The sequence below is a fragment of the Streptomyces sp. NPDC058619 genome (genome assembly GCF_042717785.1).
GTDB lineage: Bacteria > Actinomycetota > Actinomycetes > Streptomycetales > Streptomycetaceae > Streptomyces.
Window position 1 is genome coordinate 1 of the sequence record NZ_JBHXQN010000029.1, and the last position, 56198, is coordinate 56198.

49 protein-coding genes and 2 pseudogenes (1 of these 51 running past the window's edge) are annotated in these 56198 nt (G+C 74.6%); 26 read left to right on the top strand and 25 right to left on the bottom strand.

All coding sequences use genetic code 11. The features are described from left to right. Window positions 1-172 precede the first annotated feature (172 nt). Window positions 173-925, bottom strand: a complete 753-nt coding sequence (locus ACFWTC_RS25180; protein WP_383924529.1) for a DUF1838 family protein — start codon at window positions 923-925, stop codon at window positions 173-175. Between the two features lie 284 nt (window positions 926-1209). Here ACFWTC_RS25180 and ACFWTC_RS25185 point away from each other — a divergent pair, with 284 nt between their 5' ends. After that, a complete protein-coding gene (locus ACFWTC_RS25185) occupies window positions 1210-1746 on the top strand; it encodes a nucleotidyltransferase domain-containing protein (protein ID WP_383924532.1) in 537 nt (178 codons plus the stop codon). 137 nt (window positions 1747-1883) lie between these two features. On the opposite strand, the gene ACFWTC_RS25190 is transcribed toward ACFWTC_RS25185, so the two are convergent. Further along, the gene (locus ACFWTC_RS25190; protein ID WP_384029356.1) at window positions 1884-2789 is read right to left on the bottom strand and encodes a hypothetical protein; all 906 of its coding nucleotides are present in this window, start codon (window positions 2787-2789) and stop codon (window positions 1884-1886) included. Between the two features lie 150 nt (window positions 2790-2939). Here ACFWTC_RS25190 and ACFWTC_RS25195 point away from each other — a divergent pair, with 150 nt between their 5' ends. The 3 genes from ACFWTC_RS25195 to ACFWTC_RS25205 all read left to right on the top strand — a co-directional run bounded on the left by ACFWTC_RS25195 (window position 2940) and on the right by ACFWTC_RS25205 (window position 5361). Next, window positions 2940-3944 carry a DUF1996 domain-containing protein gene (locus ACFWTC_RS25195; RefSeq protein ID WP_384029358.1) on the top strand — a complete coding sequence of 335 codons (1005 nt, stop codon included), beginning with the start codon at window positions 2940-2942 and terminating at the stop codon, window positions 3942-3944. An 83-nt stretch (window positions 3945-4027) separates the two neighbouring features. Next, entirely contained in the window at window positions 4028-4639 is a 612-nt protein-coding gene (locus ACFWTC_RS25200) for a sigma-70 family RNA polymerase sigma factor (protein WP_267725683.1), read from the top strand. Next, complete coding sequence (locus tag ACFWTC_RS25205) at window positions 4636-5361, top strand: anti-sigma factor family protein (protein ID WP_383924540.1); 726 nt, start codon at window positions 4636-4638, stop codon at window positions 5359-5361. Before ACFWTC_RS25200 ends, ACFWTC_RS25205 begins: the two co-directional genes overlap by 4 nt. A 417-nt stretch (window positions 5362-5778) precedes the next feature. Here the strand turns inward: ACFWTC_RS25205 and ACFWTC_RS25210 are convergent, their stop codons facing one another. The 8 genes from ACFWTC_RS25210 to ACFWTC_RS25245 form a co-directional block, all read right to left on the bottom strand. Beyond that, window positions 5779-6510: a hypothetical protein gene (locus tag ACFWTC_RS25210; protein WP_383924541.1), complete on the bottom strand. Its 732-nt coding sequence runs from the start codon at window positions 6508-6510 to the stop codon at window positions 5779-5781. Between the two features lie 185 nt (window positions 6511-6695). Next, on the bottom strand, window positions 6696-7877 hold the full coding sequence (locus tag ACFWTC_RS25215) for an alpha/beta hydrolase family protein (RefSeq protein ID WP_384029360.1): 1182 nt from the start codon (window positions 7875-7877) through the stop codon (window positions 6696-6698). Window positions 7878-7935: 58 nt separating this feature from the next. Further along, window positions 7936-9183 carry a cytochrome P450 gene (locus ACFWTC_RS25220; RefSeq protein ID WP_383924547.1) on the bottom strand — a complete coding sequence of 416 codons (1248 nt, stop codon included), beginning with the start codon at window positions 9181-9183 and terminating at the stop codon, window positions 7936-7938. Beyond that, the gene (locus ACFWTC_RS25225; RefSeq protein ID WP_383924550.1) at window positions 9180-10418 is read right to left on the bottom strand and encodes a cytochrome P450; all 1239 of its coding nucleotides are present in this window, start codon (window positions 10416-10418) and stop codon (window positions 9180-9182) included. The genes ACFWTC_RS25220 and ACFWTC_RS25225 overlap by 4 nt, the downstream gene beginning before the upstream one ends. Beyond that, window positions 10415-11041 carry an ATP/GTP-binding protein gene (locus ACFWTC_RS25230; protein ID WP_383924553.1) on the bottom strand — a complete coding sequence of 209 codons (627 nt, stop codon included), beginning with the start codon at window positions 11039-11041 and terminating at the stop codon, window positions 10415-10417. Before ACFWTC_RS25230 ends, ACFWTC_RS25225 begins: the two co-directional genes overlap by 4 nt. Continuing rightward, complete coding sequence (locus ACFWTC_RS25235; RefSeq protein WP_383924556.1) at window positions 11022-11381, bottom strand: DUF742 domain-containing protein; 360 nt, start codon at window positions 11379-11381, stop codon at window positions 11022-11024. Before ACFWTC_RS25235 ends, ACFWTC_RS25230 begins: the two co-directional genes overlap by 20 nt. Beyond that, window positions 11378-11779, bottom strand: a complete 402-nt coding sequence (locus ACFWTC_RS25240) for a roadblock/LC7 domain-containing protein (RefSeq protein ID WP_267725660.1) — start codon at window positions 11777-11779, stop codon at window positions 11378-11380. Before ACFWTC_RS25240 ends, ACFWTC_RS25235 begins: the two co-directional genes overlap by 4 nt. Then, window positions 11776-13473, bottom strand: coding sequence for a sensor histidine kinase (locus tag ACFWTC_RS25245; protein ID WP_384074639.1), 1698 nt, complete (start codon window positions 13471-13473; stop codon window positions 11776-11778). Before ACFWTC_RS25245 ends, ACFWTC_RS25240 begins: the two co-directional genes overlap by 4 nt. Before the next feature lie 371 nt (window positions 13474-13844). Between ACFWTC_RS25245 and ACFWTC_RS25250 the strand changes: the two genes are divergently transcribed. The 3 genes and pseudogenes from ACFWTC_RS25250 (at window position 13845) to ACFWTC_RS25260 (ending at window position 16958) form a co-directional block, all read left to right on the top strand. Continuing rightward, on the top strand, window positions 13845-14759 hold the full coding sequence (locus tag ACFWTC_RS25250) for a RimK family alpha-L-glutamate ligase (RefSeq protein WP_383924562.1): 915 nt from the start codon (window positions 13845-13847) through the stop codon (window positions 14757-14759). Then, the gene (locus tag ACFWTC_RS25255) at window positions 14756-15589 is read left to right on the top strand and encodes a RimK family alpha-L-glutamate ligase (RefSeq protein ID WP_383924564.1); all 834 of its coding nucleotides are present in this window, start codon (window positions 14756-14758) and stop codon (window positions 15587-15589) included. The genes ACFWTC_RS25250 and ACFWTC_RS25255 overlap by 4 nt, the downstream gene beginning before the upstream one ends. 440 nt (window positions 15590-16029) lie before the next feature. Next, window positions 16030-16958: pseudogene (locus tag ACFWTC_RS25260) on the top strand (DMT family transporter). On the opposite strand, the gene ACFWTC_RS25265 reads toward ACFWTC_RS25260, so the two are convergent. Beyond that, window positions 16951-17076, bottom strand: a complete 126-nt coding sequence (locus ACFWTC_RS25265; RefSeq protein ID WP_383924567.1) for a hypothetical protein — start codon at window positions 17074-17076, stop codon at window positions 16951-16953. The pseudogene ACFWTC_RS25260 and the gene ACFWTC_RS25265 sit on opposite strands and share 8 nt — an antisense overlap. 160 nt (window positions 17077-17236) lie before the next feature. Here ACFWTC_RS25265 and ACFWTC_RS25270 point away from each other — a divergent pair, with 160 nt between their 5' ends. From ACFWTC_RS25270 to ACFWTC_RS25280, 3 genes are all read left to right on the top strand, one after another. After that, on the top strand, window positions 17237-18352 hold the full coding sequence (locus ACFWTC_RS25270) for a zinc-dependent alcohol dehydrogenase family protein (RefSeq protein ID WP_384029362.1): 1116 nt from the start codon (window positions 17237-17239) through the stop codon (window positions 18350-18352). 1800 nt (window positions 18353-20152) lie between these two features. Continuing rightward, window positions 20153-21121 carry an alpha/beta hydrolase fold domain-containing protein gene (locus ACFWTC_RS25275; RefSeq protein ID WP_384074642.1) on the top strand — a complete coding sequence of 323 codons (969 nt, stop codon included), beginning with the start codon at window positions 20153-20155 and terminating at the stop codon, window positions 21119-21121. 169 nt (window positions 21122-21290) lie between these two features. Then, entirely contained in the window at window positions 21291-22082 is a 792-nt protein-coding gene (locus ACFWTC_RS25280; protein ID WP_383924576.1) for a phosphatase PAP2 family protein, read from the top strand. A gap of 71 nt (window positions 22083-22153) precedes the next feature. On the opposite strand, the pseudogene ACFWTC_RS25285 reads toward ACFWTC_RS25280, so the two are convergent. Then, window positions 22154-23062, bottom strand: a pseudogene (locus ACFWTC_RS25285) (substrate-binding domain-containing protein); the annotation flags it as partial. Window positions 23063-23209: 147 nt separating this feature from the next. Then, window positions 23210-23713 carry a hypothetical protein gene (locus ACFWTC_RS25290; protein WP_383924579.1) on the bottom strand — a complete coding sequence of 168 codons (504 nt, stop codon included), beginning with the start codon at window positions 23711-23713 and terminating at the stop codon, window positions 23210-23212. Window positions 23714-23885: 172 nt separating this feature from the next. On the opposite strand from ACFWTC_RS25290, the gene ACFWTC_RS25295 reads away from it, so the two are divergent. The 3 genes from ACFWTC_RS25295 to surE all read left to right on the top strand — a co-directional run bounded on the left by ACFWTC_RS25295 (window position 23886) and on the right by surE (window position 27006). Further along, window positions 23886-24014: a hypothetical protein gene (locus tag ACFWTC_RS25295; protein ID WP_383924581.1), complete on the top strand. Its 129-nt coding sequence runs from the start codon at window positions 23886-23888 to the stop codon at window positions 24012-24014. Window positions 24015-24736: 722 nt separating this feature from the next. Continuing rightward, window positions 24737-26011 carry an MFS transporter gene (locus ACFWTC_RS25300; protein ID WP_383924583.1) on the top strand — a complete coding sequence of 425 codons (1275 nt, stop codon included), beginning with the start codon at window positions 24737-24739 and terminating at the stop codon, window positions 26009-26011. Window positions 26012-26100: 89 nt separating this feature from the next. Beyond that, window positions 26101-27006, top strand: coding sequence for a 5'/3'-nucleotidase SurE (gene surE / locus ACFWTC_RS25305; protein ID WP_383924586.1), 906 nt, complete (start codon window positions 26101-26103; stop codon window positions 27004-27006). 215 nt (window positions 27007-27221) lie between these two features. Here surE and ACFWTC_RS25310 read toward each other — a convergent pair whose 3' ends face one another. The 5 genes from ACFWTC_RS25310 to ACFWTC_RS25330 all read right to left on the bottom strand — a co-directional run bounded on the left by ACFWTC_RS25310 (window position 27222) and on the right by ACFWTC_RS25330 (window position 30772). Continuing rightward, window positions 27222-28211 (bottom strand): S41 family peptidase, encoded by a 990-nt coding sequence (locus tag ACFWTC_RS25310; protein ID WP_384029366.1) that lies wholly within the window; start codon window positions 28209-28211, stop codon window positions 27222-27224. A 73-nt stretch (window positions 28212-28284) separates the two neighbouring features. Then, a complete protein-coding gene (locus ACFWTC_RS25315) occupies window positions 28285-29400 on the bottom strand; it encodes a sensor histidine kinase (protein ID WP_384029368.1) in 1116 nt (371 codons plus the stop codon). Then, window positions 29397-30125, bottom strand: coding sequence for a response regulator transcription factor (locus ACFWTC_RS25320; protein ID WP_384029370.1), 729 nt, complete (start codon window positions 30123-30125; stop codon window positions 29397-29399). Before ACFWTC_RS25320 ends, ACFWTC_RS25315 begins: the two co-directional genes overlap by 4 nt. A gap of 106 nt (window positions 30126-30231) precedes the next feature. Continuing rightward, window positions 30232-30375 (bottom strand): hypothetical protein, encoded by a 144-nt coding sequence (locus tag ACFWTC_RS25325; protein ID WP_383924599.1) that lies wholly within the window; start codon window positions 30373-30375, stop codon window positions 30232-30234. A gap of 157 nt (window positions 30376-30532) precedes the next feature. Next, window positions 30533-30772 (bottom strand): chaplin, encoded by a 240-nt coding sequence (locus ACFWTC_RS25330; protein WP_351283087.1) that lies wholly within the window; start codon window positions 30770-30772, stop codon window positions 30533-30535. Between the two features lie 385 nt (window positions 30773-31157). On the opposite strand from ACFWTC_RS25330, the gene ACFWTC_RS25335 reads away from it, so the two are divergent. From ACFWTC_RS25335 to ACFWTC_RS25355, 5 genes are all read left to right on the top strand, one after another. Continuing rightward, a complete protein-coding gene (locus tag ACFWTC_RS25335; protein ID WP_383924602.1) occupies window positions 31158-31643 on the top strand; it encodes a peroxiredoxin in 486 nt (161 codons plus the stop codon). Window positions 31644-31757: 114 nt separating this feature from the next. Then, the gene (locus ACFWTC_RS25340; RefSeq protein WP_383924604.1) at window positions 31758-34601 is read left to right on the top strand and encodes a BTAD domain-containing putative transcriptional regulator; all 2844 of its coding nucleotides are present in this window, start codon (window positions 31758-31760) and stop codon (window positions 34599-34601) included. Window positions 34602-34748: 147 nt separating this feature from the next. Next, window positions 34749-35417 (top strand): response regulator transcription factor, encoded by a 669-nt coding sequence (locus ACFWTC_RS25345; RefSeq protein WP_383924607.1) that lies wholly within the window; start codon window positions 34749-34751, stop codon window positions 35415-35417. 158 nt (window positions 35418-35575) lie between these two features. Continuing rightward, window positions 35576-36217 carry a DUF4255 domain-containing protein gene (locus tag ACFWTC_RS25350; RefSeq protein ID WP_384029372.1) on the top strand — a complete coding sequence of 214 codons (642 nt, stop codon included), beginning with the start codon at window positions 35576-35578 and terminating at the stop codon, window positions 36215-36217. Continuing rightward, entirely contained in the window at window positions 36210-38405 is a 2196-nt protein-coding gene (locus tag ACFWTC_RS25355; protein ID WP_384074644.1) for an ATP-binding protein, read from the top strand. Before ACFWTC_RS25350 ends, ACFWTC_RS25355 begins: the two co-directional genes overlap by 8 nt. A 246-nt stretch (window positions 38406-38651) precedes the next feature. Here ACFWTC_RS25355 and ACFWTC_RS25360 read toward each other — a convergent pair whose 3' ends face one another. Next, window positions 38652-40025, bottom strand: a complete 1374-nt coding sequence (locus ACFWTC_RS25360; protein WP_383924616.1) for an FAD-dependent oxidoreductase — start codon at window positions 40023-40025, stop codon at window positions 38652-38654. Between the two features lie 271 nt (window positions 40026-40296). Between ACFWTC_RS25360 and ACFWTC_RS25365 the strand changes: the two genes are divergently transcribed. The 6 genes from ACFWTC_RS25365 to ACFWTC_RS25390 all read left to right on the top strand — a co-directional run bounded on the left by ACFWTC_RS25365 (window position 40297) and on the right by ACFWTC_RS25390 (window position 46022). Continuing rightward, complete coding sequence (locus ACFWTC_RS25365) at window positions 40297-41178, top strand: CAP domain-containing protein (RefSeq protein ID WP_384029376.1); 882 nt, start codon at window positions 40297-40299, stop codon at window positions 41176-41178. Between the two features lie 261 nt (window positions 41179-41439). After that, window positions 41440-42009 carry a hypothetical protein gene (locus ACFWTC_RS25370; RefSeq protein ID WP_383924621.1) on the top strand — a complete coding sequence of 190 codons (570 nt, stop codon included), beginning with the start codon at window positions 41440-41442 and terminating at the stop codon, window positions 42007-42009. A 308-nt stretch (window positions 42010-42317) separates the two neighbouring features. After that, complete coding sequence (locus ACFWTC_RS25375) at window positions 42318-43121, top strand: thioredoxin family protein (protein WP_383924624.1); 804 nt, start codon at window positions 42318-42320, stop codon at window positions 43119-43121. A gap of 188 nt (window positions 43122-43309) precedes the next feature. Further along, window positions 43310-43831 carry a hypothetical protein gene (locus ACFWTC_RS25380; protein WP_383924626.1) on the top strand — a complete coding sequence of 174 codons (522 nt, stop codon included), beginning with the start codon at window positions 43310-43312 and terminating at the stop codon, window positions 43829-43831. 38 nt (window positions 43832-43869) lie between these two features. Continuing rightward, on the top strand, window positions 43870-44595 hold the full coding sequence (locus tag ACFWTC_RS25385) for a response regulator transcription factor (protein WP_383924630.1): 726 nt from the start codon (window positions 43870-43872) through the stop codon (window positions 44593-44595). Next, a complete protein-coding gene (locus ACFWTC_RS25390; RefSeq protein WP_383924633.1) occupies window positions 44592-46022 on the top strand; it encodes a sensor histidine kinase in 1431 nt (476 codons plus the stop codon). Before ACFWTC_RS25385 ends, ACFWTC_RS25390 begins: the two co-directional genes overlap by 4 nt. A 138-nt stretch (window positions 46023-46160) precedes the next feature. Here ACFWTC_RS25390 and ACFWTC_RS25395 read toward each other — a convergent pair whose 3' ends face one another. Then, window positions 46161-46343 carry a hypothetical protein gene (locus ACFWTC_RS25395; protein WP_383924637.1) on the bottom strand — a complete coding sequence of 61 codons (183 nt, stop codon included), beginning with the start codon at window positions 46341-46343 and terminating at the stop codon, window positions 46161-46163. Between the two features lie 255 nt (window positions 46344-46598). Here ACFWTC_RS25395 and ACFWTC_RS25400 point away from each other — a divergent pair, with 255 nt between their 5' ends. Next, the gene (locus tag ACFWTC_RS25400; protein ID WP_383924640.1) at window positions 46599-46760 is read left to right on the top strand and encodes a hydrophobic protein; all 162 of its coding nucleotides are present in this window, start codon (window positions 46599-46601) and stop codon (window positions 46758-46760) included. Window positions 46761-46888: 128 nt separating this feature from the next. On the opposite strand, the gene ACFWTC_RS25405 is transcribed toward ACFWTC_RS25400, so the two are convergent. From ACFWTC_RS25405 to ACFWTC_RS25425, 5 genes are all read right to left on the bottom strand, one after another. Further along, window positions 46889-47467 carry a dihydrofolate reductase family protein gene (locus ACFWTC_RS25405; protein WP_383924643.1) on the bottom strand — a complete coding sequence of 193 codons (579 nt, stop codon included), beginning with the start codon at window positions 47465-47467 and terminating at the stop codon, window positions 46889-46891. 82 nt (window positions 47468-47549) lie between these two features. Next, the gene (locus tag ACFWTC_RS25410) at window positions 47550-48953 is read right to left on the bottom strand and encodes a serine/threonine-protein kinase (RefSeq protein ID WP_383924646.1); all 1404 of its coding nucleotides are present in this window, start codon (window positions 48951-48953) and stop codon (window positions 47550-47552) included. Next, window positions 48950-53443 (bottom strand): Hsp70 family protein, encoded by a 4494-nt coding sequence (locus ACFWTC_RS25415; RefSeq protein ID WP_384029695.1) that lies wholly within the window; start codon window positions 53441-53443, stop codon window positions 48950-48952. The genes ACFWTC_RS25410 and ACFWTC_RS25415 overlap by 4 nt, the downstream gene beginning before the upstream one ends. A 116-nt stretch (window positions 53444-53559) precedes the next feature. Next, window positions 53560-55212, bottom strand: coding sequence for a sigma-70 family RNA polymerase sigma factor (locus tag ACFWTC_RS25420; RefSeq protein ID WP_384029693.1), 1653 nt, complete (start codon window positions 55210-55212; stop codon window positions 53560-53562). A gap of 367 nt (window positions 55213-55579) precedes the next feature. After that, the gene (locus tag ACFWTC_RS25425) at window positions 55580-55747 is read right to left on the bottom strand and encodes a hypothetical protein (protein ID WP_383924655.1); all 168 of its coding nucleotides are present in this window, start codon (window positions 55745-55747) and stop codon (window positions 55580-55582) included. Window positions 55748-56045: 298 nt separating this feature from the next. Between ACFWTC_RS25425 and ACFWTC_RS25430 the strand changes: the two genes are divergently transcribed. Next, window positions 56046-56198: the 5' portion of a hypothetical protein gene (locus ACFWTC_RS25430; RefSeq protein WP_384029691.1), read on the top strand. Its footprint extends 75 nt past the window's final position; 153 of the gene's 228 nt are visible here — the first part of the coding sequence; the start codon lies at window positions 56046-56048; the stop codon falls past the right edge of the window.

A 56198-nucleotide genomic window follows, 5' to 3' on the forward strand; every position in this document is an offset into this window, starting at 1 on the left:
GGCAGACAGTAGGCAACGCGGAGGTGAACCCGATACGGGGAAAACCCTTGTCCGAACCCCCCTGCCACCCCCACCACCACCCACAGGGAGGGGGCTCGGCACGGGCCGGCGGGCAGGCGGGAAGCGACCGGGTGCGGGGCGCGGCCACCCGGCCCGGCCCCGGCGGAGCCCGTCAGGGCCGGGCGAGCCTGCGGAAGTACGTCCAGCTGGTCTCGTTCGGCTCGGTCCACCTCTCCGGCGCGTGGGCGTACTCGGGGTGGTGGGCGGCGATGTACTCCCGCGTCCGCTCGGGCACCTCCGCGTACGCGCCCAGCTTGCGGCCCCGGCAGTGGAACGCGAGGCCGCCCGGGCGCTGCGCCTGCTCCATCCACGGGAGGTACGGGGACATCCGCATCCAGGACATGGTCGCGGGAACGCTCACCGCGTCGGGATCCGGCCCTGCCTCCGCGTCGAGGACGCTCGCGGGCGCGAAGAACTGGAACAGCTCCAGTGCACGGTAGGTGTCGTCCGCCGAGTTGGCCGGGAACTCCGCGACGGGCAGCGGCGAGGGGTAGGCCAGCGGGATCTCCAGGCTGAAGCAGACCTGGTCGCCGAGGGTGGTCACGGGGATCGGGAACGGCCGCAGCCTCTGGTTGGCCGGGTCGTTCCAGACGTGGACCACCGGCTTGTCCTCCCAGGTCTCCAGGATCTCCCGGGACAGCGGGTCCAGGTAGAACGCGGCCTCCCGGGTCAACAGCCGGTACCCGCCGGTCTCCTCGTCCTCCGTGAGGCGGGCCGCGTTGATCCCCTCGAAGCCGAACACGCGCCGGTACGGCTCGCCCGGCGCCCAGGAGTACACGTCTCCGGTCCACCAGAAGAACACCTCGGCGCCGTCGAGCGAGGCACGGGTACGGACGAAGGCACGCAGAAGCTCGGACGGTGTCATACGCGGTACTCTGCGCGGTCGCGCCCCGGGGCGGCAAGCGGCCGTACGGACAACCGGGCCCCGCGCACGGCGCGTTCCGGGCGGGCGCGCGGCGCAGGCCCCGCGCACGGCGCGTTCCGGGCGGGCGCGCGGCGCAGCAGCCCCTGACGGTGGCGGCGCGTCCCCGACGGCGCGCGCGGTGCCGAGGTCCCGGCGGTCCCGGCGGCAGGCGGTGCCGACGGTCCCCGGGGGGTGCGGTTAATCGGCGTGCCCGGTGGGGCGGTTCCCGCGTAGCGTGCCGGACCGTGGACGTACGACGCTCCGAACACCAGCTCCGGCAGATCGCCGAAGTCCTCGGCACGGCCCGCGGGCTCCGCGTCCCGCTGTGGCTGCGCGGGGGCTGGGCCGTGGACTTCTTCCTCGGGACCGTCACCCGCGACCACGGGGACATCGACTGGTTCGCCCGGGCCGACGACGCAGGGATCCTGGCGGAGGGCTTGCTGCGGCTCGGCTACCGGCCGGTGCCAGGGCCGCCGCCCGAGCTGCAGCTCGACTTCGCCAAGGACGGGCTGGAGAGCAGTTTCACGCTCCTGGCGCGGGACGCCGCCGGTCGCGTGGTGGTCGCGGGCGGGCCCTGGGCGGGGGCGCCCTGGCCCGCGGGGATGCTGGACGGCGGGTCCGGGCGGATCGGCGCGACGCGCTGCCCGGTCGTCAGTGCGCGCGCCCAGATCGAGATCAAGCGGATGACCCCGGTCTGGGATCCCGCCCGTCCGCGCCGGAGCAAGGACGCCGCGGACATCGCCCTCCTGGAGGCGGCCCTCCGGGAACGCGACGGGGCCTGACCCCGGCGCTCTCAGGCGCCGCCCGTGCGCGCGATCTCGCGGGTGGCCTTGGGCGAGTGCACCCCGCGGTTGAGGGCCTGGGCGCGGCGCAGTTCCGCGGCCGGCGAGGCGGGAGAGGCGGGCCCGTTCCACGTGGGTCAGCATGATCGCCCGTTCCTGCTGAGCCGGTCGGGCCGCGAGGGAGGCGTCCAGGGCAGCGTGGGCCGCCTCGTGGTCGCCGAGCAGGCCCAGCACGACGCCGCGTTTGAAGTGCAGGGCGGCGGGCCGGTACGTGTGGAAGGGGTCGGCGTCCGCGCGGGCGCCGCCCTGGAGGCGGTCCGCGGGCGCCAGCCAGGCGAGCGCCGGGTCCCGCTGCCCCAGGGCAGCGTGGACGTGGGCGGCCTGGGCCGCGACGAACGCCTGGACCATGGCGGGGGTGCGCGGCGTGGCCCAGTTCGAGGGGGCAGGGCGCCTTCTCCCCCGGTGCCGAGCACCGCGTGGAAGGTGCTCTGGAGGTACGCGAGGAGGACGGGCGCAGTGGCGTCGCCGCCGAGGGCGTCCACCTGCACGGTGAAGAAGTCCTCGGCGGCCCGGCGCAGTCCGGTGCGCGGGAGGGCCGGGGCGTGCGCCCCTGGGACGGGAGCGGGCCGGTCGCGCTGCTCCGGGACCCGGTGGTCCTCGCGCTCCGGGACCCGGTGGCCGTCGCGCTCCGGGGCCCCGGGGCCGTCGGGCCCCGGCCGGTGGCGGCGGTGCGGCTGCAGTCCCGGAACTCCGGCCAGCAGCTCCGCCGCGGCCGTGGTGGGCCCGGTCGGCACGGTGTGCCCCATGCCGATGTCCTCGGGGTCGACGGGGCGGCCGAGCCGCCCGGAGAGGATCTCGCAGAGCAGGCCGGGGACGGGGTCCCGCGGGGTGCTGCCGCGCAGCCAGTGGGCGACGGCGGTGCGGTCGTAGGCGGTGGTGAGGCCGGCCGCCCGGGCACTCGTGTTGAGCCGGCGGGCCAGGGCCTCGTAGGTCCAGCCGGTCTCGCGGATCACGCGGTGCAGGAGGGGGTTGGAAGGTGGCATGCCGGGGATTCCTTCCTCGCGACGAGGGTGCGCTCGAGAAGGGTCGCTTTTACGCACAAACCGCCATCCAGGATGAAAAGTTGCGGGCCCGGAGCCCGCCAAACGGATGCCGGGTTGACGCAGGTGGCGCCACCGGCGACCGTGACCGCCATGGGGAACGCGCGCCTACTGCTCACTCTCGTCGTCTGCCTGGTCCTGGGCGGGGGGCTCACCGCCGCCGTGCTGGGGGCCTCGCGGGCGGGCGGTCCGCACGCGGGCCCGGCGGCCGGCGGTCCGGCGCCCTCCGACTACGTGGACATCGGCGCGGTCGCGCCGGGATCCGCGCCCCGCGACCTGCCGCCTTCCGGGCCGGACGCCTCGGCCGGCTCGGTCGTGGTGGAGTGCGGCCGCAACGAGGAGGGCCACTACAACGAGGACAACCTGGTGGTCTCGCCGGGACTGGCGTCCGGCGCCCACCACACCCACGCGTACGTGGGAAACCTGTCCACGGACGCGATGTCCACCGACGAATCCCTGGCCGCGGCCGCCACGACCTGCCGGGGTGGCGACCGTTCCACGTACTACTGGCCCGTGCTGCGCCGGCTGGACCGGCCGGGCCCGCGCCCGCACGAGGGTTCGGCCGGGCACGGCAACACCGGCGAGATCGTGGCGGAGGCCTCGGTCCGGGTGGAGTTCCGCGGCAGCCCGGTGAGCAAGGTCGTGCAGATGCCCCGCTTCCTGCGCGGGATGACGGGCGACGCCGTGGGGTTCACGGCGGCGACCGATGCCGACGTACGGGCCCGCTGGGGGTGTTCGGGCTCCCCCGACCGCGCCACCACCCGCTATCCGCGCTGCCCGGCGGGCGAGCTCGTCACCCGCACCCTGGTTTTCCCGAGTTGCTGGAATGGCCTGGAGACCGCGAGCGCCGGGCACCGTTCGCACCTGCTGTTCCCGTCGGGCGGCGGGGTCTGCCCGGCGGGCAGCTTCCCGGTGCCCGAGCTGCGCGTCTCCCTGGCGTACGAGGTCGCCGCGGGCGTGCCCGTCGCCCTCGACTCCTTCCCCGAGCAGCGGCACAGCCCCAGAACGGACCACGCCATGTTCGTGAACGCGATGACCGAGGCGCAGATGGCCGGAGTCGTCGACTGCCTCAACTCGGGCCGCGCCTGCCGCACCTGAGTGACGCAGGTCACCTGAACCGGGAGCGGTCGCGCAGCGTGTTACGACCGCACCAGCCAGCAAGGAAAGACGGAGAGGGTGAGATGGCCGGACCACTGTGGCCCCGCACTCGGCGGGGCTCGACCGATGAGGCACTGATCAAGTCGGTGTACGAGGAGCACGGCCACGCCCTGCTCGCGTACGCCACCCGGCTGACGGGTGACCGGGCCGCCGCCGAGGACATCGTCCAGGAGACGCTCATCCGGGCCTGGCGGCACTCCGAGGTCCTGGTGAACGGTAAGGGGTCGGTGCGGGGCTGGCTGCTGACGGTGGCCCGCAACATCATCACCGACCGGTACCGCGCCAAGGCCGCGAGGCCGCCCGAGGTCTCCGGGGCCGCCGCCGCTCCCCCGGTGGAGATGGACCACGCGGACGCCGTCGTGGACACCATGACGGTCCTGGGCGCCCTGGACCAGCTCTCCCCGGAACACCGGGACGTGCTGACGGAGTTGTACTACCGGCAGTTGAGCGTGGCCGAGGCGGCGGACAGCCTCGGCATACCGGCGGGCACCGTCAAGTCGCGTTCGCACTACGCGCTCAAGGCCCTGCGCGAGGTCTTCAGGGACAACAGCGCCAGGGAGCACGGCTCCAGAGAAGGAAATCGATCGGGCAGGCCGCCCCAGCAGCCGGCCGGACTGCGTGAGGTGGTGGCATGAACCGGCAGCGGCACGAGGAGGAACTTCTCGGCCCGTACGTGCTCGGCGTCCTGGACCCCGAGGAGAACCGCCGGGTCGAAGAACACATCAGCGGCTGCGTGCACTGCCGTGAGGAGGTGACCGCGTTGCGCGAAATGGAGGCGGCACTGGGCGAGGTGCCCGAGGAGGCGTTCCTGGACGGGCCGCCGCACGGCGGTGACCTGATGCTCCAGCGCACCCTGCGGCAGATGCGCGGGGAACAGGCCGCCGACCGGCGTCGGCGCGTGGGCCTGGCGGGACTGGCCGCGGCGGCTTCGCTGGCCGCGGTGTTCTGGGCGGGCGCCCAGCTCGGCGGCAGTGATTCCGGACCGGTGGCGCTGCCCCCGCCGCCGTCTCCGACGGTGTCGTCGTCGCCTTCGGCGCCGGTGGCCGGGACCAAGCTGGGATCGGCGACCGATCCGGCCTCGGGGGTGCGGATGACCGTACAGATGACACCCGCGGTGAAGTGGGTGCGCGTGCGCGCCGCGGTCACCGGGGTGCCGCCCGGCGAGCGGTGCCGGCTGATCGTGGTCTCCAAGGACGGCAAGCGCACCACCGCGGGCAGTTGGGTCGTGGGGGGCCAGGAGAAGGGCGAGGGCAAGGGCGCGGCGCTGGACGGTTCGGCGGCCGTGGACCCGGCGGACGTCAAGTCCATCCAGGTGGAGAACGAGTCGGGCCGGACCTTCGTGTCCGTGCCGGTGTGACGGTCCCCCCGGCCTCCGGGCCGGGGACGTGACAGAGCCCGGGAGCATGTCCAGCTCCCGGGCTCCTGCTTGCCACCCATTTCGCACACCGGCTGCGTTTAAGGGCCGCGGATCATTCTTAGACCGACGTGTTCTGCCTTTGAACTACCGCGCCACGAGGAGAGGCGCAGAGGGGACTTGAACCCCTATCCGTCGATGACCGTCCGCGCCCGGTCGATCCGGTGTTCGGCGGCGAATACTGAGACTGGAGCGAGAATCTGAGATTTACGGGACCGCCTCTGCCAGGCTTGGGCCACCCCGGCGCGTAGTGCCGGGAGAGGGATTCGAACCCCCAACTGACGCCCCTTTTCAGCTTCAACATCAGTTTCAGCTTGCGCTCTCGCGCACCCCCCGCGCTCGCGGGGGGCGATCATGGGGCTACCTGAACAGGTAGCCGAACACCGCGTCGCCGACCCGCTGGTCGGTGACCTCGGTGTTGTTGGCCTCCTCGCGGGCGAACTTCACGGCCTGCTGGAGCTTCTCCACGCGGTCGAGCAGCTCGTTGACCCGGCGGGCCGGGAGCGCTCCGGAGAACTTCACGGTCGTCCAGTAGCCGACCGGGACGTCCTCGTAGTAGACCTCGACCTGCGCCGGGTGCTTGTCGGTCGCCTCGGCCTTGACGTGGTTGCGCGGCACCTTCTTGGTGCGGATGGTGCGCACCGGCTCCGTCTTCCAGGAGTCGGTGGACGGGTCCAGGTTCCAGGACTCGGACGCGTCGAGCACCGGCAGCTTCCGCACGAAGGTGTGCAGGTCGGTGAGCTGCTTCTCCAGGAAGAGCAGGTAGGGCACGGGCACCTGCGGGAGCAGGACGTTCCCTTCGACGACGACGTCCGCGGCAGCCGTTCGGTTCGCCCAGTCCTTGGTGGCCGTCACGTCGAACAGGCGCGTCAGCGTCCCCGCCGTCGCCCGCAGCGCGTCCTCCGCCTTGACCTGCACCCGGGTGGACTCGGGCGGCAGCTGCTCGCCCTCCTCGTCCTTGGGCTGGTAGGTGCGGGAGATGCCGGCCAGCAAGGCGGGCTTCTGGACGTCGTGGTGGGCCTGGGTCAGCTCCTGGAGGGACTTGGACTTGACGCCCTTTTCCACTGCGATTATCTGATTCAGCTTCGGCACGTGGCCAACCTAGCAGCCCCCCGCGGCGGGCCTCATCCGCTTTTCCCTCCGCCCTTTTCATCCGCCTTGTGGTCCGCTCGTCGCGCGAGGAGGCGGTGCGCCGCCGCCGGCGCCGCCCCAACCAGGACGTGGACCAGGGCGGCCCAGACGGGCGGGCTCCCCGGTCCGTCCCCCGCGCGGACCGGCTACAGGTGGTGGAAGCGGACCTCAGGCGCGTCCGCCGACGGGCCGTCGAGGACCGGGCGGGGCGTGCCCCTGAGGTGCTGGTCGAAGAAGGCGGCCACGTAGCGCCGGGTCAGCTCGATCGCCCGGTTCCCCGGCAGCGGGGCGTCGGGCCGGGGCAGGCCCACGTGGTCGGCGACGGCCGGGAAGTCGGTGGCGCCGAAGTGGTCGGTGCCGTCGACGGTGATCCAGCGCTTCCAGCCGTCGAACAGCGGCCACTGCCCGTCCCAGCCCCCGGGGAAACCGGGCCCGCTGGTGGCGGCTCCCAGCAGCAGGAAGGGCCGCCCCCCGAGGCCGCCCGGGGGATGCGGTTCGGCCAGTCCGCCGTCCATGTCGACGCCCGCGCGGATCCTCGGGTCGGCGGCCATCGCGGTGACGGCCGAGGCACCGCCGATGGAGTGACCGGCCATGGCGATCCGCCGCCGGTCGACGAGTCCGGCGTGGCGCCAGGCGGGCCGGCGGTCGGTGAGCCGGTCCAGGAGGAAGCCGACGTCACGGGCCCGTACGGCGGTGACGGCCTCGCGTCCGCCGTCCCCGCCGGCCGCGGCGCAGACCAGGCAGGTGAGGATCCGGCCGCCCGGGAAGGCCTTGGCGGCGCTCTCGTACGCGTGGTCCACCGCGGCCACCACGTAGCCGCGGGAGGCCAGGTCCTCGGCGAGGGCGGTGAGGGTGACGCTCGGAACGGTGAACCCGGGCGACAGGACGATCAGGGGGTACCTGCCCGGAACGGGCCGGGCGCCGGGGCGGGCGTGGCTCCGGGTACCGGCGAGGGTCTCCGCCGGGACCACCCCGTCGAGCCCCTGGTCGACCAGGATGAGCCGGGCCTCCTCGGCGCTGAGGTAGGGGGCCGGAGGGCCGCCGGTCCCGCGCCGCGCCGGATAGCGCATGGTCACCATCAGCTCGCGGGGGCCGGAGTGCGCCCAGGGATCGGTCCGGCTGCGGTCCACCAGGTGCAGGTCCTCCCGGCCGACTGCGAACCGGCCGGTCGGAACCGGCAGTTCGGCCCCGGCGGCGGGCACCGCGGCGGCGGTTGGGGTCGGCGCCTCGGCGGCCGGGACGGCGGCCGCCGGGCCCGCGGCGACGAACGGGAGGGGGAGCAGGACGGCGAGTAACGCGGCCGCGGCCGCGATCCGGTGTCGTGTCATGACACCGAACCTAGGCGCGCGGACCGGACCGGTCGTCAGCTCCGGGGCGCATCCCCCGTCAGACCACGGGCGTAGTGAGGCGCACCGGAAGGTCGAAGAGGTCGTTCTGGGTGAGGATCGGCTTGTTGCGGAGCTCCTCGGGGGCGACCGCGAGGGTCAGGTCCGGGAAACGGGCGTACAGAGCCGGCAGGGCGACCAGGGCCTCCAGGCGGGAGAGGGCCGCGCCGGGGCAGACGTGCGGACCGTGGCCGAAGGAGATGTGGCGGTTGGGGGTGCGGGTGACGTCGAACTCCCCCGCGCTCGCGCCGTGCTGCTCCTCGTCGCGCCCGATGGCGCCGAAGGAGACGATGAGCCCCTCGCCCTTGGGCAGCACGCGGTCCCCGACCTCGACGTCCTCGGCTGCGAACCGGATCAGCACGTGCGAGGTGGGGGTGGACCAGCGCAGGGTCTCCTCGATGACGTTCTCCCACGGGACCTCGCCCTTGAGGACCAGGGCGCGCTGCTCGGGGTGGCTCTGGAGGGCGACGACGGCGTTGACGATCAGGCTGATCGTGGTCTCGTGGCCGGCCGCGACCATCAACTGGAGGGTGTTGGTGATCTCCTCGGTGCTGAGGTGGTCACCGTCCTCGGAGGCGGCGATGAGGGCACTGGTGAGGTCGTCGCCGGGGTTCTCCCGCTTGGACTCCACGATCCGGGAGAACAGCGCACCGAGGTCCGCCATCATCTGCGGCACCTCCTCGGGGAGGGTCTGCGTGGAGAAGAACTTCTCGAACAGCGCCTTGAGCCGCGGGTGTTCGCCCTCGTCCACGCCCATGAGCCGGCTGATGACGTTCATCGGCAGCGGGTACGCGAAGTGCAGCTTGAGGTCGACCGTCTCGCCGGACGGCAGGGCGTTCAGCGTGTCGAGCATGTCCGTCGTCAGTTCCTCGATGCCGGCCCGCAGCTTCTCCACCCGGCGGACCGTGAGCGCCTGCGCGACCAGGGTGCGCAGCCGGCGGTGCTCGTCGCCGTCCACGGTCAGCATGGAGCGGCCGGGGTTGGCGAGGCCGATCAGGGGCCAGTCCATGGGTATCTCGCCGCGCTGCCAGGCGCCCCACGCGTTGATGTCCTTGACCACTCTGGAGTCGGTCAGGAGTCTCTTCGCCTCCGCGTGCCGGGTGACGGCGTACACGCCGACGCCGCCGGGCAGGACGACCGGTACGAGCGGGCCCGCGGCGCGCAGCGCGGCGCTCTCCGCGGCGAGGTCGGCGACGAAGGGGTCGAGGGTGATGGCGGCGGGGCCGGAGTGGTCGATCGGGCACGTCATCGGGTGGCTCCAAGGGCGGGGGTCGGGGTGTAGGTGACGGGCAGTTCGGTCAGTCCGCGCAGCCAGGGCGAGGGGCGGCGGGCCAGCGCGGAGGCCGGCACGGCGAGGTCCACGTCGGGCAGCCGGTCGAGGAGGACCTCGATGCCGGTGCGGGCGATGACCTCGGCGACCTCCTGGGCGGGGAAGGGGCAGCGGTGCTCGCCGTGCCCGAAGGAGAAGAAGGCGTTGTTGCCGCCGGTGAGGGCGCCCGCGTCGGTGCGCACGTGCGGGTCGGAGTTCGCCGCGGCCAGTCCCAGCAGGACGAGGTCGCCGCGGGCGATGCGGCGGCCGCCGAGGTTGGTGTCGCGCGAGGTCCAGCGGCCCGCCACGTTCTGCGTGGGGGTGTCCTCCCACAGCACCTCGTTCATGGCCTCGCCGACGCTGTGCCTGCCGCCCGCGAGGGAGGCCGCGAAGCGGTTGTCGGTGAGCATCAGGCGCAGCGAGTTCCCGATCCAGTCGGCGGTGGGCTGGTGGCCGGCGGCCATCATCACCATCAGGTCCTGGGCGATCTCGTCCACGGTGAAGCCGGCCGTGTTCGCGAGCATCCGGGAGGCGACGTCGTGGCCGGGCTCCGCCTGCTTGGCGGCGAGCAGCCCGTACATGGACTCGCCGAGGTGGCGCTGGCCGTCCAGGGCGCCCTCCCGCCCGTTGATCATGTCGTTCATGGCGGTGACGAGGCCGGGGCCCTGGGCGTCGGAAAAGCCGTAGATCCGGGCGAGGACCCGCAGCGGCAGGAGCATCGCGTACTCGCCGACGATGTCGCACGCGCCCTTGCCGCACAGGGTGTCGATCAGTTCGTCGGCGAACCGCTCGGCGTGGCCCTTGAGTTCGAAGGGGTCCACGGATTCGAGGGCGTCGGAGATGACGGCGGCCCGCTCGCGGTGGCGTTCGCCGACGGTGTAGAGGATGGAGGGCTGCTTGCGGCCGATCATGGGGAGCAGCGGCCAGTCGGCGGGGATGCGGTCCCACTGGTTCCACAGGTCGGAGTCGCGGGAGAAGAGCACCGGGTCGCTGGTGACCTGGTGCAGTTCCCGGTAGCCGAGGACGAGCCAGGCCGGTATGTCGCCGTCGAGGACGACCGGGGCGACGGCGCCGTGGTCGCGGCGCATCTCCCGGTAGAGCTCGACGGGGTCGGTCTGGAACCGGGGGCCGCCGAGGGGGACGGCCTGCGGATCGTGGGCGGCGGGGCAGGTCACGGGGTGGGCTCCGGGGTCTTCGGCTGGTTGGTCAGAACGGCCGTCTGGAGGTGCTGGACGAGGGAGATCAGGACGTGCTTGCCGGACTCGCGGGAGCGGGCGTCGCAGAAGATCAGCGGGACCTCGTCGGGCAGGTCGAGGGCCGCCCGGATCTCGTCCGCGGTGTGGGCGGGCCCGCCGAAGTCGTTGCAGGCCACGATGAAGGGGGTGCCGTGGTGTTCGAGCCGGTCGATGGCGTACCAGGAGTCGGCGAGCCGGCGCGTGTCGACGAGGACGACGGCGCCGAGTGTGCCGGAGAAGAGCCGGTCCCACAGGAACCAGAACCGCTCCTGGCCGGGCGCGCCGAACAGGTAGAGCACGTTGCGCGCGTCGAGGGTGATGCGGCCGAAGTCGAACGCCACGGTGGTGGCGGTCTTGGCGGCGATCCCGTCGGTGTCGTCGACGGCCTCCCCGGCCTTGGTCATGGTCTCTTCGGTGTTCAGCGGGCGGATCTCGCTGACCGAGCGGACCATGGTGGTCTTGCCGACGCCGAAGCCGCCGACGATGACGATCTTCAGACCGTTGTCGGCGGTGCTCTGCAGGGTCTGGCGGGTTTCGCGCTGATCAGAGATTGCGGAGTCCAACGAGCACCTGCTCCAGGATGTCGGGGTCGGGAAGGTGGTACGCCGAACGCGGATGCCGGGCGCTGATCTTGCCGGTGCCGAGCAGGTCGGCGAGGAGGATGCGCACGATCGACACCGGCAGCCCCAGCTCGGCCGCGATCTCGACCAGAGCCGTCGGGAACTGGCTCATGCGCAGGATCGCGGCGTGCTCGGACTGCATCCCGGGGGTCGGGTCGCATTCGGCGACGACCAGGGTGACCAGGTCGAAGGCGTCGGATCCGGCGCGGCTGCGGCCTCCGGTGAGGGTGTAGAGCCGGTCCGGGGAGTCGTCCCGGCCCGGCCTGCTCGTGCTCCTGCTCATCCCCTGGGCCGGGCGATGAGGTGCTCGCCGAGCTGCTCGACCAGTTCGGACATGTTGTGGCCGACGAGGCCCGCGTCGGCGTCCTCGTCGGCGACGAGTGCGAGGTGCGCGCCCTCGCCCGCCTCGACGATGAAGAGGATGCCGCCGTAGAACTCGGCCATGGCGGAGCGGACTCCGCCGGTCCCGTCACCGAACTCGATGGACGCGCCGTGCGAGAGGCTCTGGATGCCGGCGGCGATCGCGGCGAGCTGGTCGGCCTGGTCGACGGAGAGCTCCGGCGTGCGGCACAGCTTGAGGCCGTCGCGGGAGAGCACGAGGCCGTGGCGGGCGCCGGGGGTCCGCTCGAGGAGCCCTTCCAGGAGCCAGCTGAGCGTCTCGTCGGTGGTGGAGCCGGTCATTCCGTGTTGCCTTCCGGGTGCGTGGGGTTGGGGGACGGCGCGGGCGCCGCGGGCGGTTCGGGCGCCGCCGGGTGCTCGGGAGCCGCAAGAGGTTCGGCTGCCGCGCCGGCGCCGCGTACCGCCTGGCGGAAGCTGCCGAAGCGGGCGGCCGACCGGGAGGCGCCGGTGGGCGCACCGGATGCCGTGCCGCTCGTACGCGCCGCCGCGCCGGCGGCGTCGGGGCCCTCGGGGTGGGCGGCGGCCAGGGTGCGGCCGCGCTTGCGCTGGGGCAGGCTGTTGTCGCCGGCCTGCGGGGCCTCGCCGGGGGACCCGGCGGGTGCGCCGTCCTCGGCCGCCCGGGTACGGACTCCCGCGCGTTCCGCGGTGGCGGGCTCGGCGGGGGTCTCGTGCACGGCCTCGGGCTCCGCCGCCGGGGCTCCGGCGGTCAGGGCGGCCGGGACCGTCCGGCCGGCGGGCAGGGCTGCGGCGCGGGCGGCGTCGGCCTCGGGGCCGCTCTCGGCCTCGGACGGGGTACGGCTGATCAGCTCCTGCGGCAGCATCATCAGCGCGCCGGTACCGCCGCGCGCCGAGGGCCGGAAGGAGACCGTCAGCCCGTGCTTGCGGGCCAGGCGGCCGACCACGGCGAGGCCGAGGCGGGTTCCGGAGAGCCCGGCGAGGTCCAGCGACTCGGCGGTCACGGCCTGCTGGGCGCGGCGCAGCTGGACCTCGCTCATGACCAGGCCGCTGTCCTCGACCGTGATGATGATCCCGGCCGGGACCTCCTCCACGTAGACGTGTACCTCGGCGGTCGGCGGGGAGAAGTTCGCGGCGTTGTCGAGCAGTTCGGCGAGGGCGTGCATGACGCCCTCGGCGGCGTGCCCGGCGACGGCGGCGTCACTGGTGGAGTGCAGCCGCACCCGCTGGTAGCCGCCGATGCGGCCCATGGCGCCGCGCAGGATGGACTCCATGACGATCGGCTTGGCCCAGCGGCGGCCCGAACGGGCGCCGGTGAGCACGGCGATGGAGTCGGCCAGGCGGCCCGCCTGCGCGGTGCGGTGGTCGAGGTGGAGCAGGTCGCCGAGGACGTCCTCGTCGGCGTGCCGGTGCTCCATGTCGCGGAGGTCGGCCAGCATGCCGGTGGCGAGGGCCTGCATCCGGCCGGCCGCGTTGGCGGCGGCCGCCATGGCGGCCGCCCGGCCGGACTCGGCACGGCGCAGCTCGTTGCCGAGCCGTTCGCGGGAGGCGCTCTGGGCGGCGGCCAGCCGGTCCAGCTCGGTGGCGTGGGCGGCGACCAGGCCGTCCACCTGCGCCGCGTGGGCGGCGACCAGGCCGTCCACTTGCGCCGCGTGGGCACCTATCAGCCCTTCGAGTTCGGCCGCGTGCGCGCCGGCGAGGCGGCCGCGTTCGGCGTGGTGGTTGGCCGCGTCGCGCGAGGTGTCGGCGGTCAGCCGGGCTATGTACGCGTCGCGGGAGGTGATTTCACCGGTGAGGCCGGAGACCTTGCCGCGCAGCAGCCGGGCGGTGCGCGCCGACCAGGTCACGGCGAAGGCCGCGATGGCGAGGAGCAGTACGCCGGACCCGGAGAACCAGGCGAGGGGCACACGGACGGACGACGGGGCCGCGGCCACCGCCGCCGTGGAGAGCGCTCCGCCGGCCGCTGCGGTGATCAGCAGGGCGAGTGCGGAGGGGCGAAGGGGGGAGGGCGGCGCCGTCATCAATCAAAGCCTCATACCGGGCGTAAATGGAGGAGAGGGTTCCTGTGAGTAACGAGAGCCAACTATAGGTGAGTTATTGATCGCTTTGGGAAGTTCCTGGCGGGTTTCACGTTGGGTAGTGGCCCTTTTGAATGTTTTCCTCCTGTTTCATGGCACGTTATGGAGGGGTCCGGTACTGACGGCGCGCCGACCACGCACCGTACGGAGGTGACGCCGCCTCTGGTTCAGCGCGCCGCGATCATGGACGGTGCGGCCGGGCGGCGCACCTTCGCACACGCGGACCGATCAGCACATTGCGGTTCATGACATCCTGTGACGTCACAACTCGCCGGACGGAATCGGCGGACGTCCGGGGAATACGGGGAAGGTCCATGAGGCTCTGCTTCCTGGTGGAGGAGCACTACCGCCATGACGGCATGCCGAACGAGGTGATCCGGCAGCTGACCGACTGGGGGCACCGGGTCGACGTCGTGCGGCCGGGTGGTTCGCTGCTGCGGATGACCGAAGTGGTGCGGACCGGCGCGCACGACGCGTGGGTGCTCAAGACGGTGTCCGGCGGGCCGGGGCTGACCCTGCTCGAAGCGGCCGCCGCCGCGGGGATGACGACGGTCAACGACGCCCGCTCGATCCGCGGCGTACGGGACAAGGCGCTGGCGGCGGCGATCGGCCGCGACCGCGGGCTCCCGCTGCCGACGACCTACGCGGCGGCGGCCCCGGAACTGCTCGGGGAGATACCGGCGTCGGAGTACCCCCTCGTCGTCAAACCCGCTGACGGCAGTTCCGGGCGGGCCGTGCACCTGCTGTCCTCGCCCGACCGGCTGGCGGCGATGCTCCCCGTACTCGCGGGCGAGGGCATGCTCATCGCCCAGCCGTACGTGCCCAACGCGGGCATCGACATCAAGGTGTACGCGGTCGGCGGGGAGCTGTTCGCGACCGAGCGCTGCTCCCCGCTGCACCCCGACCCCTCGGTGCGCGAGCGCCGCGTGCCGCTGTCGGCGGAGGTCGCGGCGATCGCCGCGCAGGTGGGAGCGGTGTACGGGCTCGACCTGTACGGGGTTGACGTGCTCCTGGGCCCCGACGGGCCGGTGGTCGTCGACGTGAACGACTTCCCGAGCTTCCGTCAGGTCCCCGACGCGGCGGCGCGCGTCGCCCGGGCGGTCCTCGGGCTGGCGCGCGCGGGCGCCGCGACCGCGTCCCCCGCCCCCGCCCCCGCGGCGCTGGTGTACCCGGCCCTGCCCGTGTCGATTCCGGCGCAGGCCTCCGTACGGGCGGGCGACGGCGCGTGAGGATCGGCCTGATCACCCCGGAGCCCGGACATCCCCTGCTGGCGGCGGCGAGCGCGCTGCTGACCGGGGCCGGGCACGTCGTCGAGGCGCTCGATCCGCGCACCGACACCGTCCCGCCGCGCGCCGTGGCCGACGCGTACCTGTTGAAGTCGCGGACCCCGCGGGCGCTGGCCCTGGCGCGGGAGCTGGAGGAGCGCGGCGCCGTCGTGGTCAACTCCGCGGCGGCGACCGAGCGGTGCCAGGACCGGACCGGGATGGCGGAGACCGCCCTGCGGGCCGGACTGCCGTTCGCGGCCACCCGTACGGTCGGGCCCCTGGGGCGGTGGGCGTCCGGCCGCGCGCTGCCCGCTCCGGTGGTGGTCAAGAGCCGGCACAGCCGGCGGGGCGACCTGGTCGCCCGGGTCGACGACCGCGCGGGGCTGGCCGCGTTGGCGGCGCGGTGGCCCGACGAGCCGGTGGTGGTGCAGGACTTCGCGCCCAACAGTGGCTGGGACCACAAGCTGTGGGCCGTCGGCGACCGGGTCTTCGCGGCCCTGCGTCGCTCCGAACTCTCCGCCGGCGGCCGCGGCCCGACCCGGTCGCCGGCCCCGGACGAACTCCCGCCGGGCTGGGCCGCGCTGGTGCGCACGGCCGGGGAGGCGTTCGCACTCGACGTGTACGGCGTGGACATCGTCGACGCGGGGGGTTCGCCGCTGATCGTGGACGTCAACGCGTTCCCGGGCATCCGTGACCAGGCGGGCGCCCCCGAGGCCCTGGCCGGCCTCGCCCTGCGACGGGCTGCCGGTGGGCGGTCGGCGGCCGGCCGGGGTCAGGCGAGCACCCGGGGTTAGGCGAGTACGGAGTGGCGCAGCCACGCGTACAGACCGGCGAGGCCGTGGTGACCGCTGTGACGATCCGGTCGTAGCGGTTGAACTCCCAGAAGGAGCGATCTCGGCCGGCTCGGCCGGGGACGTGGCGGTCGTCGGAGCGGACTCCGTTCGTGCCGTGGCCGCGAACACCCGACCACCGGCCCGGTGACGCTCCACGATCAGCGCCGGGAAAGGGCCGCGGGGGCGCCGGGGAGTGCCGAGGAGGCGCTCCTCCACTTGAGCATCACGCGCCACACCCGTTGCGCGCATGTGTGGTGACACCCATCTTCGGCGGGCGTCTCGACCTGCCGGTACGGGGCGTCCGGGCTGGAACAGGCCCGGACGGGGGAACGCCCGGGGCGAAACGCTCCCGGGACGGTGTCGGGGCGCGGCCGCGGCGGGGGCGCGGTGAGGATCGGGGGATGGGCGTCGTCCTGCCGGTCCTCTTCGCGCTGTTCGCGGCGTTCAGCAACGCGCTGGCCACCGTGCTCCAGCGGCGGGCCGCGCTCACCGTGCCGCAGGGCGACGGTTTCCGCTTCGGCCTGATCCTCGACCTGCTGCGCCGGCCGCTGTGGATCGGCGGGATCCTGGCCGTGATCGCCGCCGGGGCCCGGGAAGGCCGTGGCGCTCGCCACCGGGCCCATGGCCCTCGTCCAGCCCCTGTTCGTACTGGAGCTGCCGCTCGCGCTGCTGATCGCCTCGCTGGTCACGCGGCAGCGGCTGCCCGGGGCGCTGTGGCTGGCCGTCGCGGGGGTGGTGGCCGGGCCCGGGGTCGCGCTGACGGCCGCCTCGCCGTCGGGGAACCGTACGGACGCACCGCTCGGCCGGTGGGTCCTGGCCCTCGTGGCGTGCGCGGTCGCGGTGGGCGCCCTGGCCGTGGCGGGTCTGCGCCGGCCGCCCGGCCGCGCCCGGGCCGGCTGCCTGGGGGCGGCCACCGCCGTGTGCTACGAGCTCACCGCCGCCCTGATGAAGTCGGCCGTGCACGTCCTCGACGACGGGGGCATAGGGGCGTTCCTGACGACCTGGGAGACGTACGCGTTCGGCGCGAGCGGCATCTGCGCCCTGCTGCTCCTGGAACACGCCATGCAGGGCGGACCGCTGGTCGCCTCACAGCCCGCTGACCCTCGGCAACGCGAGCGTCGGCGTCGCCCTCGGCGTCGTGTTGTACGAGGAGCACCTGCGGGCCCAGTGGTGGCTGCTCCCCCAGCTGCTGGGCGTCCCCCTGATCTGCGCCGGGGTCCTCGCCCTGGCCCGGGCCGGGGACGGCGCGCCGTGGCGACGCCGCGCCGTCTCCTTCGGCCTGGGCACGCACGGGGCACGTACGGGGCACCCTCGGGGCGTTCCTACTTGATGACTTCCACCTTCTTGTCACCGGCCGACTTCGCGTAGGCCTGGGCACCGGCGCCGAGCACGGTGACGGCGAGGACGAGAAGGACGGACGCGGCCGCGGCCGCTCGCTTGCGGTTCATGGGATCCCCCTGGTGTTCCGGTCGGACGCCGCCCGTACGGCGGCTCTCCCGCGTCCAGCCATCGGCGGCCGGGCCGGACAAGCACCGGGCCTGGTACGGCGGGGCCGGGTCGGGGCGCGGGTAGCGTGCGGGCAGTCGAGCGGAGCGGGAGGCGGTTGGCATGCGGGCGGTGGTGTTCGAGCGGTTCGGCGAGCGGGCCGAGGTCAGGGAGGTGCCGGACCCGGCTCCGCCGGCGGGCGGGGTGGTCGTGCGCGTGGAGGCCACCGGGCTGTGCCGCAGCGACTGGCACGGGTGGATGGGCCACGACCCGGACATCGTGCTGCCGCACGTGCCCGGGCACGAACTCGCCGGTGTGGTGGAGGCGGTGGGGCCGGGTGTCACCGGGTGGCGGGCCGGGGACCGGGTGACCGCACCGTTCGTCTGCGCCTGCGGGAGGTGCGCCGAGTGCGCGGCCGGTCAGCACCAGGTGTGCGCGCGGCAGACCCAGCCCGGATTCACGCACTGGGGGTCCTTCGCCGAGTACGTGGCCCTGGACCACGCCGACGTGAACCTGGTGGCCGTACCGGAGGGGCTCGCGTACACGACGGCGGCCGGGCTGGGGTGCCGCTTCGCGACGGCGTACCGTGCCGTGGTCGCGCAGGGGCGGGTGGCGGCGGGCGAGTGGGTCGCGGTGCACGGCTGCGGCGGGGTGGGCCTGTCGGCGGTGATGATCGCGGCCGCGGCCGGCGCGCGGGTGGTCGCGGTCGACACCTCGCCGGAAGCCCTCGACCTGGCACGGCAGTTCGGCGCGGCGCACGCCGTGCGCGTGGCCGTCGGCGGCGTGGCCGGCGATGGCGTGGCCGGCGATGGCGTGGCCGCAGGTGGCGTGCCAGCAATTGATGTGGCCGCAGGTGATGTGGCCGCGGCGGTGCGGGAGGTGACCGGCGGTGGTGCCCACCTCTCGCTCGACGCCCTGGGCTCGCCCGCGACGGCGGCGGCCTCGGTGGCCGGGTTGCGGCGGCGGGGCCGGCACGTACAGGTCGGGCTGCTTCCGACGGCGGCCGGGGGCACGGTGCTGCCGATGGAGCGGGTCATCGGCTGGGAGCTGGAGATCCTCGGGAGCCATGGCATGGCGGCGCACGCGTACCCGCCGATGATGGAACTGGTCCGCTCCGGGGTACTGCGCCCGGACCTGCTGGTCACCTCGGTGATCCCGCTCGACGCGGCCCCGGCCGCGCTCGCGGCGATGGGATCGGCGGCGGGCCGCGGGGTCACGGTCATCCACCCCCGTTCCTGACACACACCACCCCGCGCTGCTCGCGGGATGGGGCGGGGCGGGCGGCGCGGAACAGCTCAGGCACAGGACGGCGACCTCGGGCGGAACCACCGTCCCGGGCGCGTCCGCCCGCCCGGACGCAGCCACGGACGATCCCCGCGGTCATGTAGCGCGAACGCCTCCGGGCTTCCCCCCGCGCAGCGGCTCCCCGACCGGGGTGGGGCCGGCGGCGGCGCAGGCCGTCGCGACGGCGCTCACCGCGGTCGGGGCGAGGGCAGACGCGTCAATGCCGCGCGCGATGCTCCACCGCAACCAGTACGGCGAAGGCCGCCCTCGCGGCACAGACGGGACGGCGCGGGAAGGACAACAAGCCGGACGGCACCACCGGCCACCCTGCCGGGCCGGAAGCCGCAGGTCAGCGGGCTCGGGCGGAACCACCGACCCGAGCGCCCCGGGTGGGACTCGCCGAGGCGGCGCAGGCCGCCCTGACTGCGATCACCAAGGTCAGGGCGAGTCCAGCCCGCGCCAAGGCCGCACGGTGCTCCGGCCCCGCCCGTACGACGGAGTCCACCCTGACGGCGCAGGCGAGGCGGTGCGTGCGAAGGACGGCCGCGTCGAATCGAGCCACCGGCCGACCTGACGGGCCGGGAACCGCGGGGCAGCGGGCTCGGGCGGAGCCGATGACCAGGCGGAACTCCTGACCGGGCTCAACCACCAGCCCGAACCGGGCCACCGGCCGACCAGACGGGCCCGATCAGTGCAAGGCGGCCGGCTCGACCGGAACCACCGGCCCCGGCGCAAGAGCACTCACCCGGACACGACCCACCCCGTCCGGGCAAGAGCCGCCCGGACGGAGCGAGACGTCGAGACGCACGGGCGGCCCGGTGCGCGCGTGGCTGCCCCGGCGTAGCCGACACCCCGACGGAGCTGATGCGGGCGTCCCTCGCGCGGCCGCGGACCTCGCCCGGCAGTCGGTCCCGCCCGAACCCTGGCTCCTCGGCGAGCAGCGGTTCGGGCGATCGCTCCGGCCGCCCGGGCGCGCGCCGTAGGGGCCCCGTGCCGCGGGCCCACCTGACGGGTACCCAGCCCTACAGGTGAGCCGGTGGCTCCGCCCGGGCTGGCCGCCTCGCCGGGTCCGGCGCGGGAGGTCGTCCGGCGGAGTGGGCGAGTGGTGTGTGTCCGGGCCCGTGGTTCCGCTGGAGCCGGCCGTTTTGCGGTATCCCGTGCGGGAGGTCGGCCGACGGCCCTGCGCCGTCGGGGTGGTCGTGCTGGAACGCGTGGTCTTGTGCGGGGCCGACGGCTCTGGCTGAGCCGGCCGCCTTGCGGTGTGGGACCCCTCAGGTCGGTCGGCGGTGCCGCCTGAGCCGGGCGACCTGGCACGGGAGGTCGGGCAGTCGGCCGTCACCGCACCGCGCGAACTGGAGCGCCAGCCCCCCGTGGCCCCCGCGCCCCCGACCCGCACCGCGCACCGACCGCACCCGTCCACCATCGCTGTCCCGGACGGAACCGTGCCCGCGCTTCGGCCCGGGAGCGGCCGTCCACGGGTGTCGGACCGTCGCGTCCGGGCGCCCTACGACTATCGCGGCGCGGCGCGGCACGGCGCGGTCAGACATTCACGGCGGTGAGTCCGAGGTCGGACTCCCCCGCCCGGGGCTTGGGTCGCCGACACGGAAGTCAGGGTGTCGATGGTCTTGTCGGCGACGGAAACGCATCGCTACAGTCCCACTTACACGTGTAACCCGCGGGTTACCCCTCTTCCGGATCCGCCAGTCGCCCCGCCCGCCCCGGCCGCCCGGCCGTCCCCCCTCGCGAAGGACCCTCATGACGCAATCCCCTCCGGTCGGGTTCGACCTCGCCGACATGACCTGGCCGCCCCCGCCCTACCAGTCCCCCGTCCCGCCCGTGACGGCCGCCGACGGAGTCCGCCGCTTCGACGGGGTCACGTACGCCACCACCCCCGGCTACCGGCCCCGGCTGCTCGACGTGCAGGTGCCGGCCGGCGAGGGGCCCTTCCCGGCCGTGGTCTGGATCCACGGCGGCGGCTGGCTGGAGGGCGACCGCCGCTACCCGCCGCCGACCGTGCCCGCCGCCCTGCTGCACGGCGCCGTGCTGGCGGCCGGGCTGGCCCTCGTATCCATCGACTACCGGCACAGCCTCGAAGCGCCCTTCCCCGCCCAGCTCCACGACGTGAAGGCCGCCATCCGCTACGTACGCGCCTTCGCCGGCACCCTGGGGATCGACCCCGGCCGGATCGGCGTCTGGGGCGAGTCGGCGGGCGGCCACCTCGCCGCGCTCGCCGGAGTCACCGGCCCCGACAGCACGGACGGAGCGCGCCTGGAGGGTACGGAGGGCGTCGGCGGCGGGGACACCGGTGTCCTGGCCGTCGTCGACTGGTACGGCGTGTCCGACCTGGTCGCGCTCGCCGACCACCCCATGCCGCCGATGCCGTCGGGCGGCGAGTTCCCCGACCCGTACGAGGCCCTGCTGGGCGGCACCGAGGCCGAGCGCCCCGCGCTGGCGCGGGCCGCGAGCCCGGTCACGTACGCGGTGCCGACGCACGGCGGTGGCGACACCCCTGCGCCGTTCCTCCTCATCCACGGGACCCACGACGGCCTGGTCCCGTACAGCCAGAGCGAGGTGCTCGCCGAGGCGCTGCGCGGCGCCGGGGGCGAGGTGACGCTGCGGCCCGTGGAGGGCGCCGACCACATCTTCCTCGGCGCGCCGGACATCACGCCGATCGTCGCGGAGAGCGTCGCGTTCCTGGCCGCCCACCTCAGCGCAGGGGCCTGACCGACCCCCCGGACGCACAGCGCCCGAACGCACACCGCCCGCCGTTCCGTCCCGCCGGGGGCGCGGCCCGTCCCGCGCCCCCGGCATCCCCCATACCGCCACGCGCCACCCGCCACCCGCCCAGCTCACCCATGCCCGCGCACACGCCCGCGGGCGCGAGAGGCAGTTCATGTCCTGGAACCCGGTCACTCCACCCGACGGCCCCGCCCCGCGCGGCCCCGGCCGCGGCGCGCTCCTCTTCGGCCTCGTCCTGCTGGGCCTGGCCGGGCTGGCGGCCCTCGTCGTCCGCTCGAACCTGGCGGATCCCCCCTTCCAGGCGCTCGACGACCGGTGGCTGGGCTGGATGGGCGGCCCGCACGACGGTCCGTACGCGGCGGCGGCCGCGGCGCTGAACTGGTTCGGCGGGCCTCCCGGAGTCATCGTCCCGCTCGGCCTGTTGCTGGTGCTGCTCCTGCGCAGGCGCTGGGTGTCGGCCGCGTTCATGCTCGGCGTCCACCTCGGCGGCAACATGCTCGTCGTGCAGGGCCTCAAGCACCTGGTGGACCGGCCGCGCCCGGCCGACCCGCTGGTCCGCGTCGACCACGGCTCCTTCCCCTCCGGGCACGCTGCCTCGGCGGCGCTGCTGGTCGTCCTCGTGGGGGCGCTGCTCGTCCCTGCCGCCCGGCGGCGGGCGTGGTGGATCGGAGGCGCGGTGTTCACGCTGGCCATGATGTGGAGCCGTACCTGGCTGCACGCCCACTGGCTCAGCGACACCGCGGCGGGGGCCGCCGCCGGGGCAGGGGTCGCCCTGGTCGCGTGGTGGCTGTTCGGACCGGCACTGGCCGGGGAGCCCGTACGCGCCCGCGGCCGCCGGGGGGCGGCTGCGGGCGCCGCGGCCCCCGCGCCGGCAGCCACGCCCGTACCCGCGCCCGCGCCCGCTGCCGCGCTCCTCACGGATCGGCCCGCGCCCACCCGGCCGTGACGGGGTCTCAGAACGTCGAGGCGTACCGTGCTGAGCGTCGGCCGCTGGAGCGCGGACAGGACGATATCGCCGCAGCCCACGAGGGCGACCTCGTCCGGTACGACGCCCCCCTCGGCCTGCAACGCGTGCAGCAGCAGGGCGGCGTACTCGTCGTTGTACGCGGACACCGCGTCCAGAGCGAGGCTGCGACAGCGCCGGGCGAGCGCGGTCGCGGACTCCCGCGTGTACGCGAGTTCCACCGGCAGCACGGTCACCGGGTGCCGGGCGGCGACGGACTCGGCGCCCGCGAGCCGCGGCCGGGCAAGGGCGTCCAAGCCGCGCTCCTGCGGCATGACCACGCCGATCCGGGTCCGGCCGCGGGCGAGGAGGTGGCCGGGGCGACGGCGCCGATGTCGGCGTGGTCGAGGCCGACGGTGTGGACGCCGTCCACGGGGCGGGCCGCGACGGCGAGCAAGCCCCGCACTCCGGCGCGCCGCAGCACGTCGACGGCCCGGAGAGTGAGGCGGTCTCCGTCGAGGGCGAGCACGGCCGCCGGGCGGGCGCAGCTCCGCCCAGGCGCGGGCGGCGTCCACGGGGTCGGCGAACCGGCCGGCGTGGAGCACGGCCGCGTAGCCGTGGCGGCCGAACTCGCTGTGCAGGCCGTCGACCCAGTCGCTGACGAGGCGGCCGATCGCGGAGACCGACGCGGGCATCAGGACGAGGTTGCTGCGCCCGGCCCGCAGCGAGCGGGCGGCGGCGTGCGGGACGTAGCCGAGCCGACGGGCCGCCTTGAGGACGCGCGCCCGGGTGCTCTCGCTGAGGCGGTGGCCCTGGGCGTCGTTGAGGACGAACGAGACGGTGACGCGCGAGACGCCCGCGAGGCGGCCACATCGGCGCTGGTACCGGACGCGGGGACACGCGTTTCCTTGGCCATGACGCCCTCGACGTTCTTCATCGACCGACCCGCACCGTACTCCCGGAGGTGACCCGTGTTTGATCATGACCTACCCGGGACCGCGGCCCAGCGGCCCGAAACGGATCGTGCACGGCCGCTCCCCGAGCGGGTGCGGAGTCCGCCCGCCGGGCAGGACCCGGCGAAACCCGGCGAACTCCTGCGGTCGGAGCACCGGGCGGGGCCGCCGGACCTCTCACCTTGCCCGGCGCCGCTTCGCGTACGACCAGGTCACCGCGGTCATCAGGGCGGGGATGGCGAACAGCGGGGCGAACGCGAGCCACCAGACGGTGAGTGCCGTACCGCTCGCCATGTACGTCTGGCTTTCGACGGTGAGGGCGACCACGAGTTGCCACAGCGCCACCAGGATCAGAACGATCGAGGCCGTCCACGCGAGCGCGGAGAGGGCCCGCGGGCGCAGCGGCTGCCACCGGTCGCTCACGAGCAGCAGCGGAAACAGAGCGGCCGCCTCGGCAAGGACGGAGAGTCCGACGACGTACGCGATGCCCCATCCCGGGATGTCGAAGACGTCGCGCAGCACCTGGTCGCTGTAGCCCACGTAGACCCCGGAGGCCATGGCGATGCGCCACAGGCCGGACGGGACCGCGCAGAGGGCTACGGCATGGGCGGCGCGGCGGGCCCAGACGGGCGCGGGTGCGACGACGGGGAGGGGAGCGCTGGCGGTCGGCATGACGTACATGCTGGCTCCGGACGCGGCCGCTGCACATCGTCCGCCACGGCGGGCTGCCTCCCCCTGACGGATGACGGTGCACCGGCAGAGCCTCGTCCCACAGGCCCACAGGCCCACAGGCCCACGGCCGTCGGGGCCGTCAGGGCCACGAACCCATCAGCCCACAGGCCGTCCAGACCCGGTGCCCGAGCGCGAAGGCGGTCTGGACGCCGTGATCGCCGACGTGCCGAACACGTCGGCACGGGGGCGTCCGGCATCGCGCGAGCACACCCGGAAGTCCGTCCACGACGGCAACCTGGTCAGCCGGTAGATCGTCCTGGGCCACGCCGCCGACCACGTCCACGAACGCCGCCGTCAGCAGGGCCCATGGCGAGATGGCCGATCGGCCTGCTGCACCCGGCGACGACGTCGGGCTCGACGATGTCCTCGTCCCCGATTCCCGGCCCCACGACGTGCACAAGAACGATCGCCATTCGTCGGGTTCACCCGGGCCGTGGCGCCGAGACGGTCCGCGAGCACGTTGAGGTCGTAGCCGCCGGAACACTCCTCCTCGGACCGCGCCGACGATCCCGCCAGGAAGCTCCGTCGGCCCGTCGCGCGCCCTGTGTCGCCCGACCGCCGCGGCGGGGTGCCCTGTTCGGTCGTCCGCTCGGTACGGCGCGGTCGAGGTGTCAGACGGCGTCCGCCGACACAAGAGGCTTTTCCGACACAACGCCCCTGGCCAGTGGCCTGGAGCCACCGGTCATGCAAGGCGACGCCGGAGATCCGGCCCCGATCACGATCCGCACACCGACCCTGCACAGCCCCTAGCGGAGTTCCGGAACGGGGTGCTACACAGTCTCCAGCGGCTTTGGTGACACGTGTAACAACATCGCGTGAACTCCCGTCGCCCACCCCTTTGCGACGGACACCGCCCGCTCCCCCGCGCCACTCACGCGGAGCCGCCCGCCCCGTCCGATTCCCGCTGCCCGCCGACACCGCCCGGCCCGCCCCACCCCCGCCACTTCCCGCTCCGCTCCCCGAGGAGTCGCCGTGACCACGAACGACATCGCCGACCCGCCCGCCCCCGACGTCGCGGAACCGCCCCGCCAGCGCGGGCTCCTGCCGCTTCTGCTCGTCGCCAACTCGGCCATGATGGCCGTGTACATGGGCGTCGGATCCGTACTGCTGCCCACCCAGATCGCCGCGATCGCCCCTGACGACAAAGTCGCGCTCCTCGGCCTCATCGGCGGCATCAGCGCGATCTTCGCGACGGCCTTCAACCCGATCGCCGGCGCACTGTCGGACCGGAGCGGCCGGCGCAATCCGTGGATCGTGGCCGGTGGTCTCGCCTCGCTCGCCTGCCTGGCCTTCCTCGGCAGCGTGAACACCGCCCTTCTGGTGGGCATCGGCTGGTGCCTGGTCCAGGCGACGATGAACACCTACCAGGCCGCCGTCACCGCCATCGTGCCCGACCGGATACCCGCCGCCCGCCGGGGCACCGCGTCCGCGCTCGTCGGGCTGGGGCTGCCGATCGGCGGCACCGCGGGCGTGCTCATCGCCTCCCAGACCGCCGGGCAACTGCGCACCGGCTACCTCGTCTTCGGCGTGGTGATCGCCACCGCCGCGCTGCTGCTCACCACGATCTGCCGGGACACCCCTCGTTCACGCGCGTCCAACGCGGCCGGTACCGCCGACGCCGCCGACGCGAGCCCGCCCAAGGGCTCCCAATTGGCCGCCTTTCTATCCGCGTTGGCGAACCACGACTTCCGGTGGGCGTTCATCGGCCGGGCCCTGATGGTTCTCGGATACTTCTCCGTCGTCGGCTACCAGCTCTACATCCTCGGCGACCACATCACCCTGCCCGCCGGCATGACTCCGCCCGCTGCGATGGCCGTCCTCACCCCGGTCTCCATGGTCGCGATGGCCCTCTCCACCGTCGTGGGCGGCCTGCTGTCCGACCGTTGGGACCGCCGCAAGGTCTTCGTCGGCGTATCGGCCGCCCTCGCCGGGCTCGTCATGGTGGTGCCCGTCATCAGTCCGACCTGGGCGGGCATGCTCGTCTTCAGCGCCCTCAACGGCCTCGCCTTCGGCTGCTTCATGGCGGTGGACACCGCACTCGTCACCCTGGTGCTCCCCCGGGCCGAGGACGCCGCCCGCGACATGGGCGTGCTCAACGTCGCGAACGCCGGTCCGCAGATCATCGCCCCGTTCGTCGCCTCGGCGGTCGTCACCACCCTGGGCGGCTACACCCCGCTCTTCCTCGTCGGCGGGGCCCTCTCCCTGATCGGAGCGCTGGCGATCCTCCCGATACGCAGCGTGCGCTGATCCCCTGCGACCGCAGGGGCGCCGACGCCCTCCACGTACCACCCCGGCAACGCCCCCGTACCTCCCTCCCCTCCTCGAAGGAGCATGACGTGACACCCCAGCGAGTCCTGCCGATGGCCGCCCTCCTGCTGTGCGCCCCCGCCCTGACCGGAACCGCGCCCGCGGCCGCCGCCCCGCACACCCCGCCCACCGGCCCGCTGCGCATCCTGCTCACCAACGATGACGGCTACGACGCGCCGGGCATCCGCAAGGCCTTCGAGCGCCTGACCGCCGCCGGCCACGACGTCACGATCGTCGCCCCGCTCACCAACCAGAGCGGCACCGGCACGAAGGTGACGAGCGCCTCCTCGGTCGCCGTGGAGCACCCCGCGCCGAAGGTGTGGGCCGTCGACGGCACTCCGGGCGACTCCGTCGCCTTCGGCCTGGCCGAGGTCTTCGCGGGGAAGGCCCCCGACCTGGTGGTCTCGGGCACTAACTTCGGCCCGAACGTCGCCGGGCTCGCCAACCACTCCGGCACCGTCGGCGGCGCCGTCGCCGCGCTGGAGTCCGGCGTACCGGCCATCGCCCTGAGCACGGGCGGCCTCGCCGCTCCCGACCCGGTCACCACCGTCAACGCCATGGGTCCGACGCTCGACTTCGCCGTGAAGCTGATCGACCGGCTGCGCTCCCGCGCCCGCTCCGGCCCGCTGCTCCCCGGAGGCATCGGCCTCAACGTGAACCACCCCGTCATCGGCGCGGACGGCAGGGGCGGCGCCTCCGGCGTGGCCACGACGTTCCAGGACCCGCAGACCCTGCTGGAGCCGGACTTCACCGACTCCGGTGACGGCACCTGGAAGGTCACCGTGAAGGTGGCCCTGCGCCCCGCCGCGAAGGGCGGTGACGTCGAGGCCGTAAGCGCGGGCCGGATCGCGGTCAGCCCGATGAACGCCGACTGGAACCCCGGCCCCGCCGACCAGGCGGTCACCACCGCCCTGCTCACAGGCCTCCGACCCTAGCCCGCACCGAGCCCACAGCCGAGGGGCCGGGCGGCCCGGGGGGTGGAGCGGGGTGCGGCCCACGGCGCCGCGGCCCCCGGCCGCCCCGGGCCGGCGGGAGGTTCCGGCGTTCGGGCGCACGGCGGCACGTTCGGCCGGTAGTCCCCGTCAGCCCGGGACGCGCCGCGCCCTCCGCCGGGTGGTCCGGGTGTCGCGGCCGGGCCGCCTCGCACACGTCAGCGCCGCTCGGCCGCGAGTGCCGTGTCCAGACCCGTGTTCAGCGGCGTGTTCAGCGCCGTGTCCAGACCCGCGCCCGGGCCGGTGTCCCGTTCCGCGCCCGGGCCCGTGTGCAGCGCCGCGGCCAGCGCCGTGTCGAGCGCCCGGTCCGCCGGAACGGGCACGTCGGGGAGCACGCCGACACCCTCCCAGTTGGTGCCGGTGACGGTGTTGACGGCCCGGGCGACCGGCACCGTCACCTGGACGTGCGCGGTGATCGCGTGGCGCACGGTCGGGTGTGCGCCGCCGCGCGTCGTCTCGCCGATGACGACGGCGCGGCCATGGGCCTGCAGCGTGTACGCCACGTCCTCACCCCCGGAGAAGGTGGTCGAGCTGGTGAGCACGTAGACCGGACGGTCCGTGTAGCGCGGGGCGGGCAGGTGCGCGGTCGTCCAGTACTGTCGCGTGACGCCGGTGGGCCGGTCGTAGATGTCGTTCAGGTGCACCTGGTCGTCGCCGAAGAAGTAGCTGCACCACATAGCGGCCCCCTCCGGTGACCCGCCGAGGCAGGTGCGCAGGTCCAGGACGAGCGCGGTGCTGTGGGCGACGAGTTGCATGGCCGCGCCGATCACGAGGGCGCCCCCGGCGGCGTCGGCGATGAGTCCGAGCTCGATGAGCCCGATGTTCCCGTCCCTGTGCTCGACGCGTCGGACCCCTTGGTTCCCGGCCCTGAGCCGCGCGAGGAACGCCGAGCGCCCCTCGTCCTCGTCCTCCGGTTCGAGCGACTGCGGCAGGTCCGTCCAGAGGAGCCGCAGGTGCTTGTCCGGGCAGACTTCCTGGAGGTGGCTGGTGACCGTGCGGCAGAGCGCCGGGCCGTCCAGGTCCGTGTACTCGCCCGCGGCGAGACGGCGCCGGATCGCGGCGTCCGCCCGCTCGGCCTTCTCGGGGAAGACGTACCCTGCCGTGATCCGGTCCAGAGCCCGCTCGACCATCTGTTCGTTGGTGTTCACGGGCGGTCATGCTAGGCGGCCGCTCACGGTGCGACCAGCGATTTCCCGGGTGGGACCCGCCGGTGGCGGGCCGTCAGGCCGGGCTCGCCGTGGGCAGGGTCACCTCGAAGCGGCAGCCGCCCGGGACGTTGCGCACGTCGGCCCGCCCCGCGTGCGCCTCGACGATTCCGCGGACGATCGCCAGCCCCAGCCCCGCCCCGGCCGGGGGCGTACGGGCCTCGCTGCCGCGCCAGCCGGTGTCGAAGACGCGCGTCAGGTCCTCCTCGGGGATGCCGCCGCAGCCGTCGGTCACGGACAGCACCACCGCGTCCGTCCGGTCCTCCACCGCGACGGCGACCGTGCCGTCCGCCGGCGTGTGCCGGATTGCGTTGACGAGGAGGTTGGCGAGGACGCGGGTCATCTCCTTGCCGTCGACCTCCACCGGTACGGCGGCGACCCGCTCCCCCACGAGCAGGACGCCGTGCTCCCGTGCGAGCGGGTCGGCGCCGGCCAGCGCGTCGTCCACGAGGTCGTACAGGGAGATCCGGCTGGGGTTGAGGCTCAGCGCGCCAGCGTGGATGCGGGAGAGCTCGAAGAGGTCGGTGACCATGGAGTTGAGCCGGTCGACCTCCGTGAGGATCTGCCGGTGGTAGCGGGCGGGATCGGCGGCCATGCCGTCCTCCAGGGCCTCGGCCATGGCGCGCAGTCCCGCCAGCGGGGTCCGCAGGTCGTGGGAGATCCAGGCGACCAGTTCGCGGCGGGACGCCTCCAGGGCCTGCTCCCGCTTGCGGGACGCGTCGAGCTTGGCGCTGGTCGCCGCCAGTTCCCGGGACAGGGCGGCGAGTTCGGCGGTGGCGGCGGTCGGGGGCGCCGCGAACCGGCCGCCGTTTCCGAAGTCCCGCGCCGCGAGCGCGAGTTCACGGCTGCGCGCGACGACCCAGCGGCCGAGCAGCAGCGCGGTGGCCAGGGCGACGACGGCGGCCATGGCCACGACGACGGTGACCACCCACAGGTCGTGGGCGGACAGGAACATGGCCTGGGCCACCGCCAGCGTTCCGGCCAGCATGGCGGTGACGGTGACCGCCGCGACCACGGTGAGGGACACCGCGACCGAACGGTGGCGCACCAGGCGCAGCGCGAGCGCCCCGGCGAGCCCCGCGCAGCCCGCCCCGGCGAGCGCGAAGAGCGCGATGAGTACGACGTCCTTCATGCGGCGGCCTCCGGCGGTTCGGGGGCGAAGCGGTATCCGACGCCCCACACGGTCCGGATGAGCCGCGGCTGGGCGGGGTCGTCCTCGATCTTCGCGCGGAGCCGGCGGACGTGGACGGTGACGGTGGACAGGTCGCCGAAGTCCCAACCCCACACCTCGCGCATCAGCTCCTCCCTGCCGTGTACCCGGCCCGGGTGGGTGAGGAAGTGGGCGAGGAGGTCGAACTCGCGCAGGGTGAGCGCCAGCTCGCGTCCGTATTTTTCCGCGCGCCGGTTCTCGGGGTCGAGGAGGACGCCGCCCGCCGCCAGGAGGGGTCGCGTCGGCGCGGGGTCCTGCCGTCGGCTGCCGCGGCTGCGGCGCAGGACGGATTCGACCCGCAGGACGAGTTCCCTGGGGCTGAAGGGTTTGGTGACGTAGTCGTCGGCGCCGAGCTCCAGGCCCGCGATCCGGTCGTCCTCGTCGCCGCGCGCGGTCAGCATGATGACGGGGACGGCGGCGGTGGCGCGCAGCCGCCGGCACACCTCCAGGCCGTCCATGCCGGGCAGCATCAGGTCCAGGAGGACCAGGTCCGGCCAGCGCTGGATGGCGCGGTGCAGGGCGTCGGGGCCGTCGGGCGCGTGCTCCACGGCGTAGCCGGCCCGTACGAGGTAGCCGGAGACGACCTCCGCGACCGTCGGGTCGTCTTCGACCACCAGGACCCGGGGCTGCGGTTCGGTGTGACTCATGGGGACCAGGATCGCACCGGCGCGGGGCCCTGTGGCGGGGCCGGGGGTGCGGTGGGGGGCGGCGTCAGGCTTTCGTAAGGACTCGGCCCACCCCACGGGCGGCGGCTCAGTGGGCCGGCGCGCCGTATTCCGCGTGCTGGGTGTGGAATCCGTACGGTGCGTCCTCGACCGGCACGGGGGCGGGAAAGCTGATGCGGCGGGCTTCGGCCCGGGCCAGTTCCACGATCCGTTCGAACTCTTCGTCGGTCATGGTGTTCGCCTCGCAACCTTTTCCTCGCCCTTGATTCGTGGCGGGAGGGCCGGGGGATTGGCCGTGCGGTCGACGCGCCGGGGAGGCGGGCGTCCGGGTGTGCGCGAGGCGCCGCGCGACCGGACGGCCGGTGGGCCGTCCGGCCGGACGGGAACCGTCAGGCGTTGACGCAGGTGTTGCCGAAGGCCGGGTTCAGCAGGCCGATGACGCTGATGGAGTTGCCGCAGGCGTTGATCGGGATGTGGATCGGGATCTGGATGAGGTTCCCGGAGCCGACGCCCGGCGAGTAGGCCGCGACACCCTGTGCGCCCGCGTCGGCCGACGCGGCCGACGCGCCGCCGACGAGTACGGCGCCGGCCGCCAGCGCGAGCCCTGCGGTCTTGAGGAAACGGGACATGGAAGCCTCCTGTGGATCGTGATGCGCCGGCCCCGGTACGAGGGGACGGTGCGGGCCCTTGTGCTGCGTGGCCCTCGCTGGTGACTTCGGCGCGCCGGGAGGGGCGGCTGGGTGGGGCGGCCCCGGTTCCCTCGTTCGGATGACGGCCCGCGGTCTCGTCGCGCCGGACGGCCGATCCGCGGCGGCCTCCGCTCCGAAGGACGGACGGGCCCTTGTACCGGGCGGGCCCGCGGACGGCCACCGGCCGCGGTGCTCCGGCGGACGGGCCCGTACCATCAGGCGCCCCGGTCCCGAGGCCGGGCGCCCGTACAGAGAACCGGCCGGTCGGCGGCCGGTCCCCCTGCCCGGGGGAAGCGCCGCCACCCCTGCGGAAGGAACCGACACCATGGGCCGTACGCCCTCAGTGGGAGAGATCGTGAACGACTTCTCCCTGCCCGGAGGAGTCCTCCGCGAGGACCGCTTCGAACGGTCCGACTACGCGCTGGGCGGGCAGCGCGGGAACACCGTCGTGCTCGCCTTCTACCCCGGCGACAACACCCCTGTCTGCACCAAGCAGTTGTGCTCCTACTCAGACGGCCTGGAGCAGCTCCAGGCCTGCGGGGCCACCGTCTGGGGCATCAGCCCGCAGGACCTCGGCAGCCACGAGCGGTTCGCCCGCGACCGCGGGCTGCGCATCCCGCTGCTCGCCGACCCCGACCGCGCGGCTGCCCGGGCCTTCGGGATCGACGCCCCGCTCATCGGTCTGCGGCGCTCGGTGTTCATCGTCGCGCCCGACGGAAGCCTCCACTGGAAGCGCGTGGGAACCCTGGGCGCGACCTTCCCCTCCGCCACCACCATCGCCGAGCAGCTGACCGCCCTCCCCCGGACCTGAGCCTTCGGACGGCGGGCACCGAGGCGCGGTGGCCGGAACCCGAGGTACGGTTTGCGCGCGTCTGTGAAGATCATCCGCTCGGGGGTTCGTCTTCACTGGGGAAAGGGGGCCGCCTTGAGCGCTCCTGCCACACCGTACTTCTCGCTGCTGGGGCCGGTGCAGGCCTGGCACGGCGAGGAGGCGCTCGCGCTCGGGCCGCCGCAGCAGCGCCTGTTGCTGGCCATGCTGCTGGTGCGACGGCGCGGGGTCTGCGAGCTGGACGAGCTGATCGACGGGATCTGGGGTGAGGAGAGCCCCCGGACCGCGGTGGGCACGGTCCGGTCGTACGTGTACCGGCTGCGCCGGATCGTCGGGCCCTGCCTCGCCACCGAGGGGCGGGGGTACGCGCTCGGCGTGCCGGACGCGGCGGTCGACCTGAGCGTGTTCGAGGCCGAGGTGACCCGGGCCCGCGCCCGGGTCACGGCCGGGGACCCCGGCAGCGGGTCCGAGCTGCTGGAGGGCGCCCTGCGCAGGTGGCGGGGGGTTCCGCTGGCCGGGCTGCCGGGGCCGTTCGCCCGGATCCAGCGGGAGCGGCTGGCCGAGCTGCGGCTGTCCGTACTGCTGGAGCGGCTGGAGCTGGACCTCGTACGGGGACAGCACGCGCGACTGGTCCCGGAACTGGCCCTGCTGTGTGCGGAACACCCGCAGAACGAGCGGCTGCGGAGCCTGCGCTCCACGGCCCTGGAGCGGGCGGGCCGCCCGGGCGAGGCCGGGAACACGACCGCCCCGCCGGCCGGCAGCGGGCCCGCGGGGACCGGCGGCCGATCCACAGGGCCCGGCAGCGGATTCTCGGCGCCCGGAGCGGTCAGCCTGCCACCACCGGCCCAGCTGCCGTACACCACGAGCGACTTCACCGGGCGCGACCAGGACACGGCGGACCTCCTGCGCACGCTGCGGCCGGACGGCGCCGAGGCGGTGGTGATCTCGGCCGTGGGCGGGATCGGCGGAGTCGGCAAGACCGCCCTGGCCCTGCACGCCGCGCACCGGCTGCGCGCCCACTTCCCGGACGGGCAGCTCTACGCCAACCTTCGCGGCGTACGGGACGATCCGGCGCTCCCTGCGAGCGTGCTCGCCGCCTTCCTGCGGGCCCTCGGCGTGCTGGACTCCGCCGTTCCGGAGGGCACCGAGGAGCGCGCGGCCCTGTACCGGTCCCGGCTGGCGGGCCGGCGGGTGCTGCTGGTCCTGGACGACGCCCGGGACATCGGGCAGATCGAGCCGCTGCTGCCCGGATCGTCCGCCTGTGCCGTCCTGGTGACGAGCCGCAGCACCCTGCCCGAGCTCCCCGCGGCCCTGCGCATCCGGCTCGACGTGCTGTCGTCCGCCGACGCCGTGACCCTGCTCGGCCGGATCCTCGGCGAGGCCCGGATCGCGGCGGAACCGGCCGAGGCCGCCGCCATGGCCGAGTTGTGCGGAGGGCTCCCGCTGGCGCTGCGGATCGCCGGCTCCCGGCTGGCGACCCGGCCGGGCTGGTCGCTCGCCGCGTTCCTCGGGCTGCTGGAGGGGCGGCGCTCCCCGTTCTCGGCTACCGCGGCCGGGGAGGACGGGGTGGAGGCCTGCTTCCGGCTGAGCTACGAACTGCTCGGCGCCGACGAGGCCCGGCTGTTCCGGCTGCTGGCCCTGCCCGACCAGGAGGACGCGGAGGCGGCCGACGCGGCGGCCCTGACCGGGCTTGCGTACGAGCGGGCCGAGGAGTGCCTGGAGCGGATGACCGGCCTCGGGCTGCTGGAGTCCCCGGCGCCGGGCCGGTACCGCTTCCACGACCTGCTGCGGGCCTTCGCCCGCGCCCGGTCGGCGGAGGAGGACGGTCCCGGGGAGCAGGCGGCGGCGCTGTCCCGGCTCTGCGACCACTTCCTGGCGTCGGCCCGCAACGCGTACGCCGTCGAGCGCCCGGGCCATCCGCTGGCCGGGCTGCTCACCCCGACGCGCTCGCCGGGCACCCCGGTCTCCGAACCCGGGCAGGGGCACCGGCTGTTCACGGCGCAGCACCAGTCCGTCCTCGCGGTCGCGGTGCAGTCGGTCCGGGCCGATCCCGCGTCCGTGGCGCTCGTGGCCGACCTCGTGCTCGCCCTGGACCCGGTGCTCGACGGCTCGTTCCTCTGGGGCGCGCTGGTGGAGCCGGCCCGCCTGATGCTGCGGCTCGCGCGCGAGCGGGGACAGACCAGGGCGGCGGGCCGCCTGGGCTACATGCTGGGCGGGGCGCTGTACCAGCTCGCGCAGCTGGACGCGGCCGAAGCGGTCCTGCGGGACGCCGAGCTCGACGCGCGGAACTCCGGGGACCCGGCGGTCCTGACGGAGATCCACAACTGTCAGGGGCTGGTGTGGCTCGGCCGGGGCGAGTACGACCGGGCCCTGGAGCTGTCGGGGCGGGCCGTCGAGACCGGCGACCGGTGCGGCAACGCGTGGGGCGCGGGAAACGCGCACACCTGCCGCTCCGTCATCCTGGCCGCCGCCGGACGGCTCGGCGAGGCGGCGGCGAACGCCCGACTGGGCCTCGACTCCGCGCGGGCCGCGGGCGACCCGTTCCGGCAGATCTACGCCCTGTACGCGCTCGGCACCGTCGCCCGGCTGCGGGGGCTGCCCGACGAGGCCATCGAGGGGCTCCGCGAAGGCGCGGAACTGGCCGCGCGCCACGGTTACTCCGCCTTCGAGGTGTTCCACCTGTGCGAGGAATCCGCTTGCCACCTGGCCGCGGGGCGGCCCGGTGACGCGGTGGCGACCGGTCAGCGGGTCCTGGAACTGGCCCGTATCAAGGGCTGGTTGTTCGCGGAGGCCCGCGCCCTGCGGCTCCTCGGCACGGCGCAGGCGGCCCTCGGCGAGACGGACCGGGCCCGGGAGCTCCTGACCCGGGCCGTCGAGCTGCTCGAACCCATGCGGCCGCCCGAGGCCGCGCAGGCCCGCGCGGTGCTGGACGCCCTGTAGGGACCGGACACGGAACGGCCCGGTACCCCGCGCGGCGGGGCCGGGCGGGACTCCCCGACCCCCACCCATCGGACGCCCACGCGCTGTTGATCGCCCTGCGTCACCGTGTGCCGAGCAAGACCGCACGGGGGGAAAGGGAGTACACGCATGCAGGCGACGACCACCGACCGCATCACCGTCACGATCCACGCCACCGATCCGCTCAGCCGGGCCGGGGTCGTGAGCCATCTTCGGCACAGCCCGAGCGTGGAGGTCCAGTCGCGGTCCCGGGAGCGGGACGGCCTCGTATCCGCCGCGACCGTGGCCGTGGTGCTGGTCGACCGGATCGACGAGCAGTCGGCCGCCGAGCTGCGCCGGGTGCTGCGCGGCGGGGAGCAGCGGGTGGTGCTGGTCGCCCGCGAGCTGCGCGAGCCCGACCTGCTCACGGTCGTGGAGTACGGCGTACGGGCCATCGTCTGGCGCCACCAGGCCACCGGGGAGAGCCTCGTCAAGGCCGTGCTGCAGGCCGCGGACGGGGAAGGGGTGCTGCCGCCGGACCTGATCAGCCGGGTACTGGGCCAGGTCGGCCGGCTGCGCCGGTCGGAGACCGCGGCGGCCTGCTCCGGGACGGTGGGCTCCCCGCTGTTCGGCATGGCGCCGCGCGAGACGGACGTGTTGCGGCTCATCGCCGAGGGTCTGGACACGCGGCAGATCTCCGAGAAGCTCGCCTACTCCGAACGGACCGTCAAGAACATCCTGCACGCCCTGATGACCCGGCTGCAGCTCACCAACCGCGCCCACGCCGTGGCCTACGCGCTGCGGGAGGGCTACATCTGACCGGACCGGGAACGCGCGTTCCGCCCGACCACCCGCCCGACCGCCCCCCGCAGCCCCCGCCGTCGCGCACGGCGGCGGTCGTCGGCCTTCCGCCGACCGCCCGCCACTCTCCACACCGGGTCCCGCGGGCTCCGGCCGTACCGAGGACACCCCATCACATGATCCATGAGATCGACGAGGCGCTCCGGCACCTCCTGCGCCGCGGCGCCCTGCCCGAGGGAGCGGGCGAGATCGCCCTCGAAGCCCCCACCCGGGAGTGGGCGGCCCGGCGCAACACCCCGACGATCAACGCGTACTTGTACGACATCCGCGAGGACGTGGCCCGCCGCGAGCGCGGCGCCTACGCGGAGCGGGGCGAGGACGGAACCGTGCTGCAGCGGCGCCAGCCGCCGCGCTGGTTCCGCCTCTCGTACCTGCTCACCGTCTGGACCGCGCGCCCCGAGGACGAGCACCGGATGCTCGCCGGGGCGCTCGCGGCGCTGCTGCCGTACGAGGCGCTGCCGGAGGAGCACGTGCCGCTCTCCCTGCGGACGCACCGGGCCTCGATCGGCCTGACGGTGGGCGTCCCGCCCGCCGAGTCGCGTTCGCTCGCCGACATCTGGTCGGCGCTGGGCGGGGAGCTCAAGCCCTCGCTGGACGTCGTGATCACCACCCCGTTCCCGGTGACGCCGGTCTACCCGGTGGGCCCGCCGGTCACCGAGGGCACGGTCGTCACCGTCCGGGGGGCGTCCGGCGCGCCGGACGACTCGCGGCCGCGGATGCTCCGTACGACGCGACGCGGGAGCAAGGCCGGTGAGTGAGTCGGCGCGGGTCCTGCTGAAGCGGCTGGCGGCGCTGCGCGCGGTGGCGGCGGCGCTGGTCGAGCGGCGCTCGGCCGACGATCCCACGGCGCACGATCCGCTGCGCGGGCTGTACGTGTCCCGGGAGTCCGCGCTGCGCGCGGCCTCGGAGGGCGGGCCGGACCCCGCAGCGCCGGCTCGGGACGGAGAGGCCCTGGAGGCGGCCGAGCCCTGCCCCGGCGGCGGCGCTGGCGCTGGCGCCGGCGGGGACCGGTTGTCCGCCCTCGTCAGGGACTTCGGGCTCTCGGCGCTCGACCTGCGGATCCTGCTGGCGGCGGCCGCTCCGGACGTGGACCGCGGCTTCGAGCCGTTGTACGGCTACCTGAACGACGACGTCGGCCGGCGCCGGGCCTCGGTCGCCCTCGCCCTCGAACTGGCCGGGAGCGGCCCCCACCTGCCGCGGGCGCGCGGCCGTTTCCACGCGGCCGCGCCCCTGATCGCGGGTGGGCTGCTCGCGTTCGAGGACGAGGACCGGCCGCTGCCGGGACGAGCGCTGCGGGTTCCGGAGCGGGTGGTGGCCCACCTGCTCGGGGACGACACCCTCGACGAGGCACTGTGCCGGGCGGGGGTCAGCCTGCTGCCGGCCGCCCCGCGGGCGGCGGACACGGCGGACACGGCGGACACGGCCGGTGCGACGGGCCCGGGGGACGCGGCAGGTACGGCGGGCACGGCCCTGCTGGTCGCGCGGTCGCGGCGGCCCGTCACCGTCCACCTCCGCGAGCGGCACGGCGCGGCGTCGGCGGCGTCGGTGGTGGCCGCGCTGCGGGCGGCGGGCCGGGCGGTTCTCCTGTACCGGCCCGGGCCCCGTACGCCGGACCCCTCGATCGGCACGGTCCTGCGGCGCGAGGCCCGGTTGCGGGGGGCCGGGACGGCGGTGGTGGTGACCGCCCTGCCGGACGACCCCGGCGGGTTGATCTCCTCGATCGCCGCCCCCGACATCACCTCGGTCTTCTCGGGCCCCGAGCCGTGCGACCCGGACTGGGCACAGGCGGCGGCGGGGGTGTCGCTCCTCGCGCTGGACGCGCCGGTGCCCGGGGCGGGAGCCGGGGCCGGAGCCGGTGTACGGCCCGGTGTCGGGGCCGGAGCCGGGGCGAGCGCCGAAGGCTCCGGGAACAGCTCCGGCGGCGGGGGCACCGCCGCCAACCGCTGGCGGGCCGAACTCCCGGGGTTCGACGGCGACATGGCCGAGGCGGTGGCCTCGTACCGGCTGGACGGGGAGCAGATCGAGGCGGTGGGCCGGGCCGCGCGGGAGCTCGCGGCCTTCGAGGGCGTCGCACTCGGCGCGCGGCACGTCCGGCACACCGCGCGGCGGCTGTCGGCGCCCCTGCTCGGGCGGCACGCGCGCCAGGTGCGGCCGGCCGTGGGCTTCGCCGACCTGGTCCTGCCGGAGACGCCGCGATCCCGGCTGGTGGAGCTGGTGGGGCGGGCCCGCCACCGGGACGAGGTCCTCGGGGGCTGGCGGCTGCGGACCGGCGGCGGCCGCGGGCGCGGGGTCGTGGCCCTGTTCGCCGGCCCGTCCGGTACGGGCAAGACCCTCGCCGCCGAGGTGGTGGCGGGGGAACTCGGCCTGGACCTCTACGTGGTCGACCTCTCCTCGGTGGTCGACAAGTACGTGGGTGAGACCGAGAAGAACCTGGAGCGGATCTTCGTGGAGGCGGACCGCACCGACGCCGTCCTGCTCTTCGACGAGGCGGACGCCGTCTTCGGCAAGCGGTCGCAGGTCCGCGGCTCGAACGACCGGTACGCGAACCTGGAGAGCGCGTACCTGTTGCAGCGGCTGGAGTCCTTCGACGGCATCGCCGTCCTCACCACCAACCTGCGGTCCAACGTGGACGAGGCGTTCACCCGCCGGCTCGACCTGGTGGTGGACTTCCCGTTCCCCGACGCCGCTTTGCGCGCTGGCCTGTGGCGCGGCGCGCTGGCCGGCGCTCCGACCGAGCCCGGCATCGAGGCCGAACTGGAGCGCTGCGCGGCGGAGTTCGAACTCGCGGGAGGCTCGATCCGGTCCGCCGCCCTGACGGCGTGCTACGCGGCGCGGGTCCGGGGCGACGGGCCGGTGACCGCCGCGGACGTACGGGACGGGGCCCGGCGGGAGTACGTCAAGGCGGGCCGGCTGGTGCCGGGCACGGCCGGGGCCTGGGCGCCGTAGCGGCCGGGTCCGACGCAGGGCCCGGGCGGCGCCTCGCACGGGATCCGGGAGCCCGGCCGGGGCGGGTACCCCTGTGGCGGCTGCTGGGGCGTGGGCGCCGGGCGCCTGTACGGGCCTGCCTGTCCGTCCGGGGCGGAGCCTGGCTGCGGTGGTGGGGTCATGCCTGAGTTCCCCGTGGCGCGCGGTGCGTTCGGTTGACGTGCGCACGCGATATCGCGAGGTGGGCCCGGCCTGCCGCGCGGGCGTTCAGGCCGGGATGAGCGCGTCCCACTGGGCCCGGGTCGGACCGTCGTGCCGGGGCGAGAAGTCCGGGTGGGCGTCGAGCCAGGCGGTGACGTGCCGGTCCACCTCCTCGGTGCCGTAGGCGACCTGGGCCGGTCGCAGGAGGTGGCGCACCTGGGCCCGGGCCCTCATGACGACGGGGTCCTCGAAGGCGCAGGCGGCCAGGGCCGCGGCCCGCCGGTCCGGGGGCGGTGCGCTCTCGGTGAGCCGCTCCTCGTTGGCCCGGTCGGCCGTGACCTGCGCGTCGAACCACGGGCGGAGGGCCTGTGCCGTCCAGGCGTGGTAGACGACGGGGTCCGCGGCGATCTCGTCGGCGTGGGCGGCGAGGTGCTGGGCGGCCTGGAGGCAGAGGGCCGCGCCGTGGCCCAGGGTCGGGTTGGTGTGGACGAGGCTGTCCCCGGCGTTGACCAGACCGGTCACGACCGGCCCGTCGTCGTCGGCGAGACCGGTCCAGCGGTTGTCCAGGCCGGCCATCGGCAACACGGCCGACTGGGGTTCGGGGGCCAGGTCGAGCCAGGCGGTGGTCGCGGGGAAGCGGCGGGCGGCGGCCTCGAACACGGCGGGGTCGGTGAGGGCGCCGCGGGTCGGATCACCCGTGGAGAGCACCAGGTTCACCGCGAAGGTGTCGTTGTCCGAAGGGAAGACGCCGGCCAGCGCGAACGCTGCGGCCGAGCCGGTCTTCACCCGTCCGGGGTCGCGCGGGCCGTCGGTACGCAGGCGGTACCAGCGGCACAGGTAGGCGAGCCCGGCACGGTGGCTGTCGACCACGGGCGGGCGGCAGCCGGCCGCGGTCAGCCAGGCGGGAACCGGCGAACGACGACCGGCCGCGTCGACGACCAGGTCCGCCGGGTGATTCTCCGCGCCCACCCGCACGCCGGCCACCCGGGCGGGGCGCCCCTCTCCGAAGACGAGGCCGCTCACCCGGCAGCCGAGCCGCACGTCAACGGTGCGCTCCCGGCGCACGGCCGCGGTCAAGGCGGCCTCCAGCACGATGCGCCGGGTCCTCAGGGTCACCAGGTCCTCGTCGCCCGGCCGGTGCTCCGGACGCTCGGCGAACCAGTCGAACTCGTGGTACTCCCGGGCTCCGCGCGCCAGCAGGTCCGCGTAGACGTCGGGGGCCTCGGCGCGCAACACGGTGCGCACCGGGGCGAGGAACGAGTGGGGCTGGACGGCCTGTGGGCTCCGGGGCCTGTCCCAGTGGAAGAAGTCCCGGTTCAGGTCCTCTCCGGCCTGCCGCGCGTCCTGCTCGTACAACGTGACCGTATGACCCCGCCGGCCGAGCATGAGCGCCGTTCCCAGCCCGCTGATGCCCCCACCGACCACCGCAACCCGCGCCACTGGAGCCCCCTTCGCGTCGTGTTGCGGATTGAGCCTACTGTTCGGTGATCTCGGCAGCGGACCGGCCCGCGCAGGACCGGTCCGCCCGCGCCTCTCGACGTCCGGGCGGACGAGGCGAGTTGGGATCAATGCCCGGATCGTCCCTGTGTCGAACCTGCGGGCTTCCTTAAGGGACTCTGAAGAACCCCTCCCTGGTGCTCTTCTGGCTGGTCACGGGCCTAGGCTCGGGCCAACTCCCCTCCTCCCCCCTCTCCAGTGAGGTGTTACCGGCATGAGCCGCAGCCGAGATCTCGCAGCCCCGTCCCGCGTCGAGGCGCGCCGGAAGAAGTCGGCGCGCACACGCATCGTGCTGTCCGTCACCGCGGCCGCCGCGGTCGTGGCGGTCGGGGTCGCGGTGGCCGATTCCGACGGGGATGCCCGTACGGAGCAGCGGGCCGGCGAGCAGACCGGCACGGCGTCCGGCACGACGTCGGCGACGCCGACGGCGGCCCCCGCCGACGCGACGCCGACGGGCACCCCCGAAGCCTCGGCCCCGGCGAGCGCGAGCCCGTCCGCGACGCCCGCCGCCGGCGCCTCGGAGCCGTCCGCTCCCGCCGATCCCACGATCCAGGCGAACAACGCCCCGGCCACGACGGCGGCCGCGAAGCCGGCCAAGCCGGCGCCCAAGCCCTCCCCCACGAAGGGCAGCGGCTCGGGCGGTTCGGGTGGTTCGGGCACCTCCGGCGGTTCGGGCGGTTCGGGCGGTTCGGGCGGTTCGGGCACCGTGAACGGTGACGCCGAGTCCGCGGTCCTCTCCCTGGTCAACAAGGAGCGGGCGGCGGCCGGGTGCGGCCCCCTCGCCGCCAACGCGAAGCTGAGCGCCGCCGCGCGGGCCTACAGCGACACCATGGCCCGCAGCGGCGTCATGTCGCACACCGGCCCCGACGGGTCCACCATGACCAGCCGCGTGGAGGCCGCCGGATACAAGTGGTCCCGCCTCGGCGAGAACATAGCCCGCGGGCAGGCCGACGCCGCCTCGGTCATGAACTCCTGGATGAACAGCTCCGGACACCGGGCGAACATCCTCAACTGCGACTTCCGCGAGATCGGCATAGGAGTCCACAAGGGCGACGGCGGCCCGTGGTGGACGCAGAACTTCGGCACCGGGAAGTAGCGGAGCTCCGGCCCTCCCCGGCCGACGCCCCCTTCGGCGGGGCCTCCCCACCGGTGCCCTCCCCGGGGCGGGTCGGCGGACGGTTCCCCCACGCCGCCCGCCGATCCGCCCTGTTCGTCCTCCTGACCCTCCGCGGGTCCGGAGGACGTCGGCGTTCCCCGGTCCGCCCGCACGGAAGTCCGCGGCTCCCCGCCCGCGGCCGGGGGCGGCTTTCGGGGGTGCCGGTGACGCGCCGCGCCGTGCGTCGGCCACTATGGGGCCGTGCCCCGAACTCCGCGCTACCTGCTCATATGGCTGTCGTGCACGGCCGCCAGCGTGACCGCCGTGCTCGCGACGGTCCAGTTCGTGGTCGGCTCGACCAGGCACACGCCCCCGGTCGCGCGCTCCGCCCCGGTGGTCATCGACACGCCCCCCGCCTGGGAGGCGGGCAGCCCGTCGCCGGAGCAGGTCTCCCCGTCCCCGTCCGCGGCCGCCTCCGCGAGCCCCTCGCCCACGCTGACGCAACGCCCGTCCGCCTCTCCCACCCCCACCCCCGCGAAGGCCTCGGCGGGCACCCCGCGGGCCAGCGCGCCCAAGTCCGGTGTCGACTGCGAGCAGGGCGGGGCGGGCCTGCACACCGTCCCCTCACAGGGCGGCAAGGTCACGGTCCGGTACGGGAGCAAGGGCGTGTGCCTGATCTCGGCGATCCCCGGCCGCGGCTTCAAGACGACCACCTCGCAGAGCGCCGACGACACCCTCTCGGTCACGTTCTCCAGCGACGGCCACCGGTCGGTGATCACGGCGACGGTCGTCCCGGGGGCGAGGGCCAGCGTGCGCGAGACCTCGTTCTGACGCCCGGCGCGGCGGGCGAGGCCGATCCGTACCACTGGGTGACTCCCGTGCCGTTCTGCGCATTTCACGGTGCTGTGTGTGCTCGTGCACCGGGTTCTTCCGAAGCGGAAGGTGAGCTGTTCCTTAGGGCAACCTCAAGATCGCGCCGAGGCGGTTCCGCGGGCCGTCAGCGGCCCTATGCTCACGTCAGCCGAGCGGCCCCCGGCGCCGGAGCACACGACCGGTGAACCGTCGGGCCCCGGTTTCTCCGAGCCGGGGTGTGCCTCGCCCATCCCGCAGTCCGAACCTTGCCCTGGGGTGTCTCCGTCATGAGTTCTCGCCTGCTCCGATCCGTCCGCGCCGAACGGCGCACGGTGTCCCCCCGCTCCGCCGCACCGCTCGGGCGGCGCCTGCCCCTGGTCGTTGCGGCCGTGGTCGCGGCCGGGCTGACCGCCGCGTGCGGGCCGTCCTCCGAGCCGGCCGGCTCCTCCGCGCCCGCCGCCCCGTCGTCCGCGGCAGTACTTCCCACCGGGGCGGCGTCGGCGAGCGCGTCCTCCGAGGCACCCCCGGCCCCGTCGGCCTCGCCGTCCGCGCCGGCGTCCGGGTCCCCCACCGCCACCCCGGCCGGTTCCTCCCCGAGCCCCTCCCGTACCGGTGCCCGCACCGGGTCCGGCTCGGACGCCTCCACCGGTACGCCCTCCAAGCCCCCGCGCACCTCGGCGGCGCCCGCGCCGGCCCGCGTGCCCGGCCCCGGCTACGACGGTTCGGCCGACGCGCGGCAGCAGATCGACGCGGCCCTGCGCGCGGCCAAGACGGACGGACGGATGGTGCTGCTCGACTTCGGCGCGAACTGGTGCGGCAACTGCAAGGCCGCCGACAAGGTGTTCGCCCAGCCGAAGACCTCGGCCCTGCTCGGGGCCTCGTACCACCTCGTCAAGGTCGACATCGGCGGCAACAGCTCGGCGAACTCCGCGCTCCTGCGCAAGTACAGCCCCTCGGGCGGGACGTACACGATGCCCGTCCTGGTGGTCGTCTCGCCGTCCGGCACCCTGCGCACCGACACCCACGTCACCGGGAACCCGCCCCTGACCGCGGACGGCATCAACACCTTCCTCCGCACGTGGGCGTCGTGAGACGCCGGGTACTCACCACGGTCCTGTAGGGGCCCGGGCGGCGCGCCCGCCCCGGAACCCGGCGCCCCGATCCGGCCCGCCACTCACCACCCGCCAACCGCCACCCACCGCACAGAGGCACGCAGATGAACAGGTCCGCACCTTCCACACCTTCCCTCCGGGAAAGGCGCTCCCGCAGGGCCCGCCTCGTGACCGCCCTCCTCCCCCTGGCCGCGCTCGTGGCCTGCGGAGGGGAGCCGGCCGGGGCGTCCGCCGGCCCCGCGTCCACGACGCGCTTCTCCGAGAACGGCGTCAGCGTCACGCTCTCGGTGTCGGACTGGCACGCCTCGAAGGGGACGCTCACCGCGGTCTTCACGCCCGAGGCCGAGGGATTCCACCTCTACAGCACCGATCTGCCGCCCACCGGCATCGAGGGCGTGGGCCGGCCGACCACGGTGGCCGTCGGCGGCGCCCTCGGGGCGGAGGGCACGCTGCGGGCCTCCGCGGAGGTGCGGTCGATCCAGGTGCCCGGGGTCGACGCCCCGGTCCCCGTCTACCCGGACGGTCCGGTGACCGCGACGCTCGCCGTCCGCGCCTCGGGGAACGGCGCGGCGACGGTCGTGCTCGGCTACGCGAGCTGCAGCACCCGCGACGGCTGCACCATCCCGGTGTCCGACCGCGCCGTGCACCTGCGCGTCACGGACGCCGGCCCGGCGTTCACCGCCTCCTGAAGGGTGGCGCGCCCCGACGAGCCCCTTAAGGTGTCCGCATGCCGAGCGTCCTGGTCGTGGAAGACGACCCCAGCATCCGCCAGTCCCTGATCGAGGTCCTGTCGGAGCAGGGGTATGCCGTACGCAGCGCGGCCGACGGGTTCGGCGCGCTGCGCGAGGTCACGCAGTCGCCCGTCGACGCCGTGGTCCTCGACCTGGGGCTGCCCGACCTCGACGGAGCGGACGCCCTGCGCATGATCCGCGGGATCTCCTCCGTACCCGTCCTGGTGGCCACCGCCCGCGACGACGAGGCGGAGATCATCAACCTGTTGAACGCGGGCGCCGACGACTACCTGGTCAAGCCCTTCTCCGGGGGACAGCTCCTCGCCCGGCTCTCCGCCGTCCTGCGGCGCACCAGCAGCCTGCCGCCCGCCGGCGTCGGTGCACCCGGGACAGCGGTGGCGCCGGCCGCCGAACCGCTGCGTTCCACCACCGTGGGCGAACTGGCGGTGGACCCGGGCGCGCGCACCGCGTACCTGGCCGGGCGGGAGCTGCGCCTCACCCGCCGGGAGTTCGACCTGCTGGCGTTCCTCGCCCACCACACCGGCCAGGTCGTCTCGAAACGGCGGCTGCTGACCGAGGTCTGGCGCGAGCCGTACGTGGACGACCAGACGGTCGACGTGCACCTGTCGTCCCTGCGGCGCAAGCTCGGCGAACGCGCGGCGGCCCCGCGGTACCTGCTGACCGTGCGCGGCGTCGGCATCAAGCTGGTGGCGCCGCGTTGAGACGTTCACTGGCCGGCGTGGCGCTCGCCGTGACCTCCATGGTCGCCCTCTCCTTCCTCATCCCCCTGGCCGCCCTGGTGATGTCCCTGGTCAAGGAGCAGGGCGTCACCGCGGCGGAACAGCGGGCCGCCGCCCTGGCACCGGTGCTCACCCTGACCACGGATCCGGCCGCCCTGCGGGAGTCCGCGGCGAGCCTGGACGCGTCCGAGCACCTGGTCGTGCACCTGCCGGGCTCGGGGGCCCTGGGCAGCTCCAAGGCGCCCGCCGCCCTCCTCGAACGGGCCCAGCGGGGGCGCGAGTCGATCTCGCAGGAGATCCCGGACGGCTGGATCTGCCTTCAGCCGGTGGTGCTGCCGGGCGACGAGGTCGCCGTGATCGAGAACTTCGTGCCCGAGGCGGAACTCACCCGCGGGGTGAAGGAGTCGTGGGCGGTGATGCTCTTCCTCGCCGTGGGGCTGATCGCCGGTTCCGTGCTGGTTGCCGACCGGCTCGGCGCGAAGGTCGTCCGGTCCTCGAAGCGGCTCGCGCAGGCCTCGCACGCGCTCGGCCGGGGCGACCTGGACACCCGCGTGGAGCCCATGGGTCCCAGGGAGCTGCGGGACGCGGGCGTCGCCTTCAACGCGATGGCCCACCGGATGAACGAACTGCTCGCCGTCGAGCGCGAACTCGTCGCCGACCTCTCCCACCGCCTGCGCACGCCGCTGACCGCTCTGCACCTGGCATCGGAACGCATGGCCGGGACACCGGAGTCGGCCAGGGTCGAGGCGGCGGTGGACGAGCTGGAGGCCGAGCTGGAGGCCATCATCGCCGCGGCGCGCACCCCCCTCGCGGTGGGCCCCATGGGCCAGGGCATGCTCGGTACGGAGCAGCCCGCGGGGCGGTCCCCGAGCGGGTCCGGGGCGTCGGGTGCGTCGGGTCCCCGCTGCGAGGCGGCCGACGTCGTCCGCCGCCGGACCGCCTTCTGGACGGTCCTGGCGGCGCAGCAGAACCGGTCCTGCTCCCTCGACCTCACGCAGGAGCCGACCGCCGTCGGCCTCTCGGACGACGACGTCGCCGCGGTGGTGGACGCGCTCATCGGCAACGTCTTTCGCCACACCGCCGCCGGAACCCCGCTGGGCGTCCGCGTCGTCCGCACGGCGCAGGCCGTGGAGCTGGTCGTGGAGGACGGCGGACCGGGCATCCCGGAACCGGACCGGGCCCTCTCCCGCGGGAGCAGCACCGGCTCCACGGGCCTGGGCCTCGACATCGCGCAGCGCGCCGCGAGCGCGACCGGGGGCACGATGCGCATCACCCGCGGGCCGCTCGGAGGAGCGCACATCACGGTGACGTTCGCCCTGGCCCCGCAGTCCCCGTCCGGCCACCGCTCCCGCATCTCCCGCCGCCGGGGCCGCAAGGGCAGCGGACCTGCCGGCCGAGCCCTCGCCTAGGACCGCCCCGAAGACCCTGGACGCCGCGCTCAGCGGAGGGGAGACCGGGGTGGCCGGCCTGCCGCTGCGCCCGACCGACTGAGACGGGCCTCCTGCCCGACGGGCCGGGGGCGGGCGGGTACGGACGGCGGCGCGGCGTCAGAACAGGGTCTCCTGGCCCGGGATGACGTCGGGCTCGCTCCGGTGCTGCCGGTCGAGCAGCACCAGCAGTTCCGAGGCCCGCGTACCGGGGTGCGCTCCGGACGGCGGGTTGCTTCCGGTTCCGGCCGTACTGCTCTCGGCGGCTGTGACGTCATCGGGTGAGGGCATGGCGTTCGGCATGGGTGACTCCTGCCCCCACCAGGCCCGCACGATGCGACCTTGCACCTGAACAGGCCCCCCTCGCCGGGGGCCGACCGCGCTGGCCGCCGGGGCGGCGGTGATGGCCTGCCCGGCGGGCTCCGCCGGTACGTGCAGAAGCCAGTACCTGCGGAAGGGGGCGCGCTCTCCTACCCACCCGCAACGATAAGAACCAAATAAGATCGAGTGCATGGTCGGGGCGGGGCCGGGCACACGGTGCCTCGGAGGTTGATAACTATGGTTCCCCTGCTTCTCGTTCTTCTGCTGGCACTGATCCTCTTCGGCGCGGGTTTCGCGGTGAAGATTCTCTGGTGGGTCGCCATCGCCGTCCTGATCCTGTGGCTGGTCGGCTTCGTCGCCCGCCCCAAGGGCAGCAGCGGCCGCTGGTACCGCTGGTAACCGCACGACAACACCGCAGTCCGACACTGCATGCCCGTGGCCTGGCCCCCCGTCCCGATCGGAGGTCCAGGCCACCGGCATGTCGTCACGCGTTCCCTTTACGTGCGCGGCCGTCGGCTCCGGCGGGGCTACGGGCGGGTGTAGCGCAGGTGTACCACGCCGTTGTCGAAGGTGTGTGTGCTCTTCAGGCGCAGCGGGACCGGTCCGCCGTCCAGTTGTGGGAACAGCGGGACGCCACGGCCGATCCGTACCGGGTGCACGTAGATCGAGTACGCGTCCACCAGGTCGTGGGCCAGGAACGTGGCGGCCAGCCGGGCGCCGCCCAGCAACAGGTCGGGGCCCGGGGCCGCCTTGAGGGCGGCCACTTCCTCCGGGACGACGTCGCGCACGATCGTGGCGTTCGCGCCGACCCCCCGGAGGGTGCGCGAGTACACGTACTTGGGGGTGTCCCGCCAGATGCCGGCGAAGTCGGCCGTCAATTCCGCGTCGGGGTCGGCGGTGGTGTCGGCTTCCGTGCCGACCGTCGACCAGAAGTCCTCCATCACCCCGTACGTCACGCGGCCCTGGAGGAAGCCGCCCATCCCGCGGGCCTCGTCGTTGGCGTGCCGGTGGACCGCGTCGTCGACGACGTGCCAGTCGATCTCGCCGTCGGGCCCCGCGGTGTACCCGTCCAGAGAGACCCCCATCATGAGGATGATCTGCCGCATGGTCACCCAGGCTACGCCCGGCCCCTGACACCGGAGCGGCGCGGCACGCGGGCATCCCGGCCGGGCCCACCGGCGAGCCCGTTCACGGCGGGAGGGGGGCGTCGCGGCCGACCCGCCCGGGAGCGCCGCGGTGCGAGGACGGGCGGCCGGTCAGTGACCCCTCGGGTTCCGTTCGCACGAGCCGGCCGGCCGCACTCAGCATCCGGGGCGGGACGACCGGGCGGTACGGCGTCCGCGCGGTGAGGTGGTGGCGGAGCGCGGGTTCGGGTGCGAGCCCGTAGCGGTCGAGGTAGTAGGCGATCTGGTCGGACCAGACCCAGACGCCGTCGGTGCGGAAGCCGGCGGGCACCACCGGGCCGCGGGCGGGCTCGACGCGGTCGGGCTCGGGGCCCAGCGCGTGCACGGCGATCGGGGCCGCCCGCAGGGAGTGGAGCAGCGCGATCCGCTCCTCGACGGAGGTGACGCGCTCGTGGCCCGAGGCCATCGCCGGGCGGCCGTCCGGCGCCGTGAGGTCGAAGACCCGGGCCAGCCGCAGCCCGTCGGCCGGGGCAGCGTCCCCCGACCCGTCCCCCGCCGCGGCAGCGGCGCCGTCGGCGACGGTGGGTGTGTACGCGACGGCCGGGGCGAGGCGGTGCAGGCGCTGCCGTACGGCCCCGACCCCCGGGGGCCGGTCCGCCGGGTCCTTGGCCAGGAGGTCGAGGACGAGCCGGTCCAGCTCGCCCGGCAGGTCGGTCCGCAGGGCGCGCGGGGACGGCGGCGGCTCCTGGAGGTGGCGTACGAGGAGGGAGTGCAGCGGTCCGGTGCCGAAGGGCGGTACGCCCGTGAGCAGTTCGAAGAGCAGGCAGCCGAGGGAGTAGAGGTCGGTCCGCGGGTCGGCGCGGCCGCCCCGGATCTGCTCCGGCGCGGCGTACGGCGGGCTGCCGAGGAAGCACCCGCTCATGGTCAGGCGGGTGTAGCCCCTGGTGCCCGGTGCCGGCTCGCCGCCCTGGTGCAGCCCGGCGATGCCGAAGTCCAGCACCTTGACGGTGCCGGAGCGGGTGAGCATGAGGTTCGACGGTTTGAGGTCCCGGTGGGTGATGCCGGCGGCGTGGGCGGCGCCGAGCGCCTCGCAGACCTGGAGGATCCAGCCGACCGCCTCGGCCCACGGCGGCCGCCGGCCGGCGCCGGCGAGGGTGTCCAGCGAGGAGCCCTCGATCACCTCCATGACCACGTACAGGGGGTCCTCGCTGAAGTCGTACACGGTGACGATGTTGGGGTGGCCTGACAGGCGTGCGGTGATCTTCGCCTCGCGCCGGAACCGGGCCAGTGCCTGGCCGCTCTCCTCCCCCGTTGCACGGATCAGCTTGACGGCGACCGGCCGGCTCAGCCGCTCGTCGTCCGCCCGCCACACCTCGCCCATGCCGCCCGCCCCGAGCAGCACCCGCAGCCGGTAGCGGTCGCCGAACAGGCGGCCGTCCCCGGCCTCCCCCGTGGCGGCCGTGCTCACCAACCGTCCCCGCCGGCCGCGCCGGTCAGCCCGAAGCCGGCGCTCGCCAGCAGCGGGGCCAGCGAGTCGACGGTCACGGCGAACGCGGGCAGTTCCTCGCTCCGCAGCACCAGCACGCCGACCACCTCGCCCAGTTCGTTGAGCAGGGGCCCGCCGGCGGCCTCGGGCGGCAGCCGCAGGTCGGTCTTGTACAGCTGGAGTCCGTGCTCCGGGAACGGCTCGAACTTCTCCACGATCCCGGGGATCAGGACGTCGTCCGGCGCGGCCGCCCAGACCAGGTCACCGATGTGGGTGAGCCGGGGGAAGCCCAGGCGCAGCGGCCGCTCCGACACCGGTTCCGCCAGCAGCAGCACCGCGGTGTCGACGGCGGCCGAGTCGGACAGGAAGGTCCGCCGTACGAACCGCTCGCCCCCCGCCAGGTGCACGGTCGTCGGCGTCTCTCCCCGCGTCAGCCGCTTCCGGCTGGTCAGCACGTGGCGGTCGGAGATGAGGAACCCGCTCCCCGGCGTACCGTCCCCGTGGTCCACCCGGACGAGGGCGGACGCGGCCGCCGCCACGAAGCGCTCCGGGTGTTCGGGGTCCAGGACGAGCGCCGACAGCGCGGCCGCGTCGGCGAGCAGGCTCCGCCGGTAGCCCTCGACGTCGCCGTCTCCGGCCAGGCAGCGCAGCCGCCTGCGCAGGTCCTCCGGCTCCGTCAGCGGCTCGGTGAGTTCGCCGAGCGCGCGCAGCGCCCGCCCGTGGTCGCCCGCGTCGTGCAGCGCCCGGAAGCGCTGGAGCGGGTCGGCGTCGGCCGCGGCGAGCGCGGCCAGTACGTCGTTCCAGACCGCCATCCGCGCCATGCCCTGCCGCATCCGCCCGAGGTGTTCGCCGAGCAGTCCGGCGAGATGGCGTCCCGCGGGGATCCGGGATGCTGAGCCCGGCTGGTCGAGGTACTCCCGTACGGTGGCCAGCAGGTCGCGCAACGGGGCCCGCAGGGAGAGCAGTTCGCCCTCCATCTCGGCCGCCTCGGGGCCGTACATCTCGGCCAGCATCCGCTGGGTGGCCTCGTCGAGGGGCTGCCGGGAGGGCCGCAGGCCGGCGAGCCGTTCCCGGAACTCCCGGCACGCCGGCTCGCTCTCCTCCAGGGCCGCGGCCTCGTCCGCGAGCGTCCGCAGTGTGCGCAGGAGCTCCTCCAGTTCGCGCTGTCCGGTGTGCCGTTCGGCCATCGCCTTGATCTCCCGCGGTGAGAGCAGGGTGGTGTCCGTGAAGTCGACGGCCTTGCAGTTGCCGTTGCCCGTGTCCCTGGCGGTGACCGTCAGGACGCAGCTGGCGTCGAACTCGAAGGTCACCTCGATCGCGGGCTTGCCCTTGGGCAGGGGCGGGATGTTGGTCAGCGGGACGACCCCGATCTTCGAGCGCGGGTCGATCTGCCCGTTGTAGACCTCGATCAGCACTTCCGGCTGGTTGTCGCGGACCGTGGTGTACATGCTCGACCGCTTGGTCGGGATGGTCGTGTTGCGCTGCAGCAGTTCTGAGAAGCCCAGTTCGCCGTTCTCCTGCCGCACCGCGATGCCGAGGGGGAACGGCGTGACGTCCATCAGCAGGGCGTTCTTGAGGTATCCGGAGCGCACCGCCCCCTGGAGGGCCGCGCCGTAGGCCACGGCGGTCCGGGCGTCCGCCAGCACGGTGCGCCTGAGCCCGAAGACCTCCTCCACGATTGCGCTGACCAGCGGCGAGAGCATGGGGCCGCCGACGAGGACCAGGTGGTCGACCCCGCCGAACACCTCCGCCTTCATCCGTTCGCAGACCTCGCGCAGCGTGGCCAGCGAGTCGGCGAGGATCCGGGCGAGCTCCGCCCGGGTCAGTTCCACGCGTACCTCCGGCTCGCCGAGGAAGGCGTTGAGGGTGTACTCCGCCTCGCTCTGCGCGGACAGCGCGATCTTGAGGTGTTCGGCGGCCAGTTCCAGCCTGCGCCGGGCCCGGCCGGTGGCCGGGACCTCCAGGCCGCGGGTGCGCAGCCGTTCGGCCAGGTACTTGGTGATGATGTGGTCGAAGTCCTGGCCGCCGTACTGGTTGTCGCCGACGATCTGCTCGACGTCGTAGATGTTCTCGGTGACCCCGATGGCGCTGATGTCGAGGGTGCCCGCTCCCAGGTCCACCACGGCGACGGTGTCCTGGAGCCGGCGCTGCGAGGCGGCGGCCATGCAGGCGGCGGTCGGTTCGTGGATCAGTTGCACGGGGGTCACCCCGGCGATCTCGCAGGCGTCGCGCGTGGCGCGCTTGGCGTTGTTGAGGAAGTAGGCGGGGATGGTGAGGATGACCCGGGGGCGGTCGACGGTGAAGTCGTGGCGCTCGGCCGCCCAGTCCAGCCACTCGTCCCTGACCTGCCCGAGCTCGGCCCGGGCCAGCCCGGCGACCCTCTCGCGGACCTGCTCGACGAGGAGCTTCTCGACCAGGCTCCTGGCGTGCCGGATCAGGCGGGCGGCCACCTCCTCCGGCCGGTACGCGCGGTCGCGGATGCGGAAGGAGATGTTGTCGCCCATGCGGCGCTTGGCGGCGCTGATGTGGCCGACCACCCAGGGGGCGAGGACCTGGTCACCGGTCAGCCCGACGATCTCCTCGCCCTGTTCGGTGAGGCTCAGCGTCGAGGCGAACTGGGTGCCGGGGCCGTCCGGGCAGATGACCGGCTGCCCGGTGCGGCTGTCGTAGAGGGCCGCGACGCAGGAGTGGGTTCCCAGGTCCAGGCCCCAGACCGGGGCGAACCGGCGGTCCACTTCGGCCCGTGCGCTCTCCACCCACGCCCCGGCCCGCTCCTCGAACGCGCCCCGGCCGACGGCCCCGACCGAGTCCAGCACCTCGCGCACCCGGCCGCGGAGCAGTTCGGGTACGGCGGTGTCCTCGCGTTCCACCAGCGAGCGCAGGACCTCGACGGCCGCCGAGTCGCGTCCGCGCAGTTCCACGGCGTCCAGGCAGCGGCGTACGAGTTCGCCGACGTCGCCCGCCCGGCGCAGGAATCCGCTCAGCCGGGGGTCCTCGATGGCCTCCTCGCCCTTCCACCGGATGAGGCCGCGGGCGGCCGCCGCCGGGTCTCCGGCACGGGCGTAGAGCGCCACGGCTTCCTCGTGGCGGCCGTCCTGCTCGTGCAGGCGCGCGGCGCCGAGCAGGTCTCCGCCGGCCTCGCGGGCCGCGGCGCGCGCCGCCCGCCCCTGGGGGGAGTCCTCGTCCTTGAGGACCCGGTCCGCGTCGCCGAACCGTTCGGCCGCGCGGTACAGGCGGTGTGCGCGGTACAGGTCGCCGGAGTCCTCGGCGTGCCGGGCCGCCTCCACGGGCTCCGCGGCGGCCTCCTCGAACAGGCTCCACTCCCGGTGTACGGCGGCCCGGCCGCCGGAGTCCGGGGCCAGGTGCAACGCGGCGTCCAGGCGGCGCCGTTCGACCGCCACGGCGGCGGCGCGCAGGCTGCGCAGCTCCTCCTCCTCGCGGGCCACGGCCTCGGCCGGCGCGGCCCGGCCGAGGTGCTGGAGGACCACCGAGACGAGTCGTACGGCCTCACCGCGCTCGCCGCGCTCGACGGCGGCGTCGATGCCGGGGCGGCAGGCCGCGGCCAGGGCCGCGATCCGCTCCGGCTCGTCCTCCGGACAGGTGTCCAACGCGGCGTGTGGATGGCCGAGTTCCTCATGGCAGCGGCTCACCCGGTCGCGGCACCCGGCCCGTTCGTAGTGCGGCAGGGCCTCGTCCGGCCGGCCGGCCGCGCGGAGCAGGTCTCCGGCCCGCTCGTCGAGGAGCCGTACCTGGTCGGAGGCGTCGGCGCCCGGCGACCGGGCGAGCACCAGCCCGGCCCGTACGTCGTCCAGCCGGGGGGAGGCGGCGCAGCATTCCAGCGCCTCCCGTTTGCGGACCTCGGTGTCGGCCAGCCGTACGGCGTCGGCTCCCCGGCCCAGGAAGAGGCGTACGGGGAACAGGTCCGGCAGGAGGGGGTCGGCGAGGTGGGCGAAGAACGCCGACCAGAGCGCTCCGTCGTGCGCGAGCGCGGCACGTGCGGTGTACGCCCGTAACGCGTCGGTCGTCAGGGCGATGTCGAGCAGGCCGGCCTCCTGCCGGGCGCGCAGCAGCGAGACGAGCGTGTCGGCGTCGTCGCTCTCGGCGATCCGTACGGACAGCGATCCGTAGGCGGAGCGCTCCAGTTCACGCTCGCCCAGGCGGCCGGCCACCCCGGAGACCACGGTCAGTACGGACCGTTCGCCTCGGCCGGCCGCGGCGCGCAGCACCGCCCGCTCGGCCGGGCCGAAGGCCCGCGGGTACCCCTGGGCGGGCAGCCGGGCGTCGTACTGTTCGAAGAGCCGCAGGGCCAGCGCGTCGTCGTGGCCGAGGGCTTCCGTCAGCGCCTGTCCGTACGCGGCGGCGGCCCGGTCGAGGTCCTTGCCGGCGGGTCCGGTCGGCCCGAACCGCTGCTCGACCGCCTTGAGGGCCTTGCGCAGCTTCCGGGGCATGCCGTCCGACGACCTGCTCAGCACCACATGTCCTCTTCCCCCAGCGGTCACGGGGCGAGCCCCATTCCCTCATGCTAGCCATCCCGGCAGCGCACCGGCCGGGATCCAGCGACATCGATGCGGCCGGTCCGGGCGCGGGTTCACCCCAGGGCGAAGAGGAGGTTGACGGAGTTGTAGTAGTTGGGCAGGTGCACCAGCTCCGAGCCCGGACGCGGCGGGTCGGCCCTGGGCCAGTTCCGCGGGCCCAGCAAGTGGTCGGAGTAGTCGCTGTGCGCGACCCTCGGCACGAACCAGATGCGGTACGCGTCTCCCCGGGCGTCCGGCACGAACCGCCAGAGCTGGCTCGCGCTGTCCGCGCCGGCGCGGCAGGGCCGCAGGGTGACCCCGACGAGGTTCCCGCCGCCGGTGGTTCCGTCGAGGCAGGTTCCGGTGTCCGCGTTGCGGAGCTGGTGGGTGTGGTGACGGCCCGGCAGGCGCTGCCAGCTCTGGGAGGCCTTTCCGGTGCACTTCTCCAGTTGCACGCGGAGGTCGGACCCGGCTCCGCCGAGACCGACGCAGAGCCCCGAGCCGACGTTGACCAGGGTGCTGCCGGCGGGAGCCGGCGAGGGCGACGCCGAGGTGGGCGGGGCGGTGGCCGACCCGGTGGCCGATGCGGAGCCGGAGGGGAGCGGGGTGGCGGTGGGCGGGGATGGGGCGGTTCCGGACGCGGGGACGCCGATGGCCACGACCGGTGTCGCCGCCGGGAGCGGGCCGGCCGGGGCCGCGGCCGTACGGGCGGGTGCGGCGGCCCGGTCGGACGTACCGGGGCCCGCGTCGCCCGGGAGCAGGCCGACCACCGTGACCGTGGTTCCCGCCACGGCCACCGCCACGGCCCATTTCGCGGCGCCGGCCCGGGCCCCGGCGAGCTGGACCCCGTTGAGCGTGCCCGCGGTGAGGTGGGTGCCGTTCCCGCCCAGGGTCGACAGGAAGGCGGCCGGGTTCCACAGCAGGATCCCGCCCACCAGCAGCACGCCCAGGCGGCCGTTGACGTCGCGCAGGTCGCGCTCGGCCCGGGCGCAGCCGTCGCACGCCTGGAGGTGGCGTCCCAGGTCGCGGGTGAGCCGCTTGCCCGGGCGGCGGAGCGTGGCGGCGAGCTGGCCCCCGTAGTGCCGGCACTCGTCGCTCGCGGTCCGGGCCAGGTGGGCGCGCAGGTAGGCCTCCCGCAGGCCCTCCCGTGCACGCGCGACCAGGGAGCCGACGCCGCCCGCCGATATCCCGAGGCGTCCGGCGGTCTCGGCCGCCGGCTCGTGCTCGACGACGGCGTGCCAGAGCACGGCCTGCCAGCGTTCCGGCAGCGACCGGTAGGCGCGCAGGACGAGCGATTCCTCCTCCGCCGAGAACACGGCCTCCTCGGCGTCCTGGCCGTCCGCGAGGCGGGCGGCCCATTCCTCGAAGTCGTCGGACAGCTGCGTACGGGCGCCCTCCCGTGCCCAGGCGGCCGCCAGGCGGCGCACGCAGGTCAGCAGGTACGGCCGCCAGGCGTACTCGGGTCCGGCACCCCAGGCGACGGCCCGGTAGGTCCGGGCGAAGGCCTCGGCGGCGAGGTCCTGGGCGGTGGACAGGTCCCGGCAGCACGTACGGGCGTAGGCGAGCACCGAGGAGTGGTGACGGGCGAACACCTCGCCCATCACGTCGCCGACGTCGGCGACGCTTTCGGCGTCGGGCTCGTCGGTGTGCCCGCGCAGCAGGGCGCAGAGCTGCCCGTCGCTCAGGGTTCGGAGATGCTGCTGGCGGGCAGTGCCCGATGTACTCAACACGTGCTCCCGATTGGCTTGCTGATGACCCGCACGTCGGTTTCCGGGCGTATCCGTCATGAGGTGCGACGCTGCGCCCGACCGGAATTCGCGCAAGTGTGCACGCTCGCACGGCCGCAGGCAAACGAGTGCCCGGCGGGGAGACGCGCGGACGGCAGCGGCCGGCGCGCTCGGTACCGCCGTGGTGTGCCCGGCGGACGGGCCCGGTGCCGCGCACACCGGAGCCCCTTCGCATCACCGCAAGCCCCTTACTGCGCAAGGGTGTTGGTTAGAACGGACTGCCCCGGAGCGGGCTTCCCTTTTGGGGACTCCTCCGTATCCCGCCCCGAGTTGGTCAGGAGGATCACGCGAACCGGAACGCGCGGTGTCAGCGGCGCAGGGCCGTGCGGAGCGTGAGCCCGTGGTAACGCCGCAGCCGGTACAGCTCCCAGCAGGACAGGGCCGTCACCGTGACGGGGGCACCGAGGATGAAGGCCGCCCGGGCTCCCGGGGGGACCTGGCCGTAGGAACCGGTGATCACGTCGAGGAGTGCCATCTCCCACACCAGGATGCCGGCGAGGACCGGCGGCAGGACTTCGTGGATGTCGGCGGTGCCCCTCGTCCGCGCGCAGGACCGGTCCGGCCCCGCGCGGCGGCCGCGTGCCCGTCCGGACGAGCAGCCGTTGACCTGCGCGATCGTGACCCGGCGACCGACGACAGGAGCGGGGGACGCTCCGCGGAGTGTCGCTTCGGATCACCGAGGGGAACGTTGGAACGGCAGCAGTACGCGGAGCAGTGCTCCACGCGCAGACCGACCGCGCCTGAGCGCCGTCTCCGTCCCGCCTGCCACCGCGGTGCTCCGCCGCACCGAGTACACCGGCGTCGTGTACCGGCGCGGGTCGTGCGCCCTGCACGACCTGGAACGCGCCCTGGGGGCGCCGGCGATGGCGGCCCCGCTGCGCGGCTACGTACGGGACCACTGGCAGGGCGTGGCCACCACCGCGGAC

What these genes read in the sequence shown, in the direction of transcription:
- ACFWTC_RS25180 (WP_383924529.1), bottom strand. Translation starts at nt 925, where the DNA reads ATGACACCGTCCGAGCTTCTGCGTGCCTTCGTCCGTACCCGTGCCTCG.
- ACFWTC_RS25190 (WP_384029356.1), bottom strand. Translation starts at nt 2,789, where the DNA reads ATGCCACCTTCCAACCCCCTCCTGCACCGCGTGATCCGCGAGACCGGC.
- ACFWTC_RS25195 (WP_384029358.1), top strand. Translation starts at nt 2,940, where the DNA reads ATGGGGAACGCGCGCCTACTGCTCACTCTCGTCGTCTGCCTGGTCCTG.
- ACFWTC_RS25200 (WP_267725683.1), top strand. Translation starts at nt 4,028, where the DNA reads ATGGCCGGACCACTGTGGCCCCGCACTCGGCGGGGCTCGACCGATGAG.
- ACFWTC_RS25205 (WP_383924540.1), top strand. Translation starts at nt 4,636, where the DNA reads ATGAACCGGCAGCGGCACGAGGAGGAACTTCTCGGCCCGTACGTGCTC.
- ACFWTC_RS25215 (WP_384029360.1), bottom strand. Translation starts at nt 7,877, where the DNA reads ATGACACGACACCGGATCGCGGCCGCGGCCGCGTTACTCGCCGTCCTG.
- ACFWTC_RS25220 (WP_383924547.1), bottom strand. Translation starts at nt 9,183, where the DNA reads ATGACGTGCCCGATCGACCACTCCGGCCCCGCCGCCATCACCCTCGAC.
- ACFWTC_RS25235 (WP_383924556.1), bottom strand. Translation starts at nt 11,381, where the DNA reads ATGAGCAGGAGCACGAGCAGGCCGGGCCGGGACGACTCCCCGGACCGG.
- ACFWTC_RS25240 (WP_267725660.1), bottom strand. Translation starts at nt 11,779, where the DNA reads ATGACCGGCTCCACCACCGACGAGACGCTCAGCTGGCTCCTGGAAGGG.
- ACFWTC_RS25245 (WP_384074639.1), bottom strand. Translation starts at nt 13,473, where the DNA reads ATGACGGCGCCGCCCTCCCCCCTTCGCCCCTCCGCACTCGCCCTGCTG.
- ACFWTC_RS25250 (WP_383924562.1), top strand. Translation starts at nt 13,845, where the DNA reads ATGAGGCTCTGCTTCCTGGTGGAGGAGCACTACCGCCATGACGGCATG.
- ACFWTC_RS25265 (WP_383924567.1), bottom strand. Translation starts at nt 17,076, where the DNA reads ATGAACCGCAAGCGAGCGGCCGCGGCCGCGTCCGTCCTTCTCGTCCTC.
- ACFWTC_RS25270 (WP_384029362.1), top strand. Translation starts at nt 17,237, where the DNA reads ATGCGGGCGGTGGTGTTCGAGCGGTTCGGCGAGCGGGCCGAGGTCAGG.
- ACFWTC_RS25275 (WP_384074642.1), top strand. Translation starts at nt 20,153, where the DNA reads ATGACGCAATCCCCTCCGGTCGGGTTCGACCTCGCCGACATGACCTGG.
- ACFWTC_RS25280 (WP_383924576.1), top strand. Translation starts at nt 21,291, where the DNA reads ATGTCCTGGAACCCGGTCACTCCACCCGACGGCCCCGCCCCGCGCGGC.
- ACFWTC_RS25290 (WP_383924579.1), bottom strand. Translation starts at nt 23,713, where the DNA reads ATGTACGTCATGCCGACCGCCAGCGCTCCCCTCCCCGTCGTCGCACCC.
- ACFWTC_RS25315 (WP_384029368.1), bottom strand. Translation starts at nt 29,400, where the DNA reads ATGAAGGACGTCGTACTCATCGCGCTCTTCGCGCTCGCCGGGGCGGGC.
- ACFWTC_RS25320 (WP_384029370.1), bottom strand. Translation starts at nt 30,125, where the DNA reads ATGAGTCACACCGAACCGCAGCCCCGGGTCCTGGTGGTCGAAGACGAC.
- ACFWTC_RS25325 (WP_383924599.1), bottom strand. Translation starts at nt 30,375, where the DNA reads ATGACCGACGAAGAGTTCGAACGGATCGTGGAACTGGCCCGGGCCGAA.
- ACFWTC_RS25330 (WP_351283087.1), bottom strand. Translation starts at nt 30,772, where the DNA reads ATGTCCCGTTTCCTCAAGACCGCAGGGCTCGCGCTGGCGGCCGGCGCC.
- ACFWTC_RS25335 (WP_383924602.1), top strand. Translation starts at nt 31,158, where the DNA reads ATGGGCCGTACGCCCTCAGTGGGAGAGATCGTGAACGACTTCTCCCTG.
- ACFWTC_RS25345 (WP_383924607.1), top strand. Translation starts at nt 34,749, where the DNA reads ATGCAGGCGACGACCACCGACCGCATCACCGTCACGATCCACGCCACC.
- ACFWTC_RS25350 (WP_384029372.1), top strand. Translation starts at nt 35,576, where the DNA reads ATGATCCATGAGATCGACGAGGCGCTCCGGCACCTCCTGCGCCGCGGC.
- ACFWTC_RS25365 (WP_384029376.1), top strand. Translation starts at nt 40,297, where the DNA reads ATGAGCCGCAGCCGAGATCTCGCAGCCCCGTCCCGCGTCGAGGCGCGC.
- ACFWTC_RS25375 (WP_383924624.1), top strand. Translation starts at nt 42,318, where the DNA reads ATGAGTTCTCGCCTGCTCCGATCCGTCCGCGCCGAACGGCGCACGGTG.
- ACFWTC_RS25385 (WP_383924630.1), top strand. Translation starts at nt 43,870, where the DNA reads ATGCCGAGCGTCCTGGTCGTGGAAGACGACCCCAGCATCCGCCAGTCC.
- ACFWTC_RS25395 (WP_383924637.1), bottom strand. Translation starts at nt 46,343, where the DNA reads ATGCCGAACGCCATGCCCTCACCCGATGACGTCACAGCCGCCGAGAGC.
- ACFWTC_RS25400 (WP_383924640.1), top strand. Translation starts at nt 46,599, where the DNA reads ATGGTTCCCCTGCTTCTCGTTCTTCTGCTGGCACTGATCCTCTTCGGC.
- ACFWTC_RS25405 (WP_383924643.1), bottom strand. Translation starts at nt 47,467, where the DNA reads ATGCGGCAGATCATCCTCATGATGGGGGTCTCTCTGGACGGGTACACC.
- ACFWTC_RS25425 (WP_383924655.1), bottom strand. Translation starts at nt 55,747, where the DNA reads ATGGCACTCCTCGACGTGATCACCGGTTCCTACGGCCAGGTCCCCCCG.